Origin of the sequence: uncultured Polaribacter sp. (assembly GCF_947503875.1) — a bacterium.
In the GTDB taxonomy this organism is placed as follows: domain Bacteria; phylum Bacteroidota; class Bacteroidia; order Flavobacteriales; family Flavobacteriaceae; genus Polaribacter.
The window spans coordinates 1-57671 of the sequence record NZ_CANNFH010000009.1 but is presented as its reverse complement, the minus strand read 5'-3'; the positions used below and the strand labels follow the sequence as shown (position 1 = coordinate 57671).

Annotated in this window: 27 protein-coding genes and 4 tRNA genes (1 of these 31 running past the window's edge); 19 read left to right on the top strand and 12 right to left on the bottom strand. The window is 31.5% G+C overall.

Translation table 11 applies throughout. The annotated features are described in order from the left end of the window. Window positions 1–502: the 5' portion of an NlpC/P60 family protein gene (locus Q0684_RS13145; protein WP_299017693.1), read on the bottom strand. The gene continues 269 nt to the left of window position 1, outside the view; 502 of the gene's 771 nt are visible here — the first part of the coding sequence; the start codon lies at window positions 500–502; its stop codon lies off the left edge, out of view. 46 nt (window positions 503–548) lie between these two features. Beyond that, entirely contained in the window at window positions 549–1727 is a 1179-nt protein-coding gene (locus Q0684_RS13140) for an acetyl-CoA C-acyltransferase (RefSeq protein WP_299017690.1), read from the bottom strand. Between the two features lie 136 nt (window positions 1728–1863). Between Q0684_RS13140 and Q0684_RS13135 the strand changes: the two genes are divergently transcribed. From Q0684_RS13135 to Q0684_RS13095, 9 genes are all read left to right on the top strand, one after another. Beyond that, on the top strand, window positions 1864–3927 hold the full coding sequence (locus Q0684_RS13135; protein WP_299017687.1) for an HDIG domain-containing metalloprotein: 2064 nt from the start codon (window positions 1864–1866) through the stop codon (window positions 3925–3927). Between the two features lie 100 nt (window positions 3928–4027). Next, window positions 4028–4111, top strand: a tRNA-Ser gene (locus Q0684_RS13130). Window positions 4112–4130: 19 nt separating this feature from the next. Beyond that, window positions 4131–4205: transfer RNA gene (locus Q0684_RS13125), tRNA-Pro, on the top strand. Window positions 4206–4235: 30 nt separating this feature from the next. Then, window positions 4236–4309: transfer RNA gene (locus Q0684_RS13120), tRNA-Arg, on the top strand. 518 nt (window positions 4310–4827) lie between these two features. Beyond that, window positions 4828–7722 carry an SNF2-related protein gene (locus tag Q0684_RS13115; protein ID WP_299017684.1) on the top strand — a complete coding sequence of 965 codons (2895 nt, stop codon included), beginning with the start codon at window positions 4828–4830 and terminating at the stop codon, window positions 7720–7722. An 11-nt stretch (window positions 7723–7733) separates the two neighbouring features. After that, a complete protein-coding gene (locus Q0684_RS13110) occupies window positions 7734–7910 on the top strand; it encodes a hypothetical protein (RefSeq protein WP_299017681.1) in 177 nt (58 codons plus the stop codon). A 29-nt stretch (window positions 7911–7939) separates the two neighbouring features. Next, the gene (locus tag Q0684_RS13105) at window positions 7940–10996 is read left to right on the top strand and encodes a DNA methyltransferase (protein ID WP_299017678.1); all 3057 of its coding nucleotides are present in this window, start codon (window positions 7940–7942) and stop codon (window positions 10994–10996) included. A 17-nt stretch (window positions 10997–11013) separates the two neighbouring features. Then, complete coding sequence (locus Q0684_RS13100; RefSeq protein ID WP_299017675.1) at window positions 11014–14250, top strand: DEAD/DEAH box helicase family protein; 3237 nt, start codon at window positions 11014–11016, stop codon at window positions 14248–14250. Between the two features lie 550 nt (window positions 14251–14800). After that, window positions 14801–15079 carry a hypothetical protein gene (locus tag Q0684_RS13095; protein ID WP_299017672.1) on the top strand — a complete coding sequence of 93 codons (279 nt, stop codon included), beginning with the start codon at window positions 14801–14803 and terminating at the stop codon, window positions 15077–15079. A gap of 413 nt (window positions 15080–15492) precedes the next feature. Here the strand turns inward: Q0684_RS13095 and Q0684_RS13090 are convergent, their stop codons facing one another. Together Q0684_RS13090 and Q0684_RS13085 are read right to left on the bottom strand one after the other, a co-directional pair. Further along, window positions 15493–17514 (bottom strand): hypothetical protein, encoded by a 2022-nt coding sequence (locus Q0684_RS13090; protein ID WP_299017669.1) that lies wholly within the window; start codon window positions 17512–17514, stop codon window positions 15493–15495. A gap of 121 nt (window positions 17515–17635) precedes the next feature. Continuing rightward, a complete protein-coding gene (locus tag Q0684_RS13085) occupies window positions 17636–18172 on the bottom strand; it encodes a hypothetical protein (protein WP_299017666.1) in 537 nt (178 codons plus the stop codon). Window positions 18173–18423: 251 nt separating this feature from the next. Here Q0684_RS13085 and Q0684_RS13080 point away from each other — a divergent pair, with 251 nt between their 5' ends. The 3 genes from Q0684_RS13080 (at window position 18424) to Q0684_RS13070 (ending at window position 21328) form a co-directional block, all read left to right on the top strand. Continuing rightward, window positions 18424–18822 (top strand): hypothetical protein, encoded by a 399-nt coding sequence (locus Q0684_RS13080; protein WP_299017663.1) that lies wholly within the window; start codon window positions 18424–18426, stop codon window positions 18820–18822. 83 nt (window positions 18823–18905) lie between these two features. Beyond that, window positions 18906–19382, top strand: a complete 477-nt coding sequence (locus tag Q0684_RS13075) for a T9SS type A sorting domain-containing protein (protein ID WP_299017660.1) — start codon at window positions 18906–18908, stop codon at window positions 19380–19382. After that, complete coding sequence (locus Q0684_RS13070) at window positions 19379–21328, top strand: fibrobacter succinogenes major paralogous domain-containing protein (protein ID WP_299017657.1); 1950 nt, start codon at window positions 19379–19381, stop codon at window positions 21326–21328. The genes Q0684_RS13075 and Q0684_RS13070 overlap by 4 nt, the downstream gene beginning before the upstream one ends. A 53-nt stretch (window positions 21329–21381) precedes the next feature. Here the strand turns inward: Q0684_RS13070 and Q0684_RS13065 are convergent, their stop codons facing one another. Beyond that, complete coding sequence (locus Q0684_RS13065; protein WP_299017654.1) at window positions 21382–22443, bottom strand: tyrosine-type recombinase/integrase; 1062 nt, start codon at window positions 22441–22443, stop codon at window positions 21382–21384. A 57-nt stretch (window positions 22444–22500) separates the two neighbouring features. Between Q0684_RS13065 and Q0684_RS13060 the strand changes: the two genes are divergently transcribed. The 6 genes from Q0684_RS13060 (at window position 22501) to Q0684_RS13035 (ending at window position 45082) form a co-directional block, all read left to right on the top strand. After that, window positions 22501–22563: transfer RNA gene (locus tag Q0684_RS13060), tRNA-Arg, on the top strand. A gap of 868 nt (window positions 22564–23431) precedes the next feature. Continuing rightward, window positions 23432–40549 (top strand): PKD-like domain-containing protein, encoded by a 17118-nt coding sequence (locus tag Q0684_RS13055; protein WP_299017651.1) that lies wholly within the window; start codon window positions 23432–23434, stop codon window positions 40547–40549. 30 nt (window positions 40550–40579) lie between these two features. Continuing rightward, window positions 40580–41593: a type IX secretion system membrane protein PorP/SprF gene (locus Q0684_RS13050; RefSeq protein ID WP_299017648.1), complete on the top strand. Its 1014-nt coding sequence runs from the start codon at window positions 40580–40582 to the stop codon at window positions 41591–41593. A 302-nt stretch (window positions 41594–41895) separates the two neighbouring features. Beyond that, window positions 41896–43224 carry a signal recognition particle protein gene (gene ffh, locus Q0684_RS13045; protein ID WP_299017645.1) on the top strand — a complete coding sequence of 443 codons (1329 nt, stop codon included), beginning with the start codon at window positions 41896–41898 and terminating at the stop codon, window positions 43222–43224. Between the two features lie 76 nt (window positions 43225–43300). Continuing rightward, window positions 43301–44179, top strand: coding sequence for a bifunctional methylenetetrahydrofolate dehydrogenase/methenyltetrahydrofolate cyclohydrolase FolD (gene folD, locus Q0684_RS13040; protein WP_299017642.1), 879 nt, complete (start codon window positions 43301–43303; stop codon window positions 44177–44179). Between the two features lie 6 nt (window positions 44180–44185). Continuing rightward, a complete protein-coding gene (locus Q0684_RS13035; protein WP_299017639.1) occupies window positions 44186–45082 on the top strand; it encodes a YitT family protein in 897 nt (298 codons plus the stop codon). 25 nt (window positions 45083–45107) lie between these two features. Here the strand turns inward: Q0684_RS13035 and Q0684_RS13030 are convergent, their stop codons facing one another. The 6 genes from Q0684_RS13030 to Q0684_RS13005 all read right to left on the bottom strand — a co-directional run bounded on the left by Q0684_RS13030 (window position 45108) and on the right by Q0684_RS13005 (window position 52330). Continuing rightward, window positions 45108–45476 carry a cupin domain-containing protein gene (locus Q0684_RS13030; protein WP_299017636.1) on the bottom strand — a complete coding sequence of 123 codons (369 nt, stop codon included), beginning with the start codon at window positions 45474–45476 and terminating at the stop codon, window positions 45108–45110. A 207-nt stretch (window positions 45477–45683) separates the two neighbouring features. Next, a complete protein-coding gene (locus tag Q0684_RS13025; protein WP_299017634.1) occupies window positions 45684–46250 on the bottom strand; it encodes a hypothetical protein in 567 nt (188 codons plus the stop codon). A 43-nt stretch (window positions 46251–46293) separates the two neighbouring features. Further along, window positions 46294–47850 carry a helicase HerA-like domain-containing protein gene (locus Q0684_RS13020; RefSeq protein WP_299017630.1) on the bottom strand — a complete coding sequence of 519 codons (1557 nt, stop codon included), beginning with the start codon at window positions 47848–47850 and terminating at the stop codon, window positions 46294–46296. 106 nt (window positions 47851–47956) lie between these two features. Further along, entirely contained in the window at window positions 47957–48886 is a 930-nt protein-coding gene (locus Q0684_RS13015; protein WP_299017627.1) for a hypothetical protein, read from the bottom strand. Then, window positions 48879–49550: a hypothetical protein gene (locus tag Q0684_RS13010; RefSeq protein WP_299017625.1), complete on the bottom strand. Its 672-nt coding sequence runs from the start codon at window positions 49548–49550 to the stop codon at window positions 48879–48881. Before Q0684_RS13010 ends, Q0684_RS13015 begins: the two co-directional genes overlap by 8 nt. Window positions 49551–49849: 299 nt before the next feature. Further along, entirely contained in the window at window positions 49850–52330 is a 2481-nt protein-coding gene (locus Q0684_RS13005; protein ID WP_299017622.1) for a PIG-L family deacetylase, read from the bottom strand. A gap of 304 nt (window positions 52331–52634) precedes the next feature. Here Q0684_RS13005 and dnaN point away from each other — a divergent pair, with 304 nt between their 5' ends. Further along, a complete protein-coding gene (dnaN, locus tag Q0684_RS13000; protein WP_299017619.1) occupies window positions 52635–53753 on the top strand; it encodes a DNA polymerase III subunit beta in 1119 nt (372 codons plus the stop codon). A 1552-nt stretch (window positions 53754–55305) separates the two neighbouring features. On the opposite strand, the gene Q0684_RS12995 is transcribed toward dnaN, so the two are convergent. After that, the coding region (locus tag Q0684_RS12995) for a T9SS type A sorting domain-containing protein (RefSeq protein WP_299017616.1) at window positions 55306–57671 on the bottom strand (2366 nt) is incomplete at its 5' end.

Here is a 57671-nt window from a genome sequence, read left to right as displayed (position 1 = left end):
GTTTGTAAACCATTTGCGTAAAAGCAGAACAATCTATACCAAAAGGAGATTTTCCACCACATAAATAAGGACAATTTAAAAAAGTAAAGGAAGTTTTCAAAATAGCACTTTTATCCAATTTACCTGAAAAAATAGCGCCTTGATAACTATAAGTTTCATCACTTAATTCGCATTCCGTTTCTTTTAAAAGTGGTAAAACAGCACCAATGGTAATCGTTGTTAATTCGTTGTTTACATTCGTAATAAAATCTACTAATTCAGCAGAATAACTAACATTTCCTTCAGAAAGCATTTGATATTCTTTATAGGATATAGATGTAAATTGTTTGTTGTCTATAAAACCTTCAAACCCATCAAAAGCAAGTTTTATTCTACTCCATTTTTGTTGATTTTCTAAGATTTCAAAATGCTCTCCAAACAGCACCTGATTCGTCATTTCAGATTTGTGAGAAGCCTCTTTTCTTAGCGCAACTATGCTTAAATTACAAATGCCGTATAACAAATTTAGATTTTTGCGAGTTAGATTTTATTTTAAGGATTTTGTTTTTTTAAGAAAGGCTTTCAATTACCATGGCACTTGCGCCTCCACCACCATTACAAATTCCTGCAGCCCCAATTTTACTTTTTCGTTGCTTTAAAACGGAAGTTAAAGCAATAATAATTCTAGCACCAGAAACCCCTAATGGATGTCCCAGAGAAACTGCACCTCCATTTACATTTACCTTATCTTCAGTAATATTTAGTAGTTGCATGTTTGCTAAGCCTACTACAGAAAAAGCTTCGTTTAATTCAAAGTAATCTACTTGGTCTATGGCAATATTTGCTTTTGCAAGAGCTTTAGGTAATGCTTTTGCAGGAGCTGTTGTAAACCATTTTGGTTCATGGGCAGCATCTGCATAGCTTCTTATTTTGGCTAATGGCTGCATATTTAATTCTTTTGCTTTGTCAGCAGACATTAAAATTAGCGCTGCTCCACCATCATTAATGGTAGATGCATTTGCAGCAGTAACTGTACCATCTTTAGTAAATGCAGGTCTTAAAGTTGGTATTTTTTCTATCTTTACATTTTTATATTCTTCATCTTCAGAGAATATAATTGGTTCTCCCCGTCTTTGAGGTATGCTTACAGGTACTATTTCATCATCAAATTTACCTTCTTTCCATGCTTTTTCAGATCTTTTATAAGAGTTTATAGCAAAAATGTCTTGTTCTTCTCTAGTAAAATTATACTTGGTTGCACATTCATCTGCACAAACACCCATGGCAACTTGTTGATATGCATCAACTAAGCCGTCTTTTTGCATACCATCTTCCATGGTTATAGGTCCAAATTTATTGCCTTTTCTAGCATGTTGATAGTGTGGTATGCTACTCATGTTTTCCATTCCGCCAGCAACAACTATTTCTGCCTCACCTAATGCAATTGTTTGTGCTGCTAGCATAATAGATTTCATTCCAGAAGCACATACTTTGTTAACAGTGGTGCAAGGCACGCTATCTGGTATTCCTGCATCTAAGGCTGCTTGCCTTGCAGGTGCCTGCCCTAATCCCGCAGAAACTACGTTACCCATAAAAACTTCATCCACTAAATTTGCATTTAATTTTATTTTATCTAAAGCGCCTTTTATGGCAATAGCTCCTAATTTTGGTGCTGGTACAGTAGATAAACTTCCCATAAAACTTCCTATCGGTGTTCTTGCAACAGATACTATAACTACTTCCTTCATATTATTGTTTAGGCCTTAAATTAAAAGCGATAAAATGCTAAATTAAAGAATTTTAATTAATTTTTTAGCGATTGTACCTTCTATATTTTTCACCTCAATATTTTTGTGCTAAGTTTGTCTTAAGAACTTAGTAGATATGAGTAATTTAGTAAACAAACTTTATAAGCATAACACAATAATTTATAAAGTACTTTTATTTTTAATTACCACAACCGCAATTGTTTATTTATTCCCAAAAGGAGGTCAATTTAAGTACGATTATAATAGTGGTCAATTGTGGAAATATGATAATTTATATGCTCCTTTTGATTTTGCGATTCAAAAATCTGAAGAAGAGATTACTATAGAAAAAAAGGAAATAGATGCAAATGCATTGTTGTACTTCAATTACAAAACGTCTATTAAAAATGAAGTAAAAAATACTTTTAAAGATAGAATTGATAAAATTAGGTTAAGTGACTCCGTAAATATCTCTAATAAAAATATTTTTTTAGCAGAAGGAATTAAAGTAATTGAAAAAGTATATAATGCTGGTTTTTTAGAGGTAGTAAGCCAAGATAGAATTACGAATCCTAACGAATTGGTGGCTTTAAAAAAAGACAATGTTGTAGAAAGTATTGCTTTCAAAAATTTTTTGAATTCGAAGGATGTACTAAATTTAATTTCAAAAAACATATCCGGCAAGGTCGAAAATAATTTAAGTAATGAGGTATATACGATTCTTACAGAAATTATAAAACCGAATGTTTTTTATGACAATAATTTTACGGAGAAAGTTTTAGAAACTGAATTTTCTAATATTTCTTATACCAAAGGAAAAGTATCTGCGGGAGAATTAATTATTTTAAAAGGAGATATTGTTGAAGGTAAAAAATTAGCCATATTAAATTCCTTAAAAAGGGAATCTGAATCTAAAGTTTGGACGGATTCTAACTATAATTGGATTATTTTTGGTTACACTATTTTAGTAGCCTTGGCATTACTAATGTTACTGCTTTTTTTAAAGAAAAATAATGTAGAAATTTATAATAATAACAACACTGTTACTTTTATATTTTTCAATGTTTTTTCTATGATTTTCATACAAACAATGGTTGTTAAATACAATTCAGACTATTTGTATGTTGTACCTTTAAGTGTGTTGCCTATTATTTTAAAGGCTTTTTTTGATGCGCGTTTAGGGCTTTTTACACATGTTTTAACCGTTTTACTTTTAGGCTATATAGTGCCAAATAGTTTTGAGTTTATTTACCTTCATATTATCGCCGGAATCGTTACTATTCTCACAGTTTCTGAGCTGTATAAAAGAGCAAATTTATTTATTTCTGTGGCACAAATTACCGGTATTTATATGATAACATACTTTGCTTTTTCAATTATAAAAGAAGGTAGTGCATCTCAAATAAATTTAGATTACTTTATTTTATTTGCCATAAATGGATTATTGTCATTTTTATCTTTGATTCTTATTTATATTTATGAAAAAGTTTTTGGTTTAGTTTCAGATGTAACATTGTTAGAATTATCTAACACGAATACCAAATTATTAAGAGCCTTAAACGAAAAAGCACCAGGTACTTTTCAACATTCAATGCAGGTAGCAAATTTAGCAGAAGCTTGTGCAAATGAAATAGGAGCAAACTCTATGCTTGTTAGAACTGGAGCTTTATATCACGACGTTGGTAAAATGCTAAATCCAATGTATTTTATAGAAAATCAAACTACGGGTGTTAATCCGCATAACGAATTATCTCCAAGAGATAGTGCAAAAATTATTACAGACCATGTTATAAAAGGAATAGAATTGGCAAAAAAGTATAAGTTGCCAGATAGAATTATAGATTTTATTAGAACGCATCATGGTACAAGCACAGTATATTACTTTTACATGAAAGAGAAGGAGCAAAATCCTGATAGTAATATTGATATTAAAAATTTTCAATATCAAGGACCTAATCCGTTTTCTAAAGAAACAGCTATTTTAATGATATGCGATACAGCAGAAGCTGCATCTAAAAGTTTAAAAAAGCCAACAGCACAATCTATAGATCAATTAATAGAGAAAATTACAGATAAACAAATGGCAGAAAATCAGTTTTTAAATGCAAATATTACATTTAAAGAAATAGAAACCATAAAAAAAGTAATCAAGAAAAAATTGCTAAATGTCTATCACTTAAGGGTTGAATATCCTGACTAGAAAAAAAACAGAAAAAAGTTAAAAACATCTTGTTAAATTGTAAATGTAATATTACATTTGCACTCGCAATTTTAAATAAGTGCCGAAAGTTCATTAAAAAGGAGAGGTGCCAGAGTGGTAATGGAGCAGATTGCTAATCTGTCGACGGGTAACTGTCGCCAGGGTTCGAGTCCCTGTCTCTCCGCAATAAATAAAAAAAAACTCGGGGTGTAGCGTAGCCCGGTCATCGCGCCTCGTTTGGGACGAGGAGGTCGCAGGTTCGAATCCTGCCACCCCGACATAGTTGGTCGTAACAACTTAAAAATTACGGGCTCTTAGCTCAGCTGGATAGAGCACCTCCCTTCTAAGGAGGCGGTCGAAGGTTCGAATCCTTCAGGGCTCACTTAAACCATCACAGGAATGTGGTGGTTTTTTGTTTATATCCTTTTATTAATAAGGGTTTACAACAATCCAATACTTCTATTGTTATCACTTAACGCATTGTAAATTTAAGTTTTTATTTTTAAATAATTATAATTTTGACACACATTTGACACACATTTGAGACACATTTATTTGTGATATGGATTAATATTTATTGTTTCTATAGTTGATTGTTATGTAATTTTATCACTAGTTATTTTTGGATTTAACCACAAAACTGGCAGTAAAACTGGCAGTATATTCTAATATTCTATACTTTTTATTACTGTTATACTATGTCTCAATAATTTGTTTTACTTTAGATTTTATTTCTAATAAAAAAAGTATTACTAAAATTATTGCATAATCACAGGATAATTAAAATCACAATGTTGAGTAATTTAAACAAAACATAAACTAACTAGAAAAAAACTACTAGCTCATAACAGGTTAAACAAATTAATTTATGGTAGAAACTTATAGGGAGTTAAAAAGAATATGATTAATCATTATCAATCAAAATATTACGCATATGAATTATCTAAAAGATGTTCATCAGATTCAACTGAAAAGTTTGGAGCAACTCTATTAGATGCAAAAGTAGATCTGAATCCTCATCAAGTAGAAGCTGCTCTATTTGCTTTTAAATCTCCTTTATCTAAAGGGGCAATATTAGCAGATGAAGTTGGTTTAGGAAAGACAATAGAGGCTGGAATACTTTTGTCTCAGAAATGGGCTGAAGGCAAGCGAAGAATATTAATTATAAGTCCATCTTCTTTAAGAAAACAATGGTCTCAAGAATTAGAAGATAAATTTTATTTACCTTCAAAAGTGTTAGAAACTAAATCTTTTAATGCAGCAAGAAAAAAAGGAAAACAAAACCCATTTGACAATAAAAATAATATAGTCATTTGTTCTTACCACTTTGCTAGAAACAAAGCGGAATGGGTACAGTTAACTTCTTGGGATTTAGTAATTATTGATGAAGCTCATTATCTAAGAAACTCTTACAAACCAACTAATAAAATTGGTAATACTTTAAGAATAGCTCTTGAAGATAAAAAGAAGGTGTTGCTTACTGCAACTCCATTACAGAATTCAATTCTAGAACTGTATGGTCTAGTATCCTTTATTGATAGTAATATTTTTGGTGATTTAAAAAGCTTTAGAACTCAATTTTCAAGAGCAGATGAAACTGAATTTGAAGACTTACAAGATAGAATTGCTCCTATCTGTAACAGAACATTAAGAAGACAAGTTCAAGAGTATATAAACTATACTAACCGTATTCCAATTACAGAACAGTTTATTCCTTCTGATGAAGAGCATGCATTATATGAAATGGTTACAGAATACCTTCAGAGAGAAGAATTATATGCCTTACCAGCTAGTCAAAGACATTTAATGACACTTATTTTAAGAAAGCTACTTGCTTCTTCTAGCTTTGCTATTTCTGGTACACTACAGAATTTAATTAAACGCTTAAAAGCTACAATTACAGAAAACGAAATAAATCAAAATCAAATTGAAAAACTAGATTCTGAAATTCTAGAAGATTATGATTTGTTTGATGAGATTCAAGAAGACTATAAAACTTCACCAGTTGATATTGAATATGAAATTGAAGATGTTGTTGAAATTTTATCCGAAGAAGAAATAGAAGCTATTAAAAATGAATTAAAAGACCTAGAAGCTTTTCATGAGCTTGCTTGTTCCATTGAGCATAATGCTAAAGGAGATAAACTTTTAGTTGCTCTTTCTAAAGGTTTTGATAAGCTAAAAGAACTTGGAGCTAATCAAAAAACCATTATTTTTACAGAATCAAGAAGAACTCAAACTTATCTTTTAAACTTACTAGAAAATAATGGATATAAGGACAAAGTTACCTTGTTCAATGGTACTAATAATGATGAGAAATCAAAACTAATTTACAAATCTTGGCTTGAGCAAAACAAAAATTCTGATAAAATAACTGGCTCTAAACCTGTTGATATTAGAGCTGCTCTTGTAGATCATTTTAAATCTAATGAAAGCCAAATATTATTAGCTACAGAAGCTGCTGCTGAAGGTATTAATCTTCAGTTTTGTTCTATGTTAGTCAACTTTGATTTACCCTGGAATCCTCAGCGTATTGAACAGCGTATTGGTAGATGCCATAGATATGGTCAAAAATATGATGTTGTTGTTATTAACTTTTTAAATACTAAAAATGCAGCAGACCAAAGAGTCTTTGATCTGTTAAACCAAAAATTTAATCTTTTTAATGGTGTATTTGGAGCTTCTGATGAAGTTTTAGGTAGTATTAGTTCTGGTGTAGATTTTGAAAAAAGAATTGCAAAAATTTACCAAAATTGTAGAACAAAAGGTGAGATAGAATCCTCTTTTGATAGTCTTCAAAAAGAACTAGAAGAACAGATTGATAATAAAATAAAATCTACACAACAGAAGCTCCTAGAAAATTTTGATGCCGATGTTATTGACAAGCTAAAAACTCGTTTAGATGAAGCTAAAAATCACGTCTCTAAATATGAACAATGGTTATGGGAAGTAACAAAGCTAGGTTTAAATGGCAAAGCTACTTTTGACAAAAAAAACTTATCATTTGTACTTAACAATAATCCTTTAAAAGAAAATATTCCTGTTGGACCATACACTATTCATAAAAACAGAGAAGATATTCATCGTTATAGAATAGGACACCCAATAGCTCAACACTTAATACAAGATTTTAAAAGTAAAGAATTACCTTTTACAGAATTGACCTTTGACTACTCAAATACTAAGCTTAATATAGCTTCTATAGAGCATCTTGTTGGTAATTCTGGTGTTTTACACCTTGAAAATTTTGAAGTCAATTCTTTTGATGTTACAGACAATTTATTATTTGTAGGTTTTACTGAAGATGGAGAAGAGATTTCTAATGATATTTGTAAACGAATTTTAGAACTGCCTGTAATTTCTGAAAATAAAAATAGTGTGATTTCTGAATCTGAAAAGGCAAAACTTTCTGAATATAGAAACACACATAAAGAGTTGCTTTTAGAAGCTCTTAAAGCAAAAGATACTGACTATTTTCAGCAAGAAGTAGATAAGCTACACAAATGGGCTGAAGACAGAATAATAGCTTCAGAGAAAGAATTACGAGATGTAAAATCTAAAATTAAAGAGCTAAACAGAAACTCTAAAAAAACAAGCTCTACTGATGAATTATTAAAAATTCAAACAGAGTTAAAGTCACTAGAGAAACAAAAAAAGAAACTACGTCAAGAAATATTTGATGTAGAAGATGAAATAGAAGTTAGAAGAGATAACATGATAGATGAAATAAGAGAAAAGATGTTAAAATCCATCAAAGAAACTCCAATTTTGACTATTACATGGAATCTAGTTTAAAAATTTAAATTATGAAGAGATGGCAAAAGAGAGAATTAATCATTCAAAAGTTAGAAGATCTTAATATTGAATTAGAAGAATATTTACAGATTTGGAAAAAAGAAGGTGGTGGAACTACTGGACACGCTATTGGAAGTATGATTAATAGGATGAAAGAAAAAACAGAATTTTTTAAAAATTATTGTTAAAAGGTATAAGCAAGCACACATTAAAAAATATGGCAACAGAAATAAATAACACCAACTACCAGAAACTTAAAAACGTTTTAAAAGAAGTTTTTCAGTTAGACCAAGCAGATTTAGATTTTGGAATCTATAGAATCATGAATCAAAAGCGAGAGGAAATTACAGATTTTCTTGATAACCGTTTATTACCTCAAGTTAAAGAAGTACTGGCTGCTAATAGTTCTGGAAATAATACTAAAATCCAAGAAGAACTAAATACAGCTATTGAACAAGCCAAGTCTTTAGGTGTAGACCCAAACACATTGCCTAAAGTAAAAGAATTACAAAGCAAACTAGCCAGTTCAACTTCTGTAGATGCTTTAGAACAAGAAGTGTATTCTCACTTAGCCAACTTTTTTAAACGCTATTATAAAGATGGAGATTTTATTTCTTTAAGACGTTATAAAAAAGATGTATATGCCATTCCTTATGAAGGTGAAGAAGTAAAATTACATTGGGCAAACCATGACCAATACTATATTAAAACATCTGAGTATTTAAAAAACTACGGTTTTAAAATTGCAGGTAACAAATCTGTGAAAATAGAGCTTAAAGAAGCCTCTACAGAACAGAACAACAACAAAGAGCAGTCTGGCAAGGAAAGACGTTTTAAAATATACGAGGAGCAAGCTGTTGAAGTCTCAGAAGATGGTAACACACTTACTTTAAACTTTACATATGAGCAACATGATAAAAAGGTGAAGCAAGATAAATTAATGGTTGAAGCTTTAACAACCATTGTTTCAAACTTACCTTCAGAATTTAATGATGTACTAGCTTTAGCACCTACTGAAAAAAATAAAAAGCGTACTCTCTTAGAAAAACACCTGAATGACTTTTCTGCTAGAAATACCTTTGATTACTTTATACACAAAGACCTTGGAGGATTTTTGTCTCGTGAGCTAGACTTTTACATTAAAAATGAAGTCTTATACCTAGATGATATAAACACAGACAATGAGCAAGATTTTACAGCACAGCTTTCTAAAGTAAAAGCATTAAAACAAGTTGCTCAAAAAATAATAACCTTTTTAGCACAGCTAGAAAATTTCCAAAAGAAATTATGGCTAAAAAAGAAGTTTGTAGTTAGTACCAACTACTGTATTACTTTAGATAAGATACCCGAAAGTTATTATCCTGAAATAGCTGCTAATAATGACCAGTTAGAAGAATGGAAAGAGCTCTTTAAAATACATGAAATAAAGGATGATTTACTAACGGTAGCTTATAGTGAGCCTTTAACTATAGACTTCTTAAAAAGCCAACCTTACCTTGTTTTAGACACCAAATTCTTTTCACAAGAATTTAAAGAAAAACTATTGGCAGAATTTGATGATTTGGAAAAACAAACCAATGGATTGCTTATTAATTCTGAAAATTTCCAAGCTTTAAACCTTTTAAAGAAAAAATATAAAGAAAAAGCTAATCTTGCTTATATAGACCCTCCTTATAATACAGATGCAACACCAATTTTGTATAAAAATGATTACAAAGATTCTTCTTGGCTTAGTTTATTAAGAGACAGAATGGTGTTAGGTAAAATGCTACTTAAAAAAGAAGTTGGTGTTTTCAGTGCTGCAATTGATGACATTGAAGTTGCCAATTTAAGTAAGTTAATGAGTCAAGAGTTTGACAATTACGAATTAAAAAAAGCCATTGTCCAACATTATCCAGGTTCTGGAACTGGGAGAAGTAATATTACTAGAACACATGAATATAATTTATTCATGGTTCCAGAAGGAGAGGATGTTTTAAGAGGGAAAGTAACTAGAGATGGGTTTAGAGAAAGAGGATTTAGAAGGGCTGGTACAGGAGAAAACAATTATAGGACAGGAAGACCAAATAGCTTTTTTGCAGTAGTCATTGATGACAAAATATTTGACGAAGAATCTGAATCATATAAAATAATTAGAGTAGAAAAACCCCCAATTGGAAATGATTACCCTAAAGGTCGGACAAAAGATGATTTTTTAAGAATATATCCTATAGGAAGTGACGGTTCTGAAAGAGTTTGGAGTTTGAGTTATGAAGGAGCAAAAGATGCTATTGAAAATCAAATGCTGAAATGTTCAAGAAATTTCTCAGTAATTCGTATATATTTTGATGAACAAGCTAGGTCTTTAGTAGATAGTATATGGACTAATTCAAAATTTAGTGCTACAACATTTGGGACTAACTTATTAAAAGACATTTTTGCAGATTCATCACTTTTCTCATATCCTAAATCATTACATACTATGGAGACTGTAATAGATACAGTTACTCATGATGACACTAACTCATTTGTGATAGATTTTTTTGCTGGTTCAGGAACTACAGGACATGCTGTCCAAATTTTAAACAGAAAAAATAAAAGCAATCTAAAGTTTTTACTAGTCGAAATGGGCACATATTTTAATATTGTTACAAAACCAAGAATATTAAAAACTTCTTATTCTAATAATTGGTCAAAAGGCTTACCTGTAGATTATTCAGGGATGAGCAATATGTATAAATATCAAGACATAGAAAGTTATGAAGACTCACTAAATAACTTAACTTTAAAAGCTTCTACTAACCAATCTAATTTACTTGCAAATAGTAATTTTAATGATGAGTATTTGTTAAGTTATATGTTGGATGTAGAATCTAGAGATAGCTTATTAAATATAGATGCTTTTAAAAATCCTTTTAACTACAAGTTAAACATTACCAGAAATAATGAAAGTCAAGAAACTGTAATTGACTTAGTAGAAACCTTTAACTATTTAATTGGCTTACATGTAAAAACAATACAAACCATTAAAGGGTTTAAGGTAATTACTGGTCTTACCAATGAAAGAGGAGAAGAAACTTTAGTGATTTGGCGTAACACAGAAGAAAAAAGTAACGCAGACTTAAATGACTTCTTTTCTAAAATGGAGTTTTCTACAAGAGATACAGAGTTTGATAGAATTTATGTAAACGGAGATAATCATTTAGAAAACCTAAAAATTGGTGACGAAAAATGGAAAGTAGTACTCATAGAAGAAGAATTTACCAAAAGAATGTTTGATGTACAAGATGTTTAATATAACCAAACAATAACATGGCTAAAAAGAAAATAATAAAGCTGAGTCAAGGTTTGGTATTAAACAGATACTTGCTAAGCTTATTTGGATGTTCAGATTTTGAAGGTATGGCACAATACCTTAAAGATTCTCATTTAGAAGGGTATGATGAAAACAATGTTACTAAGTTTCATCATGCTTTAAAAATGAGATTATTAAATAGCGAAAAACTAAACAAAGACTTACTATTTGCGTATGACCAAAATATTGTAAGTCATACATTAGCAATTTCAGAATATAGAGAAGGCGTTTTTAAATGGAAATATTTCCAATACATAACACTACTGTTTATAGAAATTTATCTCGATAAATATTTTGCTAATCCTAACTTATTATTGGCAGAGTTAAATCAGTTTGTAGATGCTTTTAATGACCCTTTAGACAATAGTGTCCCTAATGAGTATAATTATGTATCAGACTATTTTACTGTAGATGAATTAAGTAAAATAGCAATTTGGTCTGCTACAGGAAGTGGTAAAACATTGTTACTTCATGTAAACATTAAACAGTATTTGCACTATGCTAAAAAGTATGGCAAAAAAGACTTTAACAAAGTATTATTGGTTACGCCTAATGAAGGTTTATCTAATCAGCATTTAAATGAGTTTGCAGCCTCTAACATAAAAGCAGAAATATTTAGCAAGTCTTCAGGAGCTTTATTTTCTGGGGAAATGGTTGAGATTATAGAAATAAGTAAACTAGCAGAAGATAGTGGAGATAAAACTGTAGCTGTAGACGCTTTTGAAAAAAACAACCTTGTTCTTGTTGATGAAGGACATAGAGGAGCTAGTGGTGATGAATGGAAAAAAAGAAGAGACCTATTAAGTGAAAACGGTTTTGCTTTTGAGTATTCTGCAACATTTGGTCAAGCCATAAGTGCAGCTTCAGGAAAGAAAAAAGAAATCTTATTTAAAGAGTACAGTAAGGCTATTCTATTTGATTATAGCTACAAGTATTTTTATAAAGATGGATATGGTAAAGATTATAAGATTCTAAACATAAAGGATGATACTAATGACGAGTATTTAAGAAAGTATTTAACAGCGTGTTTACTTGGTTATTACCAGCAACAGTTAGTATACAATCAAAATTCATCTAAAATGGATGTTTACAAACTAGCAAAACCATTATGGATATTTGTTGGAGGAAAAGTGAACTCTGTAAGTAGCAAGACCATAACAGATGAGTTTGGAAACAAAAAGAAGTTAGAGCTATCTGATGTAATTACCATTGTTAAATTCATTTCAGATTTTATAAAAGACCCAAGTAATTCTAAAAATCATATCAATCAAATTTTAACTGGTAATGCAGGTTTAAATGATGAGAATGGAGCATCTATATTTTCAAATTCTTTTGATTACCTAAAGGAAAATAAAATTGAATCAGATTTACTTTATACTGATATACTTCAAAAAGTATTTAACACAAGTCTTGTTGGTGCCAATGTACACCTAGACAACCTAAAAGGTGCAGATGGAGAACTTGGTTTAAGAATTGGAGATACAGACCAATATTTTGGTGTTATAAATGTAGGGGATGAAGCTAAACTTCATAAACTATGTATGGCAGTTGGTATATTGGGTATGGAGAAAGAATTTTCAAAAAGTCTATTTCATAATATCAATGAAAAAGATAGTAACATAAATTTATTAATTGGTTCTAAAAAATTTACTGAAGGTTGGTCTTCATGGAGAGTAAGCACCATGGGATTGATGAATATTGGTAAAGGAGAAGGAAGTCAGATAATTCAATTATTTGGTAGAGGTGTACGTTTAAAAGGTTTTAACATGAGTTTAAAACGTAGTTCTAGATTAGATGATTATCAAAGACCAAAAGAAAAAACACCTAAATACATACCTACACTAGAGACCTTAAACATATTTGGTATTAAAGCTGATTATATGCAGCAGTTTAAAGAATACCTTGAAGAAGAAGGGTTACCAACAAATGAAGGTAATTTTAAAACCATAACAATACCAACTATAAACAGGTATTCTAAAACTAGAGATAGTTTAAAAATAATCAAAACAAAAGAAGGTGTAGCTGAAAACTACAAAAAAGAAAATATAACAGTTTTAGAAATTACAGAGAATTCAAGGTATTTAGATATTAAGTTAGATTGGTACCCAAAAATTCAAATGATTAGTAGTAACCAATCAACTACTAATGTGGTAGATGGTAAAGATGTAGGATTAACGTTAAAGCCTCATAATTTAGCCTTTATTGATTGGGATAAAGTCTTTTTTGAAATTCAGAAATATAAAAATGAAAGAAGTTGGTATAACTTATCAGTCACAAAAGAAAACCTTCAGGAAATAATGAATGATGATACTTGGTATCAGATTTCAATACCAACATCAGACTTAGAGCCATCAAGTTTTAATAGAGTATTTATATGGGAAGAGTTAGTGATTGCACTACTTAAAAACTATACTGAAAAATTTTACTTAAGCATTAAAAACAAATACTTAGCAAGACATATTGAAGTTGATATTCTTGAAGAAAGTCATCCTAATTTTACAGAAGAATATAGTATTTCTGTTGAAGAAAATGAAACAGATATTATTAGAAATGTTTTAGAGTTTAAAGAGCTTGTTAAGAAAGATGATATGCTCCAACAAGACTTTGAATTAAACAGAGGCTCTTTTGTAGGTTTTGACTATGGAAACCATCTTTATTATCCTTTACTCTATATGAATGACAAGATATATAAGGATATTGTGAAAGTTTCTCCTGTACAGTTAAATGAAGGAGAAAAGGACTTTGTAGATGATTTGAAGCAGTACTATAATGCTAATAAGAGTTATTTCAATGACAAAAAAGTATATCTACTTAGAAATCAAAGCAAAACTGGTATTGGTTTTCTAACTGAAACTAAGAATTTCTATCCTGATTTTATGTTATGGCAAATTGTAGGAGATAAACAATATCTAAGTTTTGTAGACCCAAAAGGAATTTATATGCTAGAAGATGTTTGGAATCACCCTAAAGTAAGATTACATAAAACTATAAAAGAGGAGTTTCAAGCTAAATTAGACGATAAAAAAACCTTCTTAAATTCCTTTATTATTTCTAACACTTCTTTCAAGAATATGCAATATAGAAGGTCTGATGATGAAACTATTGAACATTATCATAATGCCAATGTTTATTTTCAAGATGAAGATAAACATACCTACATAGAAAAAGTATTAGAAAAAGGGCTAATTGAATAAAAATAATAGAAATTTGAAAGAACTTTTGTACCAAATATAGAAATTGTAAAATAATTTACTATTATTAAAAGAATATAATAATAATTAGCTAGTAATCAAAATGTTAAAATTTAAATTTGTATTCTTTTATTCATTTTTGTAAAGTTATATGAATATATTTATTCAAATCTATGGGGATATCAAAGTTTTATACAATTATACTCAATTAAATATTTCTGGAAATAAAATAGCTGATACAGAAACCGGGGAGACTTTTAATATATCAAATTCAGTTTTATTAAAGAAACTGAGACCGGTAAAATATCTCTAAGCTATCCTTTTTACAATATCATAAATAGTAAGAAAATAATAGATTTAATTGAGTCAGGAATTAAAGATGTAGATCTAGCATTACTAATTTGGATATCTGTAAATATGTCTATAGGTGAAAATATATGTCTAAAAAACAATGATGAACCTCATTCAACAGCTTCCATAGTGTATTTCTCAAAACGATAATTTATGGCAAGGTGTAGATGGACTAAATTGTCCTTGCCCACAAGGTTATCGTTTGCCTACAATTGCTGAATGGACAGAAGAATACCAAAGTTGGAGTAGTAATGATGCGGCTGGTGCTTATGCATCTCCTCTTAAATTAACAATGAGAGGTAGCCGTAATGATTATGTCTATACAGAAAGCAATGTTGGTATTATAGGCATTTATTGGAGTAGCTCGCCAAGTGATAATGGAGCAAATAGTTTAGATTTTACCAGTACTAATGTTAATATTAATAACTCTGGTTTTGACGTAAGAGCAAGAGGAAGTTCTGTTCGTTGTATTAAAGATTAACCCGATATAATTAGTGAATTAATTTGATATTTAACCAATCTTTCTTAATTGGAAGGTTGGTTTTATTTATTTATTTATTTTTCAGTTTTTTTGAAGGTTACATTGTCAATCAAATATTGTTAAAATCTAATTATAATTATTGTTTAAATAAAATAAAAATATTTTTTTGATGTTTAGTGAATGTTCTTGGTTACGATTTAATAACTAAAGCCATAAAAAAATAGATAGATATCAATACTCATAGTTCATTTATTCCTCCTGTGATACTACCATGGCTGGTACAAATAAGACAACATTATTTATTAGTAAATTTATTTATTTTTTGTACCAGATATTTTATTAATATAATTATAAAAAACTGTATTTAAGGAGTTTAGGTGTTTGTTTTTAAAGTGTGATTAGCTAAATAAATTTTATTTTCTAAATTTAAGAATACTGCTTTTTTTTAGATCAATTATGCCAAATAGATTAAAACTATTCACTTTTCTATATCTTATATTCTTATCTTTTGTGTCACTTACCTTTAAGAGAGACTTGGTGAAATTTGAAGAACCAGATACATTTTTCACAGCTTTTACTATGCTCTTATTCTCTTTTTTGGTAACTTCCTTTAGGTGTCTAACAATATTCTTAATTTTCTTATTAAACTCAGCTATGGTGAGTTTTTTTGGTGATTTGAAATAAATAGAAAGCTGATTGTTGTATGTAAGATTATTGTCAGCTGTGATGAAATTGTGAAACTCAACATGATAATTAAGATACTTCAGCTCTTTCTCCCAATTATTCATTGTTAATATCTTCCTAATTTTTACTAGCACTTTTTTTTCAATTAAAATATTACAACCTTTTGCTAGCTCATAAGTACGTATGGTTTGTTTAGCAATTTTACCACTATAACTTGTGTTATCTTTTATTTCCTTTATGATTCTATTTGAACTTAGCTCTTTAACTAGCTCTAAAATTTGATAAGTAGTTTCAGCCTCCTCTTTCTCAGGTTCATCTTTATAATTTTCTATTTTATCAATTATAAAATTTGTGTTCAATGCATTTCTATATTTTTGGAATGATTCAAGTGAAATATATGTTTCTTTTTTAACTAAAACATTATCTATTTTTATATAACTAATTTCTAAACCTGTATCACTTTCGGCTATTATTGATTCATATTTATCATTTTTATTTAATATCCATTTAGATAATACTTGACCAAAATCTTGCAAATATGAAATTTCAGAATTTTTAGCTTCCTGACTAACACAAATAAATCTCTCTAAAATAGGAAAAGCTTTTTTTAAATCACTAAAACCATACGTAGTGTATGGGATACTTTTAAATCTCCCAATTACTTTAATAGAAGCTGCTCCTTTTCTCAATCTACCACATATTTGATAAACTGTCTTAGAACTGATGGCTAGTGAACGGACTTTTGCATCTACTGCAATTATGACATGTGCGTCATCTTGTAAATCAAATCCATTAAAATATGCAGCGGTGATAAAATTTATTTTTTTAGGCAATGAAGTATCTATGATTTCTGATCTCTCATAACCATTTATTGGCTTTTTTTTAGAAGAGCTATAAAGTATTGCTATGTCATTTTTTGATACAGAGGCGCTCTCTAGTTCTTTAATAATATCTTCTATTCCCTTTAAATGATTGTATGCAACTAATATTTTTTTATCATCATTACCATTTATCAATTCGCTTATAGTTTTAATAGTTCTTGTTACTACATTATTTGTAACTAATAAATCTAAATGAGTTTTAACTTGATTTTCATACTTTATTTTTATGAATGGTTCATTTTTTAAGTCAGGATCATGAAATTTTGAAATGGTTGCTGATAATAGACTTCTTTTTTCTTTTGGATGTTCTTTGTAAATTTTCATACAATCATGCATTACATTTCTAAATGAGCTTTGCTCTTGCATACTATCTATTTCATCTAATAAAAGATGAAAACCTTTGAAATCCTTCTTTTTAGTTTCTTTTAAATAGTTACGCAGAATTGCAAGCTGATCTGAAACACAAGTAATTTTAATAGGTTGTTTATGTTTTTTACACTTATCTAAGTATTTGTCAAACATATCATTAGTGTTACTACTAATTTCAAAATTCTTAGTAGAAAACCCCTTTATCTCTTGTTTTTTCTTTTTAGTAGCTCCAAAAAAGAAAACTTGGTATTCATTAATAAAAGATGGTTTCTTAGCTTTAGATTCAGCTGTAAATTTTAAAGGCTCTACTATAATAGAGTTACGTTTACAATCAAGCTCTAAAGTTGTACCACCAAGCCCTGTAATAGACTTATCAATAATCCCAGAGGGCAAACTGTTTAATACGTGGCCTAGTTTCGTGGGTTTATTATTGAAAGTATTTTTAATTATTAATTTACTTTTACTTATAGATACAATAAGACTGTCGTTTTTGATATCCATCTTGATTTATTTTGAGTTAAATATATCAAAATCTTTAATATTATCATCTTAAAGCTATTGAGACCTAAAAAACTCCCATCAACTAAAGATGGCTATTATAGTATATAGCTATAACCATAAATTAAAAACTAACTTTTGACCAAGCTACTCTATTTTCTTGGCTCCAAAACTCATTTGGCATAGCTAAACCATTTTCTATAGGGGCTACTTTATATTCTAAATAATAGTGGTAATTTGGTTTTAAAATATTTATATCAAACTTTGGTATTCCAGAAACAATCATAAACAAGTCTATTAATCTATTTCTTTCCTCTATAGTGTTTGTATTTATATTAAAATACAAATTGCTAGAAAGCTTTATTCTAGTTTTATTTTTAAATTCAATCTCTATGCTATAAATATAAATTTTTCTGGTTGTAAGATATTCTAATAGGTCTAAAGTATTGTTTGTGTTTTTTCTAAGCACATGCATTTTACTTTTATCTATAGAGCCTTCTAATTTTCTTGGCAATTTTAAATATATTATTTTTTTAGAAATTATTTCTAAATGTCCAAAATGAGCTAATAGCCAAAGGTTATCCTCTGTAAGATTCCAGCATTCTAAAGCAAAACTTTTGTTATCAGAAAGAAGGCATATACTATGAAAAAGGTGTTTCATTTTATTGTGTGTTAAGTTTAAGTTGGGTGTCCTTTTACAACTCCCCATATACATATTAAAAGCGTATGTCCCCCTCTATGGGAATCACTAAGAAACAATTTTATTAGGTAAAGTTAAAAAATAAAAATTTCACTTCTATATATATTTATATAGCTATAATTGTTAATTTAATATACTCTATTTCAGGTTTTACAGTACATTTATTCAAATTCAAATTCAAATAAAAATATTATATTTGAAAAAAAAATATTATGAAAAAAATAATCTTATTGTTTAGTTTAGCTATATTATTTTCATGTACCAGTAGTGATGATAGTGAGAGTGCAATGTCAGACAACAATTATAATCCACCTAGCTGGATTCAGGGAGTTTGGATAATTCCAAATGTTCCAGTAACTTCAGGATTTGAATTTAGAGATAGTGATTTTTGTTTAGCCTCTGGAAATGTTACCACTTGCTACGAGCAAACTTATAGTCAAGTAACTGATTTTAATGTATATGAAGAAATATCTAATACAAGATATTTAACAATTACTACTATTGCAGGTAGTGAATATCGTTATGAATTTGAAAAAGTATCTGAAAATTCAATAAAATGGCTAAATGTTAATGGTTCAAATAATGTTAACGTTACACTTGTCAAACAATAGGCATATCTTCTTCTTTTAGTTCAGCTATTTCTAAACCTCGTAAATAGGTTAAACTAACATTTATTATATTTGAAAAAAATCTTGTGAAGAATATACTCTACTTATTTTTAATCCTTGCTTCTTTTGAAATATCTGCTCAGTCTATTTCCAAGCAGGTTTTAGCACCACTAGGAGGGTCTCTTTCAAATAGTAACATAAAGTTGAGTTATACTGCTGGGGAGATTGTGGTTGGAGGTATGACTTCTGAAGACGGTAGTTTTCAATTAGGTAATGGTTACTATCCCTCTTTTAATCTTAACGTTTTAAGTATAAAAACTCCAACAACAAATCTTTTAGTAAAGGTTTATCCAAACCCAATTAAAGAATTAATTTTCATATCCCACCCTAGTAGTAATTATTTTAAAGTATTTATCTCTGATTTAACAGGAAAAGTATTACTACAAAAAGAGGTGGTGAAAGGAGAACCTATTAATATAGAAAATTATTCAAAAGGTATTTACCTTGTAAACGTAACAACAGAAGATAAACAAACTAATACCTATAAAATTATTAAGCAATGAAAAACTATCTATTCATTATAATAGTTCTTTTTTTAGGACTTAGCCTAAATGCCCAAGCTCCACAGGGGTTTAATTACCAAGCCACAGTAAGAAATAGTTCAGGTGATTTAGTTGTAAATACTAATGTTTATTTTAAGTTTAACATCATTCAGGGCTCTCAAACAGCAGTGCCAATATACACAGAAACGCACTACGTGCCAACAGATGATTTAGGGCAGGTTAACCTTGTGATTGGACAAGGGACTGCCAATAATGGAGTATTTTCAGAATTAGACTGGTCATTGGGGAGTTATTATTTAGGTATTGAATTAGATACCGGAAATGGTTATGTTGCTATGGGAACCACACAACTTTTAAGTGTTCCATACGCTTTGTATGCTGCAAATAGTGGTAATACATCAGCTAGTATTCCTGATGGTATTAATGCTGGAGATATTTTAGTTTGGGATGGGGTAAATTGGTCTGTTACAAGTAATAATAGTAACGTTAATCAAATAGAAATTACAACAGTTGAGATTTACCAAATTAATAGTGATGGTGGAATTTCTGGAGGTGATATTGGTTCAGATGGTGGTGCAAGTATAACGGCTAAAGGTGTTGTTTGGAGTGAAGACCCCAATCCTAGTGTAGATTTAATTACTAAAACAAATGAGGGGCCAGGAGCTTCAAGTTTTACTAGTAGTATTTCAGATTTAACACCTTTAACTAATTACTTTTATAGAGCATACGCAACCAATAGTTTTGGATCTTTTTATGGAAATACATTTAATTTCACAACAAGTGATGTATTACCAACAGTAATAACAAAACCAGTTTTAGAAATATCTTATTATTCTGTAAATTCAGGTTTAGAAATTACAAATTTAGGATCAGATATTGTTAGATCTGGTATTATTTATAGTAGAAACCAACAGTTACTTTCTGTAAATGGTAATAATAATATTATTGAAGGAGATGGTGTACTATCAATAGAAAATTTAACTCCGGGAACAATTTATTATGTTAGAGCTTTTGCAGAAAATAGCGTAGGGGTAGCATATGGTGAAATTATTTCCTTTGAAACATTAACAGATGATCTCACTGTTACAAATGGTCAGCATACAAATTTGACTTTTAATGGCGTAGAAATAATTGGTAACAGTGTTAATAATGATGGAAGTCTTGCTATTATTGAAAGAGGTGTTATTGTTAGCGAATATTATCAGGGTTTAAATCTTGCTAGTAATCTTCCAAGACAGATAGTTACAAGTGGGACAGGGACTGGTGAGTTTAATGCAAATTTCAGTCAATTATCACCAAATGTTAATTATTTTTACAGAGCATTTGCAAAAAATGAAGAAGGGATTATTGCATATGGCATACATACTGATAATCTTCAATTTACAACACCTTTTAATTATGGAAGTGTTACTGATATTGATCAAAATACTTATAATACAGTAACTCTAGGGAATCAAGTATGGATGGCAGAAAATTTAAAAGTAACTCGCTTTAATGATGGTACAAATTTAACACAATCAACTTCAAGTCAATTTTGGTATTCAAATGATAATGTAAATAATAGTTTATATTCTAGCATAGAAGGTGGGGTTTACTATAATAGTACTGTTGTTAATGCTAACTATAATATTTGCCCACAAGGTTGGAGGATTCCAACATTAAACGATTGGGAAATACTAATTAGTAATTTAGATTATGCGGATGCTCCAGTAAGAAATTTAATGTCTAGTATTTACGAATGGCAATTAGAAGGAGTACCAAATGGCTTTAATTTAAAGTTATATGGAGCTATTAGTGCTGACGGTGTTTGGTATAATTTTGGTCAAAGTACCTCTTTATGGCTTTCAAATTATAAAGTAGCATTTGAAAAAAGTAATCCTAAATATTCTCTAAAAGAATTTTCATATGGTGATAAAGGTGTTTGTATAAGATGTATTAAAAATTAAGTAAAATTAAATTTCATACTATTACTCCTTCAATAGTTTACATAATTTTTTCATTAAAAAATAGGCATATCCTCCTCCTTCAATTCAGCTATTTCTAGACCCCTCAAGTAGGTTAAACTAACATTTATAGAAGAATGTCCCATAGCTTTCTGTAGCTTGGTTATAGAACCAGTTCTTTTAAAGATCTCTATAGCTCCTGAGTGCCTAAAAGAGTATAGGGTTTGTCCTTGTTCAAGTATGTTTGATTGTCTCTTAAAACGGCTCCAAAGGGTTTTAAAATAGTCTTTATTTAAAGGTTTGGGTTTACCTGAAAAGATATTATGATGCCGTTCTCCTTTTACAAGAATATCTCTAACATACTTTGGTACAGGAACAATTCTATTCCTACCAGATTTATTTCTACTACCAGACAAATGAATGTATTTGAGGTCATCTGAAAAGTCTGACCAAGTAAGTTCTCTTATTTCTCTATGAGGCCTTAAAAGGCATCCATAGGTCATTAAACAGCATAGGTATAGATGTTTATTATATGCTTTAATAGCTTCAAGTATTACATTGACATTTTTAAAGGGTTTGTGCATTTGAGCTTTTGTTCTTTTTGACTTTATTCTTTGCATTGGATTGGAAGTCATACCTATTTTTCTTGCTTCATTTATCAATGAGCATAACCTCAATCTATAGGTGTTGTAGGAACTTTCTGAATTGTATTTATTTAATACTGTCTCTATATGCAGAGGTTGAATAGGGGAGTCATTCAGTTCATCAATAAGTCTGTTAAAAATAAACTGTAACATTTCTTTATATTTTTTGGTATAGTTTTCTTTTAGTTTGTTTTCTAACGCTACTGTTAAGTAATCCTTATCTGTCATATTAGACTTTATAAGATTGGATACTTTAATCTGTTCTAGAGTTAAACCACTTATCAAAAATTTATATACTTCTGATGCTAAAAGGTTCCCCATTTCAATTCGTTTAGAAATAGGATAGGAGTTAGGGTAGATTTCAGAATTAATCTTAGAACCATTAAACAATCTATAGCGTTTGTTGTTTTGATAAAATACTACGTAAACTCTACTTGAAGAATTAATCTTTACTCTTGGATAAATTACTTTCATTTGGCACACTTTTGACACATTAAATATTAATTAATGGTTAAGTGACTGGTAATTAGTAGCTCAGCTGGATAGAGCACCTCCCTTCTAAGGAGGCGGTCGAAGGTTCGAATCCTTCAGGGCTCACTATTTATTCCCAAGAATAATTTTTTATTCTTGGGATTTTTTTTTGTACCAAATTTAACTAGTCAAAATTTGAAAGATAAAATACGATTTAGGTCGTTTAAAAAGTTTGAAGATTCAACTGCAGGGCTCACTCTAACGGAGAATTGATTCATTTGAATTGATTTTCCGTTTTTTGTTTTTAACAATTCCCTTTGTGCGCTTAACATTAGAGAGAAATTAATTTATAGTTTCCCTTTGTTCTAATTTCAAGGAGAAGTTTTGTGTTTTTTACTACTTTATCATAAAAAGCTATTAAATCTGCAACTGCTTTTTTTATTTGGCGATTTTGTTTTCTTTAAAAAGCATTCCTAGAAACACCTTTTGAATGGCAAACTTTATGTTTACATGATAAAGTTTTATCTTCTTCATTAACTTTTTTAGTTTGTTAAATTCTATAAATACATATGCTTTATTTTACACTCACTTTCTAACTAAAATTTCTTTTCGATGTAAGTTTTTTTACGATTTATAATAATTCCTTTCGGAAAGGGATCATCTTTTAGTGGTTTTAAATATTAATTTGTCCTTTATAGAAGTTCCTTATAGTTTTTTAAAAAGGTATCTTAGATATGTTTTTTGAGTAGCAACAATAATTGTAAGAATGCTATCTCTTTAGTTCTAAAAGTGTTGATAGCCAAAGCGAATGGTTTTAAAGGTGTAATTTCTTAAAAATGTTTAATGTTTGGTGCATTCAAATTAGTAAATTAAGTAGCCTACTTTTTCCAAAAAAAAATATTTAAAAAGAAAAATAGGTTATTAAACTTTAACATATTATATATATATTTGAGCCAATATTGCATAATATTCATTTTTTAAATTAAAAATTGTGTTAAAATTCCCCCCAGCACAAATAAAAAGGTACACCTTTTTGTTTGTATTATTATTGTCAACAGTTACTGCAAATGCAGGTTTTTTAAATAAAATAAATACACCTTCTTTTAACTCCATTAATCCAATAACTGGTACTTCTGGTACTATTGTAAAGCTAACAAGTTCTTCAGGTAGTTTTTTAGATACAGATAGAGATAAAGTTACTTTGGGAGGTGTTGCTATTCCAGCTACTGCAGTTACGTTTAAGAGTGTAAATGAAATAGAAGTAGAGGTGCCTTGCAATGCTACTTCTGGTTTTTTTAGTGTAGATGGTACGCAAATTAGAACTCAGTTTAGCTACATTCCACCCAATGTAACAACCGTTTTGAACGATGTAGATATTTGTGCTGGCGATACTTTTAACGCTATTTCTTTATTCGGTTCGTTATCTTCTGTAACACCATCATTAGGTACTTTAACGTTTAGCTACACGAATAGTAACACAGATATTGGTCTGGCAACATCGAATTCAGATGTTTCTGAGATACCAACTTTTACAGCAATAAATACTACTTTAGAACCAATAAAATCTACTGTTACTGTAACACCGATAGTTAATGGCTGTGAAGGAGCACTAGTTTCTTTTGCAATAACAGTAAATCCGAAGCCAGTTTTAAATGCTATATCAGATATCGAAGTTTGTAATGACACCTTTATTTCAGACATCGTGTTAACAGCAAGTTCACCTACAAGTGGCACAGGGGTTTCGTATACTTGGTCTAGAACTAATGAGGATATAGGTAATTTAGCTTTCTCTGGTTCTGGTTCTCCAATTCCTGCTTTTAAAGCTATAAATAATACTGCAAATAAGAAAACAACAACTGTAACAGTAGTACCCACCTATAAAGGGTGTCAAGGGGAGCCTTTTGATTTTACAATAACAGTAAATCCTGCTAGTAATCCAGGTGCAATTAATGCAACAGCATCAACTATTTGTGAAGGAGATAACACAACAATTTCGTTGTCTAATTCAATCGGAAATGTCTTAAGATGGGAAAGTTCTACAGACAATTTTCTCACTAAGAATACACTTACAACCTCCACAGAACCTTTAACGGTAAGCCCTGTAACTACTACAAAATATAGAGCTATTGTACAAAGTGATACTTGTACAGAAGCGACTTCAAATGCAATAGAGATTGTTGTAAATGAAACAGTTGTTCCGGGTACTGCAATTGGTGGTAGAACTATTTGTGAAAATGCGACTACAGAATTAGAATTAACAGGCTCTAACGGAACCGTTTCGTATTGGCAATATTCTACTGATAATGGTGTGAATTGGGTAGGTATTTCTGGTTCTGCCAGTAATAACTATACTACATTACCTTTAGATAGAAATACCTCTTTTAGAGCAATGGTTAAAAATGAAACTTGTACAGAGGTTGCCTCTGCTGCGACTCTAGTAACCATAGCAAGCCCAATTGATACGGGTAATTTAATAGTTACTTCTCCATCAAGCATTGTTTGTGAAGATACTAACGTAAGTTTAAAATTAGAGCGTTTTTCGGGCACTATTGTAGAATGGCAATCTAAAAAAGTTAGTAGTAGTGTTTGGACTTCAATTTCAAACACAACAGATACTTATACCTCTGGTTTATTGCTAGAGTCTACTGATTTTAGAGTGTTGTTAGAAAACGGTACTTGCGAAACAATTTTTACATCAATTGAAAATATTATTGTAGAAAAAGAACCCGTATTTTCTTCGCCTGTAATGGCTGCGGGCTTTTCTAGTCCAATCTGTCAAGGAAGTTCCATAGATATCGATTTTTCTATCACACAAGGTTCTTTAATACGATGGGAATCTAGAACAAATAGTGGGGATTCTTGGGATACGTATAATGATATGGTGGTTTCTGGTGCAAACACTTATACAACAGCCGTAATAAATAATACTGTAGAGTTTAGAGCAATTCTTAGTTCTTCGACTGTTGGTATTTGTGGTGAATTTTCTTCTGATGTAATTGCAGTAACAACTAATATACCCGGAGCAAGTGGTACCTTGGCTGTTTCAGATTCAGAAATTTGTGCAAATACAGCAACCGATATTTCTTTAACTGGCCAAGCAGGTGTTGTAATTGGCTGGGAGTCTTCTACCACAGGAAACCAGGGAAGTTGGATTTTAGATACCACCAACACCTCAACAACATATAATACTGGTATTTTAACCCAAAATACTTTTTACAGAGCCGTAAGTAGTAATGGTGTTTGTAGTCAAATAAGGTCATCAGAAATAGAAATTAAAGTAAATCCAGTACCTAATGTACCTCTAATTTCAGATCAAGAAGTGTGTTTTGGTAATACCGTAACTTTTGGAGAAGTAACACCAATACCTGGCTATAACTACGAGTGGTCGTCTTTATCAGGTGGAATTTTAACTGAAACAAGTTCAGCTATTACAAGAACCATTACAGCATCCGAAGAATACACGCTAAAAGTTACCAATACAGCAGGTTGTATAGTAGAGCAAACTTTTGAAGTTACAATGCAACCTCTGCCAACAGCAGCTGTAGCAGCAGCAGCTACTATTTGCGAAGGACAAGAAATAAATATTGGTGCTGCTTCAAAAACAGGTTCTACCTATAGTTGGGTAGCTTCACCTGCTTATGCATGGAATGCTCCAACAGTATCTTCAACAAGCGAAAATCCAAAGGTGAGTCCTTTACAAACAACTACTTTTACCTTAACAGAAACTATTACAGCAACGGGTTGTACGAAATCGAATAGTGTTACAATTACGGTTGATGAAACGCCAATAGTTTCTTTAAATAGAGGTACAACAATTGATATGTGTGATGCAGATATGTCAACTAATTTAGAAGCAACTATTACAGGAAATTACTCAAGCACTCGTTGGGAGGCAGTTCCTGCTTCTTCTGGAGAAGTCAATATATTAAGTCCAACTGAAATAACTTTTACGCCTTCTACATCTGCAATTACAAGTGGTGAAGCTATTGTTAGACTTTTTGTTACGGATACTTGCGGAGATGAAATTCCTTTTTTAGAAACAACTATAAATATTGCCCGTAAATCTACAGCAAATGCTGGTACAGATATTTCGGGTTGTGGCACAGATCCTATTACCTTAGATGGTTCAAATTCTACTTTTGCAACTAGTTACTCATGGTCTAAGCCCAGTGATATTAGTGGTGCTTTAACTTTAGCTAATACACCAAACCCAGTTTTTACACCGAGTATTTCAGATGCTCTAATCGCAAATACATTATATCCTTTAGGAATTCCTTTTATTTTAACAACCTCTTCAGCAAATTGTGATTCAAGTACATCAACAGTAATGGTAACCATAGTGCCAAGTCCGATTGTAAATGCTGGTACAAGTTCAACAGTAATTTGTGAAAACGAACCATATGTGCCATCAGGCGCTACAAAAGATGTTAATACCGTTTCTGTTGCTTGGTCTACAAGTGGAGATGGAACCTTTATAGACGCCAATTCTTTAACACCAACGTATACACCTGGTATAAATGACAAAGATTTGGGCTTGGTAACCCTTACCTTAACAGGAACCGGGAATTCACCTTGCGCTACTTCTTTTAGTGAAACTATTTTATCAATAGAAAAAAACCCAACAATAGATGAAATAGCAGATGCAACTGTTTGTGCCGGTTTAACAACACCTTTAAATTTAGCTGCAAATATTCAGAATCCAGGTACTATTCTGTGGTCAACCTCTAACGGTGGTGGTTCTTTTAATGGTACTCAAAACTCAGCAACTCCAATTTATACACCGGTTGAGACAGATTTTAATACTGGTATTACTTTTACTGTTACTGTAAATCCCATTTCTCCCTGCGGAACTCCTGCTACAGAAACTTTTATTTATAAAATAAATGCGGCACCAATTGTAGATGCAGGTGGCAACACAACTATTTGCGAATCTCAACCAACTGTAACTTTAAACGGAACTGCTTCTAATGTAAATTCTGTTACTTGGACTAGTACAGGAGCAGGTTCTTTTGATAACCCCAATGATGAAGACCCTATATATACTTTTTCTCCAAGTGATATTGATAATGGTTCGGTTACTTTTACTATTACAGGATCTCAAACGAGTTGCGATCCAGAAAATGATACTGTAACAATTAATATTCAAAAAAAGCCAGTGGTTACAGCTGGTTTGGCACAAACTATTTGTCAAGGAGAAAGTATTACTTTAAACGGTACATCTTCTAACGCAAGCGGAGTTTCTTGGACAAGAACTGGAGGTTCTGGTACTTTTACAAACGAAAATACATTAAACCCAACCTATACATCTTCAGCATCAGAAACAGGTACTATTACTTTTACGATTGTTGGACAACCAGAAGGTCCTTGTACAGGAAATTCTACAGCTGTTTCAACAACGGTAACGATAATACCAAACCCTACGGCAGATGCAGGCGTAGATGCTACTATTTGTGAAGGTGAAGATTTTGAAATAACTACTGCCACTGCAACTAATATTAGTGGAAATGTAATTTGGTCTGCAGGTTCAGGAGGTGGAAGCTTTACTGGCGGAAATACATTAAGACCAACCTATACGCCAAGTGTTACAGATATTAGTAGAGGTTACGCAAAGCTTACCTTAACCGCACTTAAAGACAGTCCCTGTACTGTAGATGCGGTAAGTGAAATGCGTTTAGACATAAATAAAATACCAAGTATTACAGTTATCAACCCATCTGTCGCTGTTTGTTCGGAAACAGCTCCTTTTGAAATTCCAGATGTTTCTGCAATAGATTTTGATACTTTAAAATGGACAAGTAGTGGTAGTGGTACTTTTACAGATACTACACCTGACAATACAACCACAGCTAATTTTTATACTCCTTCAGCAGCAGATGTTGCAAGTGGCAGTGTTGTTTTAACCTTAAAAGCAGCAAGAATTCCTTCTAATTGTAATTCATCAACCACAAATTCTATTACTTTAGATTTTGTAGAAAAGCCAATTGTAGAGGCAGGAAATGATGCAACCATTTGTGGTAATACAACGTATACAACTACTTCTGCAACTGCAGGTAATTTTTCTCAAGCAACTTGGTTGTCTTCAGGTACAGGAACTTTTAGCAATCAGAATGATGTAAGTAATGCCACTTACACACCTTCTGTAACAGATATCGCAAACGGTTCTGTAACCCTTACTTTAGCACTTACAGGTTTAGCACCTTGTTTAGACGTTGTTTCAGATACTATGGAATTGTCTTTTGAGCCAATACCAGTAATTACAACGGTTGGTACTGATGCTATTTGTAATACAAGTACAAATTACTCGGTAAGTGGTACAAGTATTTTAAATGATTACATGCCGGTATCATTGGCTAATTGGACAACTTCTGGAACTGGTACTTTTACAGCTACTACAGATCCTTTAAATCCAAAGTACACACCTTCTGCTGCTGATTTAACACAGCCAAACATTATATTAACATTAACTATAGACCCAGTTTCGCCATGTATTACACCACAAACCGAAACTATAGTTTTAGATGTAATACCAGCACCTATAGCAGATGCAGGTGTAAATTTATCAGAATGTGACGTTCCTTTTACCATTACTACAGCAACAGCAATTGCAAATACTTACAGTAGTTTGCAGTGGGTTTCTTCAAGTGGCGGTACTTTTGTAGGTGGTATTAATAATACAATTAATCCAACATACATACCCTCTGTAACAGATATAGCTACTGGTACTGTAGATTTAACATTAACTGCATTTCCAATAAATCCTTGTTCGGTTGCTTCAGTATCAACGATAACTGTTAATATTCAAGCATCGCCAGAAATTACAGTAACCAATCAAGCTCCAATTTGTGAAGATGCAGAAAATATTACTGTAACAGGCACGAACATTGTAAATGCATCTAATTTATTGTACACCTCTTCAACAGGAACTATTATTAATAACGAAACAACTTTAACACCAACGGTTACGCCAAGTGCAACAGATATTGCAAACGGAGAAATTATATTAACGGTAATTGCAACGCCGTTAGGAAATTGTACTAGTGTTAGTGAGACAATTTCCATTCCGGTGGTTAAAAACCCGATAGTTAATGCAGGTGCTTCTAAAACTTTTTGCGAAGGAGAATCCATTACAACTTTTGATGCAACAGCATCTAATGTAGCTGCTGGTAATTTGCAATGGACTAGCAATGATCCTGATGGTATTTTCTTAACATCACCAAAAGGCTTAATAACCACATATATTCCGGGAGATAGAGAAATAGCCAATGGTACGGTTCAGTTAACACTAACAGGCACAGCAACATCTCCTTGTGCTGAAAATACAACGGATACTGTTGTTTATACACTATTAAAAAAACCAGTTTTAACGGTAAGCCCAACAGTAGTTTCTATATGTGAAGATGAGAATTATCAAGTACCAGAAGATCAAGTAAATATTACTAATTTTAATAATGTGGAATCTATAGTTTGGTCTGCTTCGTCACCAGGAACTATTGCCACAGGTAGTACTTTAGATCTTACCCCAACTTTTACACCAAGTGCGGCAGATATAGCCAATGGTTTTTCAGAATTAACCATTTCAGCAACACCTATAGGCGCTTGTGCAACTGCAATTGTTTCAGAAAAAATCCGTGTAAATATTGGCAAAAATCCAACCATTGATGTTTCTCAAAATACTCTTGTTTTTTGTGAAGGAGAAGACAAGCAATTGCAGGCACTTTTTGCCAATGCAGACCCAAGTACTTACAATTGGGAAATTATAAGTGGTACCGGTAGCATTTCAAGTACAACTATAAATACACCAATTTATACACCAGCACTAGATAGTGATATTGTAGTAATTAGAGTTTCAGTTACTGGAAATGCACCTTGTGCCAATACAGTATCTCAAGAGTTTACTTTAAATAAAATAGCAATACCACAAGTAAGTTTGCCAGAAAATACAACAACTGTTTGTAGTACAGAAAATACTATAAATCTTACTGCGTTGGTTACAAATATTTCTGCGAGTACAACTTATTTATGGAGTAGTTCTACAAATACTGCAGCATTTGGGAATGCTTCAGCGCTTACCACAAGCTATACTTTTAGTGCAGCAGATAAGGTAGCTGGTTCTGTTACTTTAACATTAACAGCTCAGAGTGATGAAGACTGCATGCTAACAGATTCAGATGCAATTGTAGTTACCATAAATCAAGCACCAGCTGTAAATATTACCAATCTTGCAACAGAAATCTGCGAAGGCGATGTGTATAACGCAACAGCAACAGCAAGCAATGCCTCAAGCTATTTGTGGGAAAAGGTAGGTGTTTCTGATGGTACATTTATAAGTGGAGAAAACACAACTGATGCTAAATACATACCAGGCCCAAATGATATTTTAAACGAAACATTTACACTAAAATTTACTGCTACCGGAGACGCTACTTGCGCAGCAGTTTCGGAGGAAACTACTGTGGCAATTGTATCACAACCTACAGTAACTTTTGATGTAGATAATGGCACCAATTGTGCCACAGAACCTTTCGTGATTTCAGGAGTAAATGCAAGTAATTACAGTACATTATCTTGGTCTTCTTTAAGCACAGCGCCAGGTACTTTTAGCAACGTTGGTATAGAAAATCCAATTTATACACCAAGCGCTACAGAAATTGCAGCCAATAGTCCAATTACTTTAAGACTTACACTGCAACCAAAAACAGCTTGTAATGGAGTAGTATCTATTTTTAAAGATTTTACATTAAATTTATTACCAACACAAACTGTCAATGCTGGTTTAGATATGGCTATTTGCGAGGGCGATGTGGTAAATTTAAACGGAGCAACAACTAATAATGTGTCGCAATTCTGGACTTCTAGCTCGTCTAGTACTCCTTTTGCAACAACTAATTTAGCAAGTTATACTCCAAGTCAATTAGACATTAGCAATGGTAATGTAACTTTAACTTTACATGCTATAAGTAATAGCAATTGTGCAGAGGTTACAGACACTGTTGTTGTGCAAATTGCAAAACAACCCGAAGCAGATGCAGGCGCTACAGTTACAATTTGTGAAGACGAATCGTATACCTTATTAGCAGGAGAGGCAACTGTAAATAATGCAGCCTCTGTATTATGGACGCTTTCTGGACCTGGCGAAATTACCTTAGGTACAGAAACTACCTTAACACCAGAATTTATACCAGAACCAGGTCAAACAGGTAACGTAACTTTAACGCTTACGGCAAATGCAGCGCCTGCTTGTGCTAGTCTTTCAGATGTAATAGCAACTAAAACAATTCGAATTACACCAAAGCCTAAAGTTACCATTCCCTCAAATAGAAGTATTTGTGAAGGAGATAACTTACAATTATTAGATGCAGATATCAATGCATCAGATTTTACAACCTTAAAATGGGTTTCTTCTAATGGATTGGGATCTTTTGTTACTCAGACAAATGGAAATACAACTTATACACCAGCCAATAATCAAACAGGTGTTGTAACATTATCTTTAGTTGCAATCCCATTAGATACTGCATGTAGCTCTGTAAAAAAAGATTTAATTTTAACCATTCATCCAAATGCACAGGTATTTGCAGGAACAGACGTTTCTATTTGTGAAGATGAAACTGTTGTTATTCAGGATGCTGATATAAATTATGGAAATGGAGTGTTTAACTGGTCTATTGCAGGTCCAGCAAGCATCACATCAGGTACAGAAAACACCTTAACACCAGAAATTGTTCCAAATGTAGGAGCTTCAGGTTTGGTTACTCTTACTTTAGAGGCAGCAGGCTCGTCAGAGTGCCCTAGCTCAAAGTCAGATTCAGTAACGATTTCTATCAATGCTTTGCCAATAGTTTCGGCAGGTGCACCACAAGAAATTTGCGAGGGTGAAACAGAAGTACAACTTAACGGAACGGTTTCTAATGCAACTAGTTTTAACTGGTCTCATTCAGGTGATGGTACTCTTGTTGCTACTGCAAATCCGCTGAAACCTAAATATGTTCCAGCAGCTACAGATTTCATAAATTCGTTTGGTATAAGTACAGTAAATATATTTTTAGAAGCTTTTGGTAACAATACTTGTGGGAACACTACAGCTACTACAACCATTACCTTACAGGCAAAACCAAAAGCGTATGCGGGTGTAGACATGGTTGCATGTGTAGGTGATGTAATTTCCTTAGACGCAGCAACTGCAAGTAATTTTAATACCTTGTTATGGGAAACTTCTGGGAATGGAATTTTTGATTATACAACTGCGGGAGGTCAAATTAAGCCAACCTATAAACTAGGCACTGATGATACAACTGAAGTAACGTTAACAATGATTGCAACACCAAATGGTGTTTGTACTGCAAATACAACCGACGAGATTGTTATAAGTATCAATCAATTACCAACAATTACGGCAACTACAGATGAGCTTACTTTTTGCGGAAATACTTTTACATTGCCTTCAATTGTTTCTGTTGCAAATAGTACTTCATATAATTGGACAAATACAACTGCTGTTGCCAATAAATCTATTGTTGTTAACCCGAATTCTCTAACACCAACAATATCGCCAACGGCAGAAGAAGTTGCTAACGGTTTTATTTCACTGACTGTTACGGCTCAGCCAAAAACAGCTTGTGTAGGAGTAGTAACAAAAACGATAAAAGTTAATTTAACTCCGGTTTTTACCGTTGATGCAGGAAACCCAAAAACAATTTGTGCTACTGATAACCCAATAGTGTTAAATTTTGGAGCGACAACTTCATCAAGTACTGGCGATTATTATTGGACATCAAACGGAGCAGGAACTATTTTATCTAGCTCTTTAAACACATTACAACCTCAATACCAACCAGGACCAAATGAAACAGGTACTATAGAATTTACGTTGCATGCTAACAATGTAGCTCCTTGTTCTGGAGAAATTACTGATACTGTAAATTTAGTAATCGACCCTTTAACTACGGTAGACGCAGGATTGGATATTGCAGTTTGCGAAGGTTCTTCTATAAACATTACCAATGCAAAAGCAACAAATTATACAAGTCTGCAATGGATTGCCTCTTCAGATATTTTAGGTAATACTATTTCTGATGGTTCATTTTCTCCTGCAAGTGCTACAGTTTTAAATGCCACTTATAGCCCAAGTACCGCAGATATTGCAAGAGGTTTTGTGTATTTGACGCTTCAATCTACAAATACATGTGGTACAGTTTCAGATTATTTAAGAGTAAATATTTCTGAAGGAGCAGGTGTTTTTGCAGGGAATAATGCAACAACATGTACTGGAGATTCTTATGAAATTACAGATGCTTCGGCTACAAATACTAGCAGTGTTGTTTGGGCAAGTGCTCAAAATGCCAATGGTACCTCTTTAGCTAGTTATGTAGCAGGTTCTTTTAGTGATATAAATGCTACAAACCCTGTTTATACTCCAAGTGCTTCCGATTTAAATCAAGGATATGTGTATTTAATTTTAACAGGAAATGGTGAGAGTTCATGTAGTATAGATAATAGTTTTATGCGTTTAGACTTTGTTAAAACACCAAGTCTTGTAGCGCAAGATGTTGCTATTTGTGTAGATACACCATCTGTAACACTTAATACTACAGCATTAGATTATGATACTATTACATGGAGTGTTTTTAGTGGATCAGGTACTATTAGTGCCGGAGCCAATTCTGAAACTCCTGTATTTACAGCAAACATTTCTTCCACAATTACAACTCCACAAACCACTATTTTAAAAGCTGTTTTAACACCTAAAAATGGTTGTGATACTGCAGATACTGTAGTTGAAGAGGTAGTAATTACAACCCAGCCTTTACCAACAGTAAACGCAGGAGATGATGGTTTTGTTTGTTATACACCAGGGCAGCCAATTGGCCTTTTTACTATTAACAATACATCGTTCGAAAACGCAAGTTCTGTAGAATGGTCTACCTCAGGGAATGGTGTTTTCTCATCAGGCTTCCCAACAACGTATCAATCATTAACAAATACTTGTTCAGAAACAGTACAATTAACGCTAACAGCAACAGGAATGGGTGCTTGTGGCACAAAAACAGTATCTGATGTTGTTAATTTAACCATAAATTGTGCAGCTCCAAATTTGGGTGTTATTACCTCAAGCAGTACTCAGAATGTTTGTCAAGGTACTACAGTAACCTATCAAGTACCTGCAAATTCATTAGTAACAGATTATCAATGGAGTGTTCCTTCAGGAGCTACTATTCAGTCGCAATCGGGAAATACAATCACTGTAGAATACTCAGAAAATGCAGTATCAGGTATTGTATCAGTTGCTGCAAAAAATTCTTGTGGTGTAGGCGAATTATCTACTTTACCCATTACAATTGCACCAATACCAAAAGTAACTACGATTAGCGGACCAAGCGTAATTTGTGAGAGTCTGCAAGATTATATGTTTACAGCAGGTGTAATTGCAGATGCAACTTCTTATATCTGGACTTTAACAGACGGAAGTACTATAACCACCTTAGATAATATACTTACAATTGTTGGAAGTACTACTTTGCCTAGTGGTAATTTAAGCGTAAAAGGGGTTAATAGCTGTGGTGCTGGGATTGACTCGTTGGCATTTTTTGTAGAAGTAGTTTCCAAGCCTACTTTAACGAGTACGATTTCCAATAGTGCTATTTGCTCGGGAGAGACTTTTAATTATCAACCAACCAGTGTTGCAGGTGCATCGTTCTCTTGGACAAGAAGTCAGCAAAGTGGAATAGAAGGTACAGCATTAGGAAATGGCGCTGTGCAAGATGTTTTAATCAATACCACTAGCAGTGTTAAAACAGTTACTTATCAAATAGAAATAATTACAACAACTGGTTGTAGCAATATAGAGTTGATAACAGTACCAGTAAACCCTGCTGCACAATTAACGAATGCACCAATCGATTCAGAAATTTGTTCGGGAAGTGTTTTTAGTTTTACCCCAGCAAGTGATATTTCTGGAACTATATCATGGTCTAGAGCAGCAATTTTTGGTATACAAGAACCAACTACTTCTGGTTCGGGTACTATTTTTGAAAACTTAACCAATACAACAGCCAATGTAATAACTGTTAATTACGAACTTACATTACCAACAACTACAGAAGGTTGTAATAATACAGAAGTTATTTCTGTAGAGGTCTTGCCAACACCTGCAGTTGCAACAGCGATCTCAGGGGCATTAAATGTATGTATACCAAGTGCGGATAATACCTATACAGTCGCTGCAATTCCAAATGCCATAACCTACGATTGGAGACTTTCTGATGGAACTATTAGAAACACTAATAGTAATAGTATTTCTTTAGATTTTACAACATTAACAACCTCAGAAACATTAGAAGTAAGAGGAGTTAGTAGTTGTGGTAACGGTACTTTCTCTGCACCGTTTACAATTACAGGTATTAATTTACCAACAATTACAAACACACCTTCTGCTACTAGTATTTGTTCTAATGAATTGTTTTCTTTTACACCAACTAGTGCAACAGCAAATAGTTTTATTTGGGAACGTCAATTTGTAAATGGTATTGCTACACCAGTAAGTTCTGGAAGCGGGAGTATAAATGAAATTTTAGTAAACGAAACAAATACACCGATTACGGTGACTTATGTGTATACAATTACTTCTCCAGAAAGTTGTAAGAATACAGTATCTATAAATATAATTGTAAAACCAATTCCTCAAATTATAAATACTCCAACAACGTCTATTTGTTCTGGTAGTACCTTTAATTTTGTGCCAGAAATTAGTACATCGGGCACAGAAACGACTGCAGTAAACTGGTCTAGAGTTGCTAGTTTTGGTATTATTGGTTCTTCAGACACTGGAGTAGGTGCAATTAGTGAAACCCTAGAAAATACAACAAATGCTGTAATACCGGTTACCTATAATTTAACCTTAAAAAACGATACTAGTGGATGTCAAATAACCGAGACTATAGTTGTTGATGTATATCCGTTAGCTACTGCAGATATAGAAAGTAGTGTAAATACCTGTTTAAATGGCGCAGATAGTTTTGTGAATTTCAAGGCAGAAAACGGGATTGCACCCTATACATTTACGTATACTGTAAATGGTGGATCAGAAAAAACAATAACTACAAACGGAACTTCAAGCAGTGTTCAATTAAGTTTATTTTCGAATGCTCTAGGTGCTTATACCTATCGTTTATTAAGTGTTAAAGATTCTGGTCCAAACACCTGTGTGAATACCTTTGCAACGCCAAAGGAAATTAGCATAGATATTTTTGCAAAGCCTGTTTTAAATATTACCAATCCAGCAACTATTTGCGCTTCAGAAACTGTAAATCTTACAGACCCTGTTTATACAGCAGGTTCAGATATAAACTTAAATTACACGTATTGGGAAGATGTAAATGCAACTGTACCATTTTTATTAGCAAGTACAGCTTCCGAAGGTATTTATTACATTAAAGCAACAAATGCAAACAATTGCTTTACAATAAAACCTATAGAAGTTAAAGAAAACCCATTACCGCTAGTTCAAATAGAAAACAACGAAAGTGAAATTTTTGTTTGTGAGGGAAGTGAGTTGGTTTTAAATGCCTCTGGCGCGCAAAATTATCAGTGGTATACCAAAGATAGCACTGGTACAACTTCTATATTAAGTACTGGTGATGTTTACACTTACACACCAGCGGTTACTCAAATCATATACCTACAAGGTACAGACGCCAACGGATGTACTAATACTGCACAAGTTGCGGTTGTTTTAAAACCAGCTATTAAAGCAAGTATAGAAGGGGTTAATGATTACGAGGTTTGTTTAAACACAGAAAATGTAAGCATTACATTTAAAGCATCAAACGGAACAGCACCTTATACATTTACTTACCTTGTTAATAATAATGTAAAAGAAGTTACTACACTACCAGACAATAACAGTGTTGCAATAACAATTTCCACAGACATCGCTGGTGTATTTAATTTAGAATTAATAGATGTAAAAGATAGTAGTTTAGCGAATTGTAACAACCCAATACTACAAACGCCAAAAAAAGCCACTGTTACTGTTTTTGATTCAGAAATTTTACCGGTAGCCAATACTGAGGTATTTCAATCGGTTTGTGTTAATGAACCTATAAACCCTATTTATTTTAGTGCAGTTTCTCCAATATTAAGTGCTTACGTAGAAGGATTACCAAGTGGCGTTACTAGTTCGTTTGCAGGTAATACTTTAACTATTTCTGGCACACCAACAGTAGCAGGTACTTTTAACTATACAGTTTCTTCTTCTGTTTTAAATGGAGCTTGTAATAGCACTTATGCAGGGGTTATAACAGTTAATAGCGGCGGAAGTATTACGCCATTGGTTGATACAGAAATAAATCAGTCAATTTGTTCATGTGCAACGATAGAACCAATTCTATTTGAGTTAAGTGCCGATACTTTTGGTGCCAATGTAACTGGTTTACCTTCTGGTGTAACTTGGGAGATAGAAAATAATATTGTACTTATTTCTGGAAGTAGTTGTGCTACTGCAGGAGATTATAACTATACTGTTACAGTGCAAGGTAATTGTTCTAGTTCTACAACGAGTGGTTTAATATCGATTACAGATCCGAATAGTATCTTTTTAATCAACGGTAATCAAGACGAAGAGGTTTGTAATAATAGTATATTAGCACCTATTGAATATCAGGCAAATCCTGGCCAAACCTTAAAGTTAATTGGTGTTTTACCACAAGGAGTTACTTTTGTTGCAGATACTGCTACAGGTACTGCTAAAATTACCGGAACTCCAGAACGCTCAGGAACCTTTAGCTATACAATTACATCAGATTCTGAGTGTAGCGATTTCTTAGAAGGTACTATAGAGGTTATTGCAGATCCGTTTATTAGTTTAATGAGTGGTAGTATTAATCAAGAATCTTGTATCGAAAATCAAATAGAAGATATACGCTATAAAATTTCAGAAAACAATACTAATATTTCATTTACGCCGAGTTTACCAGCAGGAATTTCTTATTCAGAAAACAATGGTCAGTTGGTTATTTCTGGTGCAGCAACCGAAAAATCAATTAGTACTATTTATACCATTGGTATTAGTAACAATTGTGGGGTTACCGTAACTACAGATTTTAAGCTAGAAATTTTAGAAAAACCATCCATCGTCTTAGATTCTAATTTTGGTGCAACAACGCAATCTGTTTGTCAGAATGCTGAAATTAATCCAATTCAGTTTACTGTTATGCCAATTGGCACAACAATAGATTTAGCTTTACTTCCTAGCTTTATTACAGCAACAGAAATAGACCCAAGTATTGGTTTATGGGAGTTAACAGGAGCACCAAAGAATACAGGTATTTTCAGTTTTAATGTAGCTACAATAAACAATTCTAATTGTAGTGATAGTTTACCTATTGTAATCGAAAACTTGTATGCTGCGTTGGATGTTACTTTAGAGAGTGGCACAGAAAACCAAATACTATGTAATTTTAATTTGCCTATAGAAGATTTGGTCTATAAAATTACGGGAGCAATTACAGATATCAATAGTATTAATGTTGTTGGTTTACCAAATGGGGTTTCTTATACCAAAACGATTACAGCAACAGGAGTTTTATTAACTATTAGCGGCACCGCAACAGAAACAGGTGTTTTTAATTATGATATAACTTTTGATACTTGTGGCGCTATAGAAAGTGGCTCTCTCAGAATATCTTCTATAATTGCAATGAATAGCACTGTAAATCAGATTTCTTGTACAGATGAATTGGGTAGTATAGAGATCAATATTTATGGTGGTTTGCCTTTTATTGACGATAATGGCGGTGTTTTTTATAATATAGAATGGACAGGTCCAAATGGTTTTAGACAAAATCAAACAGAAATTAACGGGTTAGTTCCCGGAGATTATACTGTAAATATTACTGATGCGCTAGGTTGTGTTTTAGCAACTCCTGAAACCTTTACAATAACCCCAGCAGTGCCAATTAATATCAATTTATTAAACACTACTTTGGCCAATGGTTGTAATGGAGAGTTGGGGTGTGCCAATTTAGAGTATTCTGGAGGTACGGGCATTTATACCGATTTCCTATTAGAGATTTCCAATCCGCAAACCCAAGAATGGAATGTAAAAATACCAGACAATAACAACTATTTTAATATGTGTGGTTTGGATGTTGGTGTTTATAGAATATCTGTTACAGATAGTAAATCTTGTACTACTGAGCCTTTTATATTTACCATAGAAAACGACAACCAGTTTACTATAGAACAGGTTGTTGTAGAGCAGAGTTTGTGTGATGGCAATACTGGTTTAATTTTAGTAGATGTAAATTCTGCAGATACAAATTTAACGTTTACCTTAAACGGAATCGCATTACCAGCAAATGCCTTAGGTAATAACTTGTATGAGTTAGAAGTTAGTAATGTAGCAGATACAAATGCTACTTTAGAAATTTCTAATAGCAGCGGATGTAAAATTTCGGAAGAGATTATTTTTACAACCTTAGCACCAGATTTTGAATTTACCTCTTTTGAATTTGAAAATTTTGGCTTTTTCGAGGTAAATAGTAGCATCGAATTTACCAACCTTAGTTTTATAGATACCAGTATTTATGACCCTAATGTATACAGTTATATTCAATGGGATTTTGATGATAATACCCCTTTTAAAACCTTTTATTATCCAGAAAACATTGCTTCAAATAAAGATGGAGAAAACTTAAAAACAGTTTTTCATACCTATCAAAACGACGGAATTTATAACGTTAAGCTTACCTTATTTAATGCTTCAGGATGCGAAACAACTATAACCAAAACAATTTTTATTGGTAAAGGTTCTACGGTTATGTTTCCAACTGCTTTTTCACCTAACAATGATAATATAAATGATTTGTTTAGGCCAAAACATCTTGGATTTTCAGAAATAACAATGTACATATATGACAGTATGGGTAATATGGTGTATGAGTTTACCTCTGCAGATGCATTAAGTTTAGAAAGTGATGACACGTGGGGTTGGAATGGTATAGCTCCTTTAAATGAACAACCAAAAACTGGTAATTATCGATGTTATTTTAGAGGTAAAACAATTGATAATAAAGTCGTAGAAAAAAATATTAGATTTTTACTTATTAAGTAATTATCAATCAAAAAAAATAGTCCCTCAATTATGAAAAAGAAATATACATATACTACGATATTTGCACTATTGTTAAGTTTAACAATAAGTGCTCAGGAGTATTTATACTCTAATCAGAATAAATTATTGGGTACATTAAACCCAAGTTTTTACGGGTTTAAAGAAGCAGCGAGTATTGGTGTTTCTTATGCCACCCAAAAAATGTTAAACGAAAATAATTTTATTCAAAATACCTTTGCATTTAGTTCTTTTTATTTTGAAGATTACAATTTTTCTATTGCTTTAGATGTCAATCAGTTTCAAATATCCGATTTGGGTTTTAATGCTACACAGGCGAATCTACATTATATTTATAAAGTACAATTGTCTAATTTTTGGACTTTAAACGCGTCTCTTACTTTAGGTTATGGTAATAATAGATTAGATTTTTCTTCATTAGTATTTGGCGATCAAATAGATGTTTTTTCTGGTAATATATCTAGTTTTTCTATAGACCCTATAAATGCAAATAGTAGAGTTAGTTATTTTGATTCTGGTGTTTCGGGGCACTTGCACAACAATAAAAATATGTTTTTTGGATTAAGTTTTAAACATATAAACAAGCCAAATGTTTCTTTAAATGAAGTCGATAAAGACTTAAAAGACCTTTTTATGTCTTTACAAGCAGGATATGAGTTAGATTTAAACCCATTAAACAGAGGCTTTTTACCAGAAAATTCTTACTTATTTCTTTATGGTTCTTTATCAAAACAAAGTACTAAATCTCGAATTAGTATGTATCAAGAAATTGTGTTAGATAATTTTTCTTTCGGATTAAATCAGCATTTAAATAATTTTAAAACAGTTAATTTAACTACTTTAGGCACTACTGCATCTGTTTTTTATAACCAGTTAGAACTAGGGTTTAACTATTCTTTTGAAATGGACAGCAAAAAAGTAACGAGTATTCCTTACAACTATTTTGAGCTTTTTGTTGTATTCGATTTTTCTAAAATAACAGGTCGTTTCTCTAGTAATAGAAACAGTAGGTTTAACAATTATTAGTTTATTTATTTTATATAGGTTTTGTGAAAGTTTTACATTACTCCTGTTTAATCTTTTCATTATTTAATTTTCTACTTTTATGAAAAAAAGTCATAAATAAACACACACTTTTAAAAATATAATAATAATTATAAGTTAGATTTTAATTTTGAGCTTTAAAATTTAGAGTAATCTATTTCTATTAAATTTTAAAAAAGTAAAATTTATTTTTCAAATTGAAATCATCACTAAAAAAGGAAACAGAACCCTATTAAAATTAAGCTTATTTCTTATATTTGTGTTTCCTAAAAAAGACACAAATTATGTTTAATAATTTAAGCGAAAAGTTAGATAAAGCCTTACATACCCTTAAAGGATATGGTAAAATTACCGAAATTAATGTTGCAGAAACTTTAAAAGAAGTTAGAAGAGCACTTTTAGATGCCGATGTAAACTTTAAGATAGCTAAAGAATTTACTAAAAAAGTACAAACCAAAGCAATTGGCCAAGACGTACTTACTACTTTAAATCCAGGGCAATTAATGGTAAAACTCGTAAAAGACGAGTTAACAGAATTAATGGGAGGTGAAACTGTAGGTGTAAATTTAGGAGGATCACCAACTATAATTTTAATGTCTGGTTTACAAGGTTCTGGTAAAACTACCTTTTCTGGAAAATTAGCAAATTACTTAAAAAACAAGAAAGCAAAACAAGTCCTTTTAGTAGGGTGTGATGTTTATAGACCTGCTGCAATTAATCAATTGCAAGTTGTTGGCGAGCAAATTGGGGTAGAGGTTTATGCAGAGGTTGGTAATAACAATCCTGTAGAAATTTCTCAGAATGCCATAAAACATGCCAAGGCAAATGCTAAAAATGTGGTTATTATAGATACTGCTGGTCGTTTAGCAGTAGATGAAGAAATGATGACCGAGATTTCTAATATTCATAAAGCTATAGCGCCACAAGAAACTTTGTTTGTAGTAGATTCTATGACAGGGCAAGATGCTGTAAATACAGCAAAAGCCTTTAATGATATTTTAAATTTTGATGGTGTTGTTCTTACAAAATTAGATGGAGATACGCGAGGTGGAGCAGCTTTATCTATTAAATCTGTTGTAGATAAACCAATCAAATTTATTGGTACAGGAGAAAAAATGGATGCGATTGATGTTTTCTATCCAGATAGAATGGCAGATCGTATTCTTGGAATGGGAGATGTTATTTCTTTAGTAGAAAGAGCGCAAGATCAATATGATGAGCAGGAAGCTAGGAAACTACAGAAAAAAATTGCTAAGAATCAATTTGGTTTCGATGATTTTTTAAATCAAATTCAGCAAATTAAAAAAATGGGAAGCATGAAAGACCTTATGGGCATGATTCCTGGCGCTGGAAAAGCTTTAAAGGATGTAGATATTGATGATGATGCTTTTAAAGGTATTGAAGCAATTATACATTCTATGACTCCATCTGAAAGAAGCACACCAACTACTATTAATGCAAGCAGAAAGAAAAGAATTGCTAAAGGTTCTGGTACTTCTATACAAGAGGTAAACCAGCTCATGAAACAATTTAACCAAATGAGCAAAATGATGAAAATGATGCAAGGTGGTGGTGGCAAAAAAATGATGCAAATGATGCAAGGAATGAAATAGTATGATTTAAAAAGCTGCTCTAAAAAGTGGCTTTTTTTATTATATAAGCAATAATATTAAGAATTAAAACAGACGAATGATTTTACTTGACGGAAAAAAAACAGCAGCAGATATTAAGGAGGAAATTGCGCTAGAGGTTAGAGAAATTAAAGATAATGGATTAAAAGCGCCTCATTTAGCAGCCATTATTGTAGGCAATAATGGGGCAAGTGTTACTTATGTAAACGCTAAGGTAAAAGCTTGTGATCGTGTTGGTTTTGAATCTACTTTAATTCGTTTAGAAGAAAACATTACAGAGGAAGAATTGTTAAATGAGATTGAAGTTTTAAATGTAGATAATGATATAGATGGTTTTATTGTACAGTTACCATTGCCAAAACATATAGACGAACAAAAAGTATTAATGGCTGTAGATCCAGATAAAGATGTAGATGGTTTTCACCCAACAAACGTGGGTAAAATGGCTTTAAATTTACCTACTTTTATATCTGCAACTCCTTATGGTATTTTAGAATTATTAGAACGTTATAAAGTAGAAACTTCTGGTAAACATGTTGTGGTTTTGGGTAGAAGTCATATTGTTGGTAGCCCAATGAGTATTTTACTTTCTCAAAAAAGAACTGTAGGTAACGCAACAGTTACCATGTGCCACAGTAGAACCAAGAATTTAAAAGAAATTACCTTACAAGCAGATATTATAGTTGCTGCTATTGGTATACCAGAATTCTTAAAGGCAGATATGGTTAAAAATAATGTAACTGTTATAGATGTAGGTATTACAAGGCTTGCAGATCCTTCTAAAAAAAGTGGTTTTAGATTAGTGGGAGATGTTGCTTTTAAAGAGGTTGCAGAAAAATCGGAATACATTACGCCTGTTCCTGGTGGAGTAGGACCAATGACTATTGCAATGCTACTTAAAAATACTTTGTTATCTTGTAAGAGAAAACAAGAGTAAAAGAAAATGAAGAGACAAAAAAACATCGATTATCTTAACGAGTATTTTCAAATATTTATTGGTGTAGTACTTACTAGTTTGGGGTTAAAAGCTTTCTTATTGCCAAATGGTTTTTTAGATGGCGGTGTTACAGGTATTGCACTTTTGGTAAGAACACAAGTAGATCTTAATATGTCTTATTTGTTGGTTCTTTTTAGCATACCGTTTTTAATTTTGGGCTACTTTACGGTTTCTAAAAGAATTGTTGTAAAATCTATAATTAGTATTCTTGGAGTTGCACTTTTTATTCATTTTGAGAATTTTCAAACCATTACAAATGATAAACTACTAATTTCTATTTTTGGTGGTTTATTGGTAGGATCTGGAATTGGAATAGCCATTAGAAATGGATCTGTTTTAGATGGTTCTGAGATCTTAGGAATTTATTTAAATGACAAATTTGGTTTAAGTATTGGTAAAATTGTCCTCTTTTTTAATATCATATTATTTACGGCTACTGCCTTTGTAGAAACTATTGAAATTGCTCTGTATTCGGTTTTAACCTACATTATTGCAGCAAAAGTAACAGACACCGTTATAGAAGGTTTTGAAGATTTTATAGGAATTACAATTGTGTCTAGAAAACACGCAGTTATTAAAAAGGCAATTTTACTAGAATTAGGTGTGGGATTAACCATTTACAAAGGCTCTTCTGGTTTTGGTAATAATGGTAAAGTAGAAGATTTTGATATTATTCACTCTATAATTAATAGAATTGATATCAAAAAAATGTACAGAGTTGTGCAAGATATAGATGACGAAGCCTTTATAATAGAATTTGATGTAAACACGGTTAAAGGTGGTGTTTTAAGACATTATATCAACAAAAAAAAGAATAGAAAACTACCTATTAAAACGAAATAATGTTTTTGTTTTTAGTTTGATTCAATTAATTTTCTTCCCTATTTACCAAATCTATAGAAAAAGCAGGTAAACAAATGGCTATATATTCACATTCGTTTTCAAAGGGATTTGAGTATTGTATTCTAGTGTTTTTTTCAATTTTGATAGACTGACCTGCTTCTAAAATTACTTTTTCGTCTGCTATTATAAATTGTTTTTTACCTCTTATAATATAAGTATATTCATCAAATTCTGGAGTTTGGTAGGGTTCACTCCAACCAGGAGGCGCAATCATATGTGCAATACTTAGCTGTTTATTACTGTCTGTTGCGTTGCCAAAATGTTCTTCTATTAATTTACCATCTGTTGTGGGCACTATAAAAGGAGATTTTTGAATAGTGTATTTTTTACTCATGTTTTAATTTTTATGAATACTAAATTAAGCATCTTCTTTCTTAAAAAAAATATTTATTGTTATTCGTATTATTGAATTAAAAAATCCTGCTTATTGCAGGATTTTATTTAAGTTTTTAATTAAAATTCAAACACTATGATTTAAGTTGGTAAGTTCAACTTATAATTTTTAATGTGTAGCTAGGCAACTTTTAAAAATAGTCTTTCACTAGTTAAACCAGACTACTAAAGATTTCATTTTGGCTAAATCTGGTATTTGCTCTATGGTAACTTTTTGGGTACTAAATTCCCTTAAACCTAGTTCTTCTTTATCTATGGCAATAGTTATATTATAGTCGTTTATAAATAATGTAGCCGTAGAAAATGTAGATTCTATGCGATTAATATTATTGTTTACATTTATTTCAGAAAAACTTGCATTTACATTAATTCCTGTTTCTGTTTTATATCTAGCATCATGAATTTCTATGCTTTTTATAGTAGAAACAGAATCTAATTGTTGTTTTGGTACAATGGTTAATAAAAGATTTCCTCCTTTTTCATAAATTAAATATTCGTCATCATCTTGAAAATAATCATCACCTAAAGCACCTTCACTTAAATTTTTTACAATAGAATCTTTTGCAAAAATAGCATCTAATTCTGTTATGGTTGTTTTGGTGTGTAAATGGCCAACTTTTCCTTTTTCAATTTTAAATTTTCCACTGTCACCACAACTTACTAGAAGTAAAGAGAGTGCAATTACTAAAATAGGTACTATGTTTTTTTGAATCATTATGGTAGTTTATACTTGTAATAACGTAGTTTTTTTGTTTTTCTTATTTTAAAACTTTTTTTAAAATTCCAAAAGCAGCTCTAATAAAAGTAGCACTAGTAAGTACTTTAACAATAGGGTTTTGTGCAGTGCTTCTTCTTCGTGATCTGGAGTTAGAAGCTCTTTCTTTAGCTCTTTCTTTATCCAAGCGCTCTTTTTCTTTTTGGTTTTTTTCTTTTTCAATAGCTTTAGCTTCTGCAATATTTATTTTATCAATTTTAGCATTTAAAAGTTCGTAAGCACTGTCTCTGTCTAAGTTTTCGTTGTATTTGTAAAATAAACGAGAGTTACCAATTACATTTTTAAGCTCTTTTGTCGTTAAAACATCCATTCTGCTCATTGGTGCTCTTAACATGGTTCTTGCTAAAGGAGTTGGTATTCCCTTTTCGTTTAATACAGATACAAATGCTTCTCCAATTCCTAATTGTGTTAATACGTCTTTAGTATTGTAATATTTAGAATCTGGGTAGTTTTCTGCAGCAAGTTTTATTGCTTTTCTATCTTTTGCGGTAAAAGCTCTTAAAGCATGTTGCACTTTTAAACCCAGTTGAGCCAAAATATCTTCAGGCACGTCTTTAGGGTTTTGTGTAACAAAATATAAACCGATTCCTTTAGATCGTATTAGTTTTACAATGCTTTCTATCTGATTTAAAAGTGCTTTAGTGGCTTCTTCAAAAACCAAATGCGCTTCGTCTATAAAAATAATTAGTTCTGGTTTATCTGCATCTCCTTGTTCTGGAAAAGTTTCGTATACTTCTGCTAACAATTGTAGCATAAAGGTGGAGAACAACTTTGGTTTATCTTGTATGTCCGTTAATCTTAAAACTGATATTATTCCTTTACCATCATTATCTGTTCTAGTTAAATCTTCTACATCAAAAGATTTTTCGCCGAAAAATAAATCGCCTCCTTGTTGTTCTATTTCTACAATTTTACGCAAAATTGCACCTGTAGAAGATGATGATATTCTGCCATATTCTGCCTGAATTTCTTCTTTACCTTCATTGGTAACAAATTGTAATACTTTTTTAAAGTCTTTAATATCTAAAAGCGGAAACTTATTATCATCACAATATTTAAAAATAATAGCAACAATACCACTCTGTGTTTCCGTTAAATCTAAAATTCTAGATAACAGAACAGGCCCAAATTCAGATATGGTGGCACGTAATCTTGTCCCATCTTGTTCAGAAATGGTTAAAACCTCTATTGGAAATTTTTTTGCCGTAAACGGAAAACCAATTTTTGCATGACGCTCATCTATTTTAGCATGCCCAGGACTAGGCGCTGCTAAACCAGATAAGTCTCCTTTTATATCCATTAACAAAACAGGGATACCTTTTTCTGATAAATTTTCTGCTAAAACTTGTAATGTTTTGGTTTTACCAGTTCCAGTTGCACCTGCAATTAAACCATGTCTGTTTAAGGTTTTTAAAGGAACTTTTACAATTGCGTTTGTTACAGTTTTTTCGCCTAACATGGCAGCACCTAGTTCAATAGCATCTCCTTTTGTTTTGTAACCTTCGTTTATAAAATCGAAAAACTCTTTTTGTTCGCTCATGAAATTGGTAGGTTTTAAAAACTTGAAACAAGTTCAGGTTTCAAGCATAAAAATAAGTAAACTTTAAGAAGTAAGAAATTATTCTGCTTATTTATTAAAGGTTTTTTTAAAAAGATGCCATTATAAAAGATTTAAATGCTTTTCGCCATTTACTTTTATCTTTTTTAGATAAATTATTGTTATCTAAAATTATACTTTTCAGGCTATATTTTGTGTTGTAAAATTCACTAGGAATTTTATTTATTTTGCAGTTATTAATATGTAATAGTATTAATGTTGGCATTCCAATTAACTGTTTAGGTAATGCAGTAAAATTGTTATAACCTAAATGTAAAATATTTACTTTTTTAAGGTTTTTAATTGAATTAGGTAGTGTTGTTAGCTTGTTGTGTTCTAAATAAAGATTGCGTAAAGTATTTAAAGAACCAATTTCTTTTGACAGATTCGCTATATGATTATTAGTTAACCACAAAGAATTTAATTTAGGTAGTTTTGCTAAAGTTCTATAAAAAGCAGCTTTATTAAGATTATTGTGCGATAGATTTATACTTGTTAAAGATGAAATATTTGCAATATTAGTAGGTATATTTTCTAAATTATTATGCTGTAAATTTAAAAATTGAATTGGTAAACCTTTAATTATTTGAAACGCTTGTTTCAAATTTAAATTTGGATTATTATTTAATGAAAGGTGTTTTAGATTTTTTAATTTTAAAATTGATTTTGGCAATAACTTTAAATCTAAACTATCTAAAATTAATACTTCTAATTTTGCTGTATTTGAAATGTTTTTAAATACTTCATCTAAGTTTAACTGTTTGTTTCCAGATAAATTTAGCATTCTTAAAGCTGTAAAAATTTGAAGGTTTTTAGGACTATTTTGTGTAGATGTATTACTTAAATCTAGCCTAAATATTTTATTGAAATTTTCAACTTTTGTAGTATTATAGGTTTCACCAAAAGAACGTTTGTAAATGTTGCAATTTTGTAACAAGAGTATACAACATAAAAGTATTAAACCGCTTACTTTACTCATTGCTAATTGTTTTAAGAATACCTGTATTTAACTCAATAAACAATTTGTCTTTTTGGTCTGTTTTCCATGGAAATCTTGGGTTTAAACCAAAACTATCATGCAGAATATTTTGTGTAAAAGCACCTAGTTTTTGCGAATTTAATCCAGCTTTTATTGAAGATGAAAAATTGTTTTTCTGATAATTTCCAAAAACAAAGGCATTTGCATAAAATAGATTGGGATAAGGAGGTTTTGTATGCCAAACGTTTTTACTGCCATCATCTGAATTTATAAGATTGTTTGGAGTTTTACTGTAATCTGGTTTTGGTGTAAATAAAGAAAGTGCAATACCAATATTAAAAATTTCTTGAGCATTTATAATTTTACTGTAACTAACCATAAGTGCACCTGTACTTCCAAAATCTGTGCCTTCTCCCAAAAAGAGATTTCCTCCTCTAAAATCGTTTTTAAATTGAATGTTTAAGGAGTTGTTGTTTTTACTAAAGCGCATTAAAAGTTTACCCAATCTCTGGTTAAAAGTATTCAGTTTTTTGGGTAAAAATTCTTTTTCGAAACCAAATCCTAAACCTCTAAATCGTTGGTTATTATTTGTTGGGCTAATTAATAAAGTGTTGTCAAAAAAAGAAGACGCTAAAAAATTTAAGTTATTTCCAACACCTACCAAAGTAAAAAAATCATAGCCATAATTAAACCCAATTACTTTTGTAGTATGTCTTTTAAATAAATAGCCACTGTATAAAGCAAGACCACTTTCAAAAGCAAAATCGTTAAATTGGCCTGTGCCAATGCCATAAGCGCCAAACTTTATTCCTTTATTTTGGTTGCCTAATTGTATTTCTGCTTTTAATACAAAGCCTAAATCTAAATTTGTTTTTTGAGCGTGAATGCTTAGGTTTCCTAAAATTACAAATAAAAAAATATGTTTTTTTAAAATGATAATAAGGCAGTTTTAATACTATTAAGTTATTTTAAAGACAAAATATTCGCAAACAATTTGTAAGCACCAGAAACACCAGCAGGCAATTCTCTAAAGAAACTTAAACCTGTGTAAATGTAATTTCCTTTGCCATATTTGGCAATTAGTAAACTTCCGTTTTTGGCAGTTTCTCCTTTGTCATTCATAGATAAAATAGGAGTGTAGGCACTATCCCAAGAATTGGGAAAATACAAACCACGCTCTTGTACCCAACCTTTAAAATCTGTTGTTGTAATTTTATTGGGATAATTTAAAACCGGATGTTTTTTATCTAAAATACGTACTGCTGCAAACTCATCTGTAACTCTGTCTCTAGAAAGTTGTAATGGGTAAGGGGCACCAACATCAACTCTTCTGTTGGTGTTGTATTGTACTATTAAATTTCCACCATTTTTAACATAATTCAACAAAAACCTTTGCTTAAATTTTAATTCTTTAACTACGTTATACGCTCTAATTCCTAAAACAATGGCATCGTATTTTTTTAAATTTTCTGCGTTTATTTTAGACGGATTTATAGTTTCTACTACATAACCAATTTGTCTTAAATTTTCTGGGATTGCATCTCCTGCACCTTTAATATACCCAATATTTGTGCCTGTTTTTTTTATATTAAGTCTAACAATTTTAGCTTCAGAATTTACTAAAACACTTTGTTTAGGAATGTGGTTGTAATTAATTTCTATCAATTCTTGGGTAAACTCTTGGGCATTAACTGTGGCGCTGACTTGTAATTGTCCTTCAGATTGTTTTTTAGGTGGTGTTACCTTAAAAATTACAGTTTGTTTATCGCTTTTCTGCTCAATATTAAAATTGATTTGCTTTGGAGAAACTGCCCAATTTTCAGGAACATTCAAACGTACAAAACCCTTGATATTATCTTTTCCTGCACGAATTGCAACTGGTATTTCTTTAGCAGCATCATCAGAAAAAATTAACACTTTATCTTTTAATTTGGTAGTTACTTTTGGCAATACTTCAAAAGGCTCATAAATTTCTCCTTTGTCACGTTCTGCATATCTTCTAACTATGTTTTTTGTTAAGGTTATTGGCGTTTTATCAATAATTAAATGAAAATCTATTTTTGCAGGTCTTGGTGTTTCTGGCTTTCCTATTAAAAGCTGGTTTTCTACTGTATACATACCTAAACTAGCTTGTTTTTTTAGCCAGTAAGGAGCAGAGTAATCTGTAGTATTAACAACCAAATCTTCTTTAAAAGTTACTCTTTTATTGGGCTCTAAAATGGTGTTTTTATTAAAGATTTTATCTTCCAAATTAGAAGAAAAAGCAACCAATTCAATAGTGGCTGAACTTCTATTTAAAGTTTCAAAATTAACAGAAACTTTCGCCATTGGCGTAGCTGAAGAACTATTAGCAGAAGCTTCTAAATACAAACCAGCGCAAGCTTCTATAATTGTCTTTATTTGTTTTGCCTTAATGTTTTTCCAATGTTTGTTTTCTAATTTTTGAATTAATTGGTAAGCTTTCATTAACGCTGGTAAATGTTTAGACGGATTTACAAAATCGAAATTTTCTTCAATTTTATATAAAATTTCACCAATTGCATCTCCTTTTTCTAAACGAGTCCAAGTGGTATTTATACCAGAAAAAATATCGTTTTTATCTTTAGGTGCATCACCTTTTAAAAACTCTAAAAACTCTTTTTGAGAACCTCTTGTGGTAAGTCTGCCAAAACCTTGGCACAAATGTTGGCTACTTGCTATAGATGCTAATTCGTTATTAGATAGGCCTTTTAATGGATAATAAGCACCAACATCAAAAGAAGTAAGTTTGCCCTCAGTAGCTTTTTCAAAATCGGCTCTATTTTTATAAAACCAAGAAGATGTGTTGAAAAACAAACGTTTTGGTTGCCAAGTTTCCGTATACTTTAATTGCTCAGGAAATCTTGTTTTATCGTTTACCAAATCAAAAGCAGCAACACTTAATATTGCAGAACTGGTGTGATGCCCATGAGTTGTACCAGGCGTTCTGTGATTAAATCTGTTGATAATTACATCTGGTTTAAAGGTTCTAATTGCCCAAACAACATCACTTAAAACTTCTTCTTCGTTCCATATTTTTAACGTTTCATCTGGGTGTTTAGAATAACCAAAATCGTTAGCTCTCGTAAAAAGTTGCTCACCACCATCTACATTTCTTGCGGCAAGTAATTCTTGTGTTCTAATAACACCCAACAATTCTCTAATTTCTGGGCCAATTAAATTTTGCCCACCATCGCCTCTTGTTAAAGATAAATAAGCGGTTCTTGCTTTAACATTATTTGCTAAGTAAGAAATAAGCCTTGTGTTTTCATCATCTGGATGAGCAGCAATATATAAAGCAGTTCCTAAGAAATTTAATTTCTCAATTTTTTCAAAAATTTCATTTGAAGTTAATTTTTTAGGTTGTTGTGAAAATAAGGTGGAAGCAAAAACTAAGCTAATTATAGAAAATAAAATTCTTTTCATTGTTAGAAAATCTGAATGCTAGTTCTGTTGCAGATAAGAACTTAATTATAAAACTTCTCGAGAACTGCATTTGCTACTTTAAGTTAAAATAAGTTTAATTTTAGTAATACTCGAGGTAACTTTTTAACTATCAACATAAAAAGAATACGAACAAATGTAGTTTTTATTCATTAAAATATGGGAGATTAACATAATTATAACGTTTATTTTTCGTCAACAAAATGGGTATAACCTGTTGATAAAATAATTTTTAGAATCACTTATAAAAGTTATATTTGTAAGACAAACTAAGATAAAAAAATCAATGAAATTTATTGTATCAAGTTCTCAATTATTAAGACAATTACAAGTTTTAGGAGGCGTTATAAATAGTAATAATACCTTACCCATTTTAGATAACTTTTTGTTTGAATTGTCTGAAAATCAATTAAAAGTTTCGGCTTCAGATTTAGAAACCACAATGACCTCTGTAGTAGATGTAGAGAGTGATAGTAATGGTTCTATAGCGGTTTCTGCTCGTTTATTGTTAGATACATTAAAAACTTTTCCAGACCAACCTTTAACCTTTAAAACAGAGGGAGAAAATACAATAGAAATAAGTTCAGATCAAGGAAAATATGATATGGCTTATTTTGGAGGAGATGAGTTTCCAAAGGCGGTAACTTTAGCAAACCCTAGTAAAACTGTTTTGCCAGCACATGTTTTAGGTACTGCAATTTCTAAAACAATTTTTGCTGCCGGTAATGATGATTTAAGACCTGTAATGAGTGGTGTGTTTTTTCAATTTAGTTCACAGAGTTTAACTTTTGTAGCTACAGATGCACACAAACTGGTTAAATATGCAAGAACAGATGTAACTGCAGATCAAACAGCAGAGTTTATAATGCCAAAAAAGCCTTTAAATTTATTAAAAGGTATTTTGGGTGGTTCAGAAAGTGAAGTTACTATTGAGTATAATGATGCAAATGCAAAATTTACTTTTGATAATGTAGTTTTGGTTTGTCGTTTAATTGATGGGAAATATCCAAATTATGAAGCGGTAATTCCTAAAGAAAACCCGAATAAATTAACAATAGATAGAGCATCTTTTCAAAATTCTGTGAGACGTGTTTCTATTTTTTCTAGTAAAACAACACACCAGATTCGTTTAAAAATGGCGGGTACAGAATTAAATATTTCTGCGGAAGATTTAGATTTTTCTAATAAAGCAGATGAGCGTTTAAGTTGTGATTATCAAGGAGATGATATGCAAATTGGTTTTAATTCTCGTTTTTTAAGTGAAATGCTAAGCAACCTAAGTTCTAGCGAAATTTTAATTGAAATGTCTTTACCAAACAGAGCAGGTATTTTAACACCAATAGATGGCACAGATGAAGGCGAACAAATTACAATGTTGGTTATGCCAGTAATGTTGAATAGTTAATCATGTAAATTATTTTTGTTATAAGACAATTCATTTATTAAGATTTAAGTCGAATTCCTTTTTTTTAAATAAATTAATAAAATGAAATTCTTTTACACGATATTATTTTTATGCTGTAGTCAAATTTTAAGTACTCAAAGTAACCCAAGCTTTTACTTAAATAAATAATATTATGTAAAAGGAGACGCTTTAACAGTTGGGAACAACATACTTAGTAAACGCAAAAGAAAGCATTTAAAAATCAATTTGTGATTAATGAGCAGATAAAAATGAGGTATGTTGATATTGATGGTGATAAAATTACATTTAGTTCTAGCCAAGCCACTTTAAATGTACCTGAAAACACAAAAAAATAATAAATGCTACTTTATATTGGTCTGCTGTTTATAGTTTTAATCGTGGTGTAAAAAGAAGGAAAGGGAGACAATATATTTACAAAGTAGGTGATGTTAGAGATGCTTCAATTCAAAAAATAAAGTTTAAAACACCTAATAACGACTATCAAGATTATAGAAGGTAAAATTCTTTTTGATGGATTTGATAAGTCTAAATATATAGATAATACACCTTATGTTTGTTATTTAGATGTAACAGATATTGTTTCTAACAATAAAAATACAAACGGAGCTTATACTGTAGCAAACATAAAAGCTACCCAAGGCTATATTTCTGGCGGTTCTGCTGCAGTTTGGTTATTACATGTTGTTTATGAAACTGAAGATGATACACCTAAGTATATTAATACTTATCATGGTTTAACCACCATAAATAAGAACCCTTTACAGGTACAATTAAAAAATTTTAAGACAGTTAAAGAAAGCAGTGTAAAAGCTTCTTTAGCTTTAGCGGCTTTAGAAGGAGATAGTGCTTTAGGTAAAGAGCAATGCCTTATTTACAACCAAAGGAAAATGAATATTTTAAAGACATCTGGTTTCAAAAAGTTAATATAGATTAACCAAATTTAGATTTATTCTCTTTTGAAGTGTTTTGAATTATTCACTTTTTTAGTATTTGTTTGTATGGCAACATAAAAAGTAAAAATCATTTGCTCATTGTTTAAATCTGTAATATTTAAAAATAAAAAAGAGGCTTTTTTTTAATTCTTTTTATGTATAATTTGATGTTAGTTCTATGTGTCTATTACAGCTTAGGTTTTTTATATCGCTGAAAATTAGTTGCTTGTTATTCCGAACGCAACGAAGTTAAGTTGACAAATCTCGTATTTAATTTGAGATTTCTCCTACCGTCGAAATGATATTAGTTTTAAATATTATAAGTTGTACCTGATTAACAAACATGGTTTTTTAAAGCGAACTCACGTTATTTAGTATTAGTTTTCTATAGAAACTTTTCTTATAGTTACTAAAGTAAGCATTTTGTAATAAGGCACATGAGCGCTTAAGTTGCGATTCTCAAGGAGATGATATGTAAATTGGTTTTAATTCTCTTTTTTAAGTGAAATGCTAAGTAACCTAAGTTCTAGCGAAATTTTAATTGAAATAAAAAAGGCTACATAAACTGTAGCCTTTTGGTTTTTTAAAAAGTAAATATTTTATTTTTTAATAATTATATTTTCGGTATATGTTGTTCCGTTAGTAATTACTTTTACTGCATAAACACCATCTCTTAATCTATAGTTACCCATTGTAACTCTACTTTGGCTTCTTACGTTTCTAATATACCTGTATTGTATTAAACGCCCTTGCATATTAAATAGTTTTATGTGAGCACTACCTTCTAAGTTTTTTAATTTTACATTAAATATCCCTTTTGAAGGATTTGGGAAAACCGTAACCGTATTTATTTTAACGGGTTGTTCAAATACATCTTCATTGGTTTTACAAGTTGCATTACTAGCACCTAGAGTATATCCACGTCTTAAGAAAGATTTTACTGCCCTTTTGTTTACACTAAATTCTTTAGGTCCTCTTCTGGTATTGTAATGAAGCAATACTTTATCATTATAATTGCCTCGTCTGTTTTTAGACCTAGTATCTATTACACAAATTTCAATAGAATCTATTGCAGAACAGCCATTGCTATTTGTTACAGTAACTGTATATGTAGTGGTTACTCTTGGTTTTACTATTGGTTGTGCTTTTGTAGAAATTAAATTTCCAGCTTCGTCTTTCCATTCATAAGTAAAACCTTTTCCACCACTTACGGTAGGGCATAAGTGTGCTGTTTCTGCATAACCCAAGAACACTGCGTTTCTCTTTTGACCAGAAACCGTTTTAAAATCAGGAATTGTAACTGTTGGTGTATCACCAAGAACAGTAACAGTTACCGCTTTTGTTGTGGTATTTCCGCTTTGATCGGTTACGGAAACGTTTACGGTATTTTCACCTAAATCATCACACCCAAAAGAAGTAACATCTAAGGCAGTGTTTGCAATAGAACAGTTATCACTTGTAAATACAGTTTCCTCAGGAATTGGTAAATCATCACAATTAGAAATATCAAAATTAAAATCTCCTTGTGCCCATCTTCCATGTCTATTTTTATAATAGAACCATCCGCTTAAACCAAAATCGCTATCGTATAAATTTGCTTTTATACCTAGTTGAAATCCAACTTTCCTGCTAACTGGAGCATGGTAAATAGGTACTTCTGTACCAGAATTATTGCCTGCACCTGTTAATTTACTGCCAGACGCTAATTCGTAATACATCCAATTTTCATAAGATTTTTTAGTATGCCAAAACCCTTTATAGGTTTTTCCTTTTGCACGCCATTCGCTCCAAGTACTTGCGTTTTTAAGATTTAAAGTAACAATCCATTTGTCTTTACTGTTAAACTTATTAACTAAAGTACCTGCTACGTTTGCAGTACCATCTAAATTTTTGGTAATTTTTCCGCCATTGGAATCAAACTTATATAATGCTCCCCAACGTTTTGCAACATCTGTTCTAACACTATAATCTACTTTTTCTTTTTTAGATTTAGAAGCATCTTTAGATGCTGAACGTTCATAATTATTGTTGTAGTTTTTTACATAATTACTCAAATACATTGCATGAAATTTAGCATCGGTTACATTACATTCTTTACCAGTTTCAATATCGTCTGCATTAGAAACTAAAACATCTTCTGGTGTTATTGTAGCATTACCATTGGCATCTAAAGCGACTTGTATATTTTGAGTTTCTACTATTGGAGCAATATTATCTGTAACTGTAACAATTGCAGTTGCAGAACTTACATTTCCATTAATATCAGTAGCCGTTAATGTTACGGTATTCTCACCTAAATTATCACAACTAAAAGAGGTATTATCTAAAACAAGTGAAGTTATTCCGCAAGCATCAGTAGAACCGTTATCTATTTGATCTTGAGTTATAGATGCGTTTCCGTAAGTATCTAAAAACACTTCAATATTTTGAGTAACAACATTTGCTGGTGTAATATCTTGAACTTTAACTATTGCCTTTGCTGTTGCGATATTACCGCTTGCATCAGTAACCGTTAAAATTACTGGGTTTTCCCCAACATTTTCACAAGTGAAGTTAAGGATATCTAAAGAAGTAGTAAAATTGCAGTTGTCTGTAGAACCATTATCAATCATTTCTGGAGTAATTGTTGACGTTCCATTAGCATCTAGATCAACTGTAATATTTTGAGTTAAAACTGTTGGTGCAATAACGTCTTGCACAGTAACAATTGCAGTTTTTGAAGAAACATTTCCATTAACATCTGTAACCGTTAAAGTAACCGTGTTTTCGCCAACATTCGCACAATCAAAAGAAGTAATGTCTAACACAGAAGACTGTATCGTACAATTGTCAAAAGAACCATTATCAATTATTTCTGGAGTAATTGTTGACGTTCCATTAGCATCTAAATCAACTGTAATATTTTGAGTTAAAACTGTTGGTGCAATAACGTCTTGCACAGTAACAATTGCAGTTTTTGAAGAAA

Coding starts and splice junctions, on each gene's coding strand:
- Q0684_RS13140 (WP_299017690.1), bottom strand. CDS start 1,727: ATGAAGGAAGTAGTTATAGTATCTGTTGCAAGAACACCGATAGGAAGT.
- Q0684_RS13135 (WP_299017687.1), top strand. CDS start 1,864: ATGAGTAATTTAGTAAACAAACTTTATAAGCATAACACAATAATTTAT.
- Q0684_RS13115 (WP_299017684.1), top strand. CDS start 4,828: ATGATTAATCATTATCAATCAAAATATTACGCATATGAATTATCTAAA.
- Q0684_RS13110 (WP_299017681.1), top strand. CDS start 7,734: ATGAAGAGATGGCAAAAGAGAGAATTAATCATTCAAAAGTTAGAAGAT.
- Q0684_RS13105 (WP_299017678.1), top strand. CDS start 7,940: ATGGCAACAGAAATAAATAACACCAACTACCAGAAACTTAAAAACGTT.
- Q0684_RS13100 (WP_299017675.1), top strand. CDS start 11,014: ATGGCTAAAAAGAAAATAATAAAGCTGAGTCAAGGTTTGGTATTAAAC.
- Q0684_RS13090 (WP_299017669.1), bottom strand. CDS start 17,514: ATGGATATCAAAAACGACAGTCTTATTGTATCTATAAGTAAAAGTAAA.
- Q0684_RS13085 (WP_299017666.1), bottom strand. CDS start 18,172: ATGAAACACCTTTTTCATAGTATATGCCTTCTTTCTGATAACAAAAGT.
- Q0684_RS13080 (WP_299017663.1), top strand. CDS start 18,424: ATGAAAAAAATAATCTTATTGTTTAGTTTAGCTATATTATTTTCATGT.
- Q0684_RS13070 (WP_299017657.1), top strand. CDS start 19,379: ATGAAAAACTATCTATTCATTATAATAGTTCTTTTTTTAGGACTTAGC.
- Q0684_RS13065 (WP_299017654.1), bottom strand. CDS start 22,443: ATGAAAGTAATTTATCCAAGAGTAAAGATTAATTCTTCAAGTAGAGTT.
- Q0684_RS13050 (WP_299017648.1), top strand. CDS start 40,580: ATGAAAAAGAAATATACATATACTACGATATTTGCACTATTGTTAAGT.
- ffh (WP_299017645.1), top strand. CDS start 41,896: ATGTTTAATAATTTAAGCGAAAAGTTAGATAAAGCCTTACATACCCTT.
- folD (WP_299017642.1), top strand. CDS start 43,301: ATGATTTTACTTGACGGAAAAAAAACAGCAGCAGATATTAAGGAGGAA.
- Q0684_RS13035 (WP_299017639.1), top strand. CDS start 44,186: ATGAAGAGACAAAAAAACATCGATTATCTTAACGAGTATTTTCAAATA.
- Q0684_RS13030 (WP_299017636.1), bottom strand. CDS start 45,476: ATGAGTAAAAAATACACTATTCAAAAATCTCCTTTTATAGTGCCCACA.
- Q0684_RS13025 (WP_299017634.1), bottom strand. CDS start 46,250: ATGATTCAAAAAAACATAGTACCTATTTTAGTAATTGCACTCTCTTTA.
- Q0684_RS13020 (WP_299017630.1), bottom strand. CDS start 47,850: ATGAGCGAACAAAAAGAGTTTTTCGATTTTATAAACGAAGGTTACAAA.
- Q0684_RS13015 (WP_299017627.1), bottom strand. CDS start 48,886: ATGAGTAAAGTAAGCGGTTTAATACTTTTATGTTGTATACTCTTGTTA.
- Q0684_RS13005 (WP_299017622.1), bottom strand. CDS start 52,330: ATGAAAAGAATTTTATTTTCTATAATTAGCTTAGTTTTTGCTTCCACC.
- dnaN (WP_299017619.1), top strand. CDS start 52,635: ATGAAATTTATTGTATCAAGTTCTCAATTATTAAGACAATTACAAGTT.